Origin of the sequence: Streptomyces sp. R-07 (genome assembly GCF_049913175.1) — a bacterium.
GTDB lineage: Bacteria > Actinomycetota > Actinomycetes > Streptomycetales > Streptomycetaceae > Streptomyces.
This window is the reverse complement of record NZ_CP183978.1, coordinates 6,553,524-6,608,688: the sequence shown is the minus strand read 5'-3', so window position 1 is coordinate 6,608,688 and position 55,165 is coordinate 6,553,524. Positions and strand designations below refer to the sequence as shown.

53 protein-coding genes (2 of these 53 only partly in view) are annotated in these 55,165 nt (G+C 73.4%); 27 read left to right on the top strand and 26 right to left on the bottom strand.

Annotated elements, in window-relative coordinates; all coding sequences use genetic code 11:
- Together ACN9M0_RS30285 and ACN9M0_RS30280 are read right to left on the bottom strand one after the other, a co-directional pair.
- A protein-coding gene (locus ACN9M0_RS30285; RefSeq protein ID WP_426404528.1) for a class I SAM-dependent methyltransferase crosses the window boundary here: on the bottom strand, positions 1–818 show its 5' portion. It extends 109 nt beyond the left edge of the window; only the first 818 of its 927 coding nucleotides appear in the window; its start codon is at positions 816–818; the stop codon falls past the left edge of the window.
- 111 nt (positions 819–929) lie between these two features.
- A complete protein-coding gene (locus ACN9M0_RS30280) occupies positions 930–1,862 on the bottom strand; it encodes a cupin domain-containing protein (RefSeq protein WP_426404527.1) in 933 nt (310 codons plus the stop codon).
- Positions 1,863–1,982: 120 nt separating this feature from the next.
- Between ACN9M0_RS30280 and ACN9M0_RS30275 the strand changes: the two genes are divergently transcribed.
- A complete protein-coding gene (locus ACN9M0_RS30275) occupies positions 1,983–2,837 on the top strand; it encodes an NmrA family transcriptional regulator (protein ID WP_399696689.1) in 855 nt (284 codons plus the stop codon).
- A 130-nt stretch (positions 2,838–2,967) separates the two neighbouring features.
- On the opposite strand, the gene ACN9M0_RS30270 is transcribed toward ACN9M0_RS30275, so the two are convergent.
- Positions 2,968–3,918 (bottom strand): helix-turn-helix transcriptional regulator, encoded by a 951-nt coding sequence (locus ACN9M0_RS30270; protein WP_426404526.1) that lies wholly within the window; start codon positions 3,916–3,918, stop codon positions 2,968–2,970.
- Positions 3,919–3,957: 39 nt separating this feature from the next.
- Between ACN9M0_RS30270 and ACN9M0_RS30265 the strand changes: the two genes are divergently transcribed.
- Complete coding sequence (locus ACN9M0_RS30265; protein WP_366040793.1) at positions 3,958–4,437, top strand: hypothetical protein; 480 nt, start codon at positions 3,958–3,960, stop codon at positions 4,435–4,437.
- Positions 4,434–4,904, top strand: a complete 471-nt coding sequence (locus ACN9M0_RS30260; protein WP_426404525.1) for a hypothetical protein — start codon at positions 4,434–4,436, stop codon at positions 4,902–4,904. Before ACN9M0_RS30265 ends, ACN9M0_RS30260 begins: the two co-directional genes overlap by 4 nt.
- Here the strand turns inward: ACN9M0_RS30260 and ACN9M0_RS30255 are convergent.
- Together ACN9M0_RS30255 and ACN9M0_RS30250 are read right to left on the bottom strand one after the other, a co-directional pair.
- Positions 4,879–5,637 carry a class I SAM-dependent methyltransferase gene (locus ACN9M0_RS30255; RefSeq protein ID WP_399696684.1) on the bottom strand — a complete coding sequence of 253 codons (759 nt, stop codon included), beginning with the start codon at positions 5,635–5,637 and terminating at the stop codon, positions 4,879–4,881. The genes ACN9M0_RS30260 and ACN9M0_RS30255 overlap by 26 nt on opposite strands.
- A 20-nt stretch (positions 5,638–5,657) precedes the next feature.
- Entirely contained in the window at positions 5,658–5,963 is a 306-nt protein-coding gene (locus ACN9M0_RS30250; protein ID WP_366040108.1) for a 4a-hydroxytetrahydrobiopterin dehydratase, read from the bottom strand.
- Positions 5,964–6,062: 99 nt separating this feature from the next.
- On the opposite strand from ACN9M0_RS30250, the gene ACN9M0_RS30245 reads away from it, so the two are divergent.
- Positions 6,063–6,869, top strand: a complete 807-nt coding sequence (locus ACN9M0_RS30245; RefSeq protein ID WP_426404524.1) for a helix-turn-helix domain-containing protein — start codon at positions 6,063–6,065, stop codon at positions 6,867–6,869.
- Between the two features lie 29 nt (positions 6,870–6,898).
- Here the strand turns inward: ACN9M0_RS30245 and ACN9M0_RS30240 are convergent, their stop codons facing one another.
- On the bottom strand, positions 6,899–7,330 hold the full coding sequence (locus ACN9M0_RS30240; protein WP_399696682.1) for a hypothetical protein: 432 nt from the start codon (positions 7,328–7,330) through the stop codon (positions 6,899–6,901).
- 251 nt (positions 7,331–7,581) lie between these two features.
- Between ACN9M0_RS30240 and ACN9M0_RS30235 the strand changes: the two genes are divergently transcribed.
- The gene (locus ACN9M0_RS30235) at positions 7,582–8,790 is read left to right on the top strand and encodes a low temperature requirement protein A (RefSeq protein ID WP_366040105.1); all 1,209 of its coding nucleotides are present in this window, start codon (positions 7,582–7,584) and stop codon (positions 8,788–8,790) included.
- A 396-nt stretch (positions 8,791–9,186) separates the two neighbouring features.
- On the top strand, positions 9,187–9,414 hold the full coding sequence (locus ACN9M0_RS30230) for a hypothetical protein (protein WP_426404523.1): 228 nt from the start codon (positions 9,187–9,189) through the stop codon (positions 9,412–9,414).
- Between the two features lie 76 nt (positions 9,415–9,490).
- Here the strand turns inward: ACN9M0_RS30230 and ACN9M0_RS30225 are convergent, their stop codons facing one another.
- From ACN9M0_RS30225 to ACN9M0_RS30210, 4 genes are all read right to left on the bottom strand, one after another.
- Positions 9,491–9,673 carry a hypothetical protein gene (locus ACN9M0_RS30225; protein ID WP_366040103.1) on the bottom strand — a complete coding sequence of 61 codons (183 nt, stop codon included), beginning with the start codon at positions 9,671–9,673 and terminating at the stop codon, positions 9,491–9,493.
- 60 nt (positions 9,674–9,733) lie between these two features.
- Positions 9,734–10,111 (bottom strand): hypothetical protein, encoded by a 378-nt coding sequence (locus ACN9M0_RS30220; RefSeq protein WP_366040102.1) that lies wholly within the window; start codon positions 10,109–10,111, stop codon positions 9,734–9,736.
- 246 nt (positions 10,112–10,357) lie between these two features.
- Entirely contained in the window at positions 10,358–12,508 is a 2,151-nt protein-coding gene (locus tag ACN9M0_RS30215) for a phage holin family protein (protein WP_426404522.1), read from the bottom strand.
- Positions 12,509–12,602: 94 nt separating this feature from the next.
- The gene (locus ACN9M0_RS30210; RefSeq protein WP_366040100.1) at positions 12,603–13,007 is read right to left on the bottom strand and encodes a hypothetical protein; all 405 of its coding nucleotides are present in this window, start codon (positions 13,005–13,007) and stop codon (positions 12,603–12,605) included.
- A gap of 150 nt (positions 13,008–13,157) precedes the next feature.
- On the opposite strand from ACN9M0_RS30210, the gene ACN9M0_RS30205 reads away from it, so the two are divergent.
- The gene (locus tag ACN9M0_RS30205; protein ID WP_366040099.1) at positions 13,158–13,937 is read left to right on the top strand and encodes an MBL fold metallo-hydrolase; all 780 of its coding nucleotides are present in this window, start codon (positions 13,158–13,160) and stop codon (positions 13,935–13,937) included.
- Between the two features lie 17 nt (positions 13,938–13,954).
- On the top strand, positions 13,955–14,590 hold the full coding sequence (locus tag ACN9M0_RS30200; protein ID WP_426405346.1) for a DedA family protein: 636 nt from the start codon (positions 13,955–13,957) through the stop codon (positions 14,588–14,590).
- Here ACN9M0_RS30200 and ACN9M0_RS30195 read toward each other — a convergent pair.
- Both ACN9M0_RS30195 and ACN9M0_RS30190 read right to left on the bottom strand, forming a co-directional pair.
- Positions 14,570–15,616 (bottom strand): MBL fold metallo-hydrolase, encoded by a 1,047-nt coding sequence (locus ACN9M0_RS30195; protein WP_366040098.1) that lies wholly within the window; start codon positions 15,614–15,616, stop codon positions 14,570–14,572. The two genes, ACN9M0_RS30200 and ACN9M0_RS30195, sit on opposite strands and share 21 nt — an antisense overlap.
- Before the next feature lie 70 nt (positions 15,617–15,686).
- The gene (locus ACN9M0_RS30190) at positions 15,687–16,919 is read right to left on the bottom strand and encodes an aminotransferase class I/II-fold pyridoxal phosphate-dependent enzyme (RefSeq protein ID WP_426404521.1); all 1,233 of its coding nucleotides are present in this window, start codon (positions 16,917–16,919) and stop codon (positions 15,687–15,689) included.
- 634 nt (positions 16,920–17,553) lie between these two features.
- Between ACN9M0_RS30190 and ACN9M0_RS30185 the strand changes: the two genes are divergently transcribed.
- Both ACN9M0_RS30185 and ACN9M0_RS30180 read left to right on the top strand, forming a co-directional pair.
- A complete protein-coding gene (locus ACN9M0_RS30185; RefSeq protein ID WP_399696669.1) occupies positions 17,554–18,072 on the top strand; it encodes a GNAT family N-acetyltransferase in 519 nt (172 codons plus the stop codon).
- A gap of 89 nt (positions 18,073–18,161) precedes the next feature.
- A complete protein-coding gene (locus ACN9M0_RS30180) occupies positions 18,162–18,998 on the top strand; it encodes a methyltransferase domain-containing protein (protein ID WP_366040095.1) in 837 nt (278 codons plus the stop codon).
- 257 nt (positions 18,999–19,255) lie between these two features.
- Here ACN9M0_RS30180 and ACN9M0_RS30175 read toward each other — a convergent pair whose 3' ends face one another.
- Entirely contained in the window at positions 19,256–21,208 is a 1,953-nt protein-coding gene (locus tag ACN9M0_RS30175; protein WP_426404520.1) for a DUF5107 domain-containing protein, read from the bottom strand.
- 179 nt (positions 21,209–21,387) lie between these two features.
- Here ACN9M0_RS30175 and ACN9M0_RS30170 point away from each other — a divergent pair, with 179 nt between their 5' ends.
- Complete coding sequence (locus ACN9M0_RS30170; RefSeq protein ID WP_426404519.1) at positions 21,388–21,720, top strand: DUF6204 family protein; 333 nt, start codon at positions 21,388–21,390, stop codon at positions 21,718–21,720.
- Here the strand turns inward: ACN9M0_RS30170 and ACN9M0_RS30165 are convergent.
- The 3 genes from ACN9M0_RS30165 to ACN9M0_RS30155 form a co-directional block, all read right to left on the bottom strand.
- Positions 21,717–22,265 (bottom strand): GNAT family N-acetyltransferase, encoded by a 549-nt coding sequence (locus tag ACN9M0_RS30165; protein WP_366040092.1) that lies wholly within the window; start codon positions 22,263–22,265, stop codon positions 21,717–21,719. The genes ACN9M0_RS30170 and ACN9M0_RS30165 overlap by 4 nt on opposite strands.
- A gap of 231 nt (positions 22,266–22,496) precedes the next feature.
- Positions 22,497–22,844: a hypothetical protein gene (locus ACN9M0_RS30160; RefSeq protein ID WP_426404518.1), complete on the bottom strand. Its 348-nt coding sequence runs from the start codon at positions 22,842–22,844 to the stop codon at positions 22,497–22,499.
- Positions 22,841–23,092 (bottom strand): DUF1049 domain-containing protein, encoded by a 252-nt coding sequence (locus ACN9M0_RS30155; RefSeq protein WP_366040090.1) that lies wholly within the window; start codon positions 23,090–23,092, stop codon positions 22,841–22,843. The genes ACN9M0_RS30160 and ACN9M0_RS30155 overlap by 4 nt, the downstream gene beginning before the upstream one ends.
- A 189-nt stretch (positions 23,093–23,281) precedes the next feature.
- Here ACN9M0_RS30155 and ACN9M0_RS30150 point away from each other — a divergent pair, with 189 nt between their 5' ends.
- Together ACN9M0_RS30150 and ACN9M0_RS30145 are read left to right on the top strand one after the other, a co-directional pair.
- The gene (locus ACN9M0_RS30150) at positions 23,282–24,043 is read left to right on the top strand and encodes a GntR family transcriptional regulator (protein ID WP_366040089.1); all 762 of its coding nucleotides are present in this window, start codon (positions 23,282–23,284) and stop codon (positions 24,041–24,043) included.
- Positions 24,044–24,133: 90 nt separating this feature from the next.
- Positions 24,134–25,222 carry an adenosine deaminase gene (locus ACN9M0_RS30145; protein WP_399696661.1) on the top strand — a complete coding sequence of 363 codons (1,089 nt, stop codon included), beginning with the start codon at positions 24,134–24,136 and terminating at the stop codon, positions 25,220–25,222.
- A gap of 1 nt (position 25,223) precedes the next feature.
- Here ACN9M0_RS30145 and ACN9M0_RS30140 read toward each other — a convergent pair whose 3' ends face one another.
- Complete coding sequence (locus ACN9M0_RS30140; protein WP_426404517.1) at positions 25,224–27,080, bottom strand: CocE/NonD family hydrolase; 1,857 nt, start codon at positions 27,078–27,080, stop codon at positions 25,224–25,226.
- 197 nt (positions 27,081–27,277) lie between these two features.
- Between ACN9M0_RS30140 and ACN9M0_RS30135 the strand changes: the two genes are divergently transcribed.
- Complete coding sequence (locus tag ACN9M0_RS30135) at positions 27,278–27,931, top strand: GntR family transcriptional regulator (RefSeq protein ID WP_366040086.1); 654 nt, start codon at positions 27,278–27,280, stop codon at positions 27,929–27,931.
- A 200-nt stretch (positions 27,932–28,131) separates the two neighbouring features.
- Here the strand turns inward: ACN9M0_RS30135 and ACN9M0_RS30130 are convergent, their stop codons facing one another.
- The 5 genes from ACN9M0_RS30130 to ACN9M0_RS30110 form a co-directional block, all read right to left on the bottom strand.
- Complete coding sequence (locus tag ACN9M0_RS30130) at positions 28,132–29,079, bottom strand: S66 peptidase family protein (protein WP_366040085.1); 948 nt, start codon at positions 29,077–29,079, stop codon at positions 28,132–28,134.
- The gene (locus ACN9M0_RS30125) at positions 29,076–31,073 is read right to left on the bottom strand and encodes a prolyl oligopeptidase family serine peptidase (RefSeq protein ID WP_426405345.1); all 1,998 of its coding nucleotides are present in this window, start codon (positions 31,071–31,073) and stop codon (positions 29,076–29,078) included. The genes ACN9M0_RS30130 and ACN9M0_RS30125 overlap by 4 nt, the downstream gene beginning before the upstream one ends.
- Before the next feature lie 28 nt (positions 31,074–31,101).
- Positions 31,102–32,436, bottom strand: coding sequence for a M20/M25/M40 family metallo-hydrolase (locus ACN9M0_RS30120; RefSeq protein ID WP_426404516.1), 1,335 nt, complete (start codon positions 32,434–32,436; stop codon positions 31,102–31,104).
- A complete protein-coding gene (locus ACN9M0_RS30115; RefSeq protein ID WP_399696654.1) occupies positions 32,429–33,262 on the bottom strand; it encodes a M55 family metallopeptidase in 834 nt (277 codons plus the stop codon). Before ACN9M0_RS30115 ends, ACN9M0_RS30120 begins: the two co-directional genes overlap by 8 nt.
- A gap of 97 nt (positions 33,263–33,359) precedes the next feature.
- Positions 33,360–35,135 carry a hypothetical protein gene (locus ACN9M0_RS30110; protein WP_366040081.1) on the bottom strand — a complete coding sequence of 592 codons (1,776 nt, stop codon included), beginning with the start codon at positions 35,133–35,135 and terminating at the stop codon, positions 33,360–33,362.
- A 165-nt stretch (positions 35,136–35,300) separates the two neighbouring features.
- Between ACN9M0_RS30110 and ACN9M0_RS30105 the strand changes: the two genes are divergently transcribed.
- On the top strand, positions 35,301–36,455 hold the full coding sequence (locus tag ACN9M0_RS30105) for a hypothetical protein (protein WP_366040080.1): 1,155 nt from the start codon (positions 35,301–35,303) through the stop codon (positions 36,453–36,455).
- Between the two features lie 10 nt (positions 36,456–36,465).
- Here ACN9M0_RS30105 and ACN9M0_RS30100 read toward each other — a convergent pair whose 3' ends face one another.
- Both ACN9M0_RS30100 and ACN9M0_RS30095 read right to left on the bottom strand, forming a co-directional pair.
- A complete protein-coding gene (locus tag ACN9M0_RS30100; protein WP_426404515.1) occupies positions 36,466–38,916 on the bottom strand; it encodes an MFS transporter in 2,451 nt (816 codons plus the stop codon).
- A gap of 253 nt (positions 38,917–39,169) precedes the next feature.
- Entirely contained in the window at positions 39,170–39,613 is a 444-nt protein-coding gene (locus ACN9M0_RS30095) for an SRPBCC family protein (RefSeq protein ID WP_041132028.1), read from the bottom strand.
- Between the two features lie 147 nt (positions 39,614–39,760).
- Here ACN9M0_RS30095 and ACN9M0_RS30090 point away from each other — a divergent pair, with 147 nt between their 5' ends.
- From ACN9M0_RS30090 to ACN9M0_RS30080, 3 genes are all read left to right on the top strand, one after another.
- Positions 39,761–40,792: an Rv2578c family radical SAM protein gene (locus ACN9M0_RS30090; protein WP_366040078.1), complete on the top strand. Its 1,032-nt coding sequence runs from the start codon at positions 39,761–39,763 to the stop codon at positions 40,790–40,792.
- 150 nt (positions 40,793–40,942) lie between these two features.
- Positions 40,943–42,568 carry an alpha/beta hydrolase gene (locus ACN9M0_RS30085; RefSeq protein ID WP_426404514.1) on the top strand — a complete coding sequence of 542 codons (1,626 nt, stop codon included), beginning with the start codon at positions 40,943–40,945 and terminating at the stop codon, positions 42,566–42,568.
- 79 nt (positions 42,569–42,647) lie between these two features.
- Positions 42,648–43,100, top strand: a complete 453-nt coding sequence (locus ACN9M0_RS30080; protein ID WP_399696645.1) for a RidA family protein — start codon at positions 42,648–42,650, stop codon at positions 43,098–43,100.
- A gap of 4 nt (positions 43,101–43,104) precedes the next feature.
- Here ACN9M0_RS30080 and ACN9M0_RS30075 read toward each other — a convergent pair whose 3' ends face one another.
- Positions 43,105–43,716 carry a HEAT repeat domain-containing protein gene (locus tag ACN9M0_RS30075; RefSeq protein ID WP_366040075.1) on the bottom strand — a complete coding sequence of 204 codons (612 nt, stop codon included), beginning with the start codon at positions 43,714–43,716 and terminating at the stop codon, positions 43,105–43,107.
- Positions 43,717–44,013: 297 nt separating this feature from the next.
- On the opposite strand from ACN9M0_RS30075, the gene ACN9M0_RS30070 reads away from it, so the two are divergent.
- From ACN9M0_RS30070 to pssA, 9 genes are all read left to right on the top strand, one after another.
- Entirely contained in the window at positions 44,014–45,795 is a 1,782-nt protein-coding gene (locus ACN9M0_RS30070; protein WP_366040074.1) for a 3-hydroxyacyl-CoA dehydrogenase family protein, read from the top strand.
- Between the two features lie 115 nt (positions 45,796–45,910).
- Positions 45,911–46,738: a TetR family transcriptional regulator gene (locus ACN9M0_RS30065; RefSeq protein ID WP_366040073.1), complete on the top strand. Its 828-nt coding sequence runs from the start codon at positions 45,911–45,913 to the stop codon at positions 46,736–46,738.
- 424 nt (positions 46,739–47,162) lie between these two features.
- Positions 47,163–48,500, top strand: a complete 1,338-nt coding sequence (gene ccrA, locus ACN9M0_RS30060; protein WP_366040072.1) for a crotonyl-CoA carboxylase/reductase — start codon at positions 47,163–47,165, stop codon at positions 48,498–48,500.
- Between the two features lie 10 nt (positions 48,501–48,510).
- A complete protein-coding gene (locus ACN9M0_RS30055; RefSeq protein WP_426404513.1) occupies positions 48,511–50,547 on the top strand; it encodes a protein meaA in 2,037 nt (678 codons plus the stop codon).
- Positions 50,544–51,509, top strand: a complete 966-nt coding sequence (locus ACN9M0_RS30050) for an HpcH/HpaI aldolase/citrate lyase family protein (protein ID WP_055640579.1) — start codon at positions 50,544–50,546, stop codon at positions 51,507–51,509. Before ACN9M0_RS30055 ends, ACN9M0_RS30050 begins: the two co-directional genes overlap by 4 nt.
- A gap of 5 nt (positions 51,510–51,514) precedes the next feature.
- Positions 51,515–52,027, top strand: a complete 513-nt coding sequence (locus tag ACN9M0_RS30045) for a MaoC family dehydratase (protein WP_015656728.1) — start codon at positions 51,515–51,517, stop codon at positions 52,025–52,027.
- 2 nt (positions 52,028–52,029) lie between these two features.
- Positions 52,030–53,235, top strand: a complete 1,206-nt coding sequence (locus ACN9M0_RS30040; protein ID WP_366040070.1) for an acyl-CoA dehydrogenase family protein — start codon at positions 52,030–52,032, stop codon at positions 53,233–53,235.
- Between the two features lie 169 nt (positions 53,236–53,404).
- On the top strand, positions 53,405–54,061 hold the full coding sequence (locus ACN9M0_RS30035; RefSeq protein ID WP_073812552.1) for a phosphatidylserine decarboxylase: 657 nt from the start codon (positions 53,405–53,407) through the stop codon (positions 54,059–54,061).
- A complete protein-coding gene (gene pssA, locus ACN9M0_RS30030; RefSeq protein ID WP_366040111.1) occupies positions 54,054–54,914 on the top strand; it encodes a CDP-diacylglycerol--serine O-phosphatidyltransferase in 861 nt (286 codons plus the stop codon). Before ACN9M0_RS30035 ends, pssA begins: the two co-directional genes overlap by 8 nt.
- A 67-nt stretch (positions 54,915–54,981) precedes the next feature.
- Here the strand turns inward: pssA and ACN9M0_RS30025 are convergent, their stop codons facing one another.
- Positions 54,982–55,165 carry the 3' portion of a GNAT family N-acetyltransferase gene (locus ACN9M0_RS30025; RefSeq protein WP_366040069.1) on the bottom strand. Its footprint extends 815 nt past the window's final position, so the window shows 184 of its 999 coding nt (coding positions 816–999); the start codon falls outside the window, past its right edge — the gene reads right to left on this strand; the stop codon is at positions 54,982–54,984.

The following is a 55,165-nucleotide window of genomic DNA, read 5'->3' as shown; positions in this document are numbered from 1 at the left end:
TTGTCGTCCGCGTCCAGGCGGGCGCCCAAGCCGTCCCGGAGGCGCTCGTAGTGGGCCAGGGCCAGTTCCCGGACCGCCGGGGACACGGGTGCGGGGACGTCGGTGAGGAAGGTGCGGGTGCCGGCGGGGGTGAGTCCGGCGCCGGCGAGCAGCGCCCGCCAGTCGTCCCGCTCCTCCTTGGCTCCCGGGAGGTCGGCGCGCATCTCGCCGAACCAGTCGGCGTTGGCGGCGTCGAGCCGGGCCTCCAGGCCGGGGCGGCCCATCCCGATGTGCCAGGGCAGGTGACGGGTGGGCAGACCGCCCTCGACGAGGACCATCAGCCCGCCGGGGTTCAGGATGCCGGCGAACTCCGCGAGCGCGGCGCTCTGGTCGCCCATGTGGTGCAGGGAGTTGCCGGCCCAGACGAGGTCGGCCCGCCCCAGGGTGCCGATCCCTTCGGGGAGTTCGGCGTGGAGGGTGGAGACCCGGGCGCCGAGGCCGCGGGCCTCCGCGCGGGCCTGGGCCCGGGCGAGGAGTTCGGGGGTGCCGTCGACGGCGACCGTCTCGGCGGCCGGGAACGCCTCGGCGAGCAGGCTGGTCACGACCCCGGGACCGCTGCCGACGTCGAGGATCCGGCGGACGCCCTGCACCGGCGCGAGGGTGCCCAGCCAGGCGGCGGCCTCCGCGTAGGCGGGGCTCGCGATCTCGGCCTGCCGCTCCAGGAGCGGCGCCATCTCGCTCCAGTCGAGATGGGTGTGGTCGTGGTGACCGTGGCCGTGCTGCCGGCCGTGGCCCTCGCCGTGCGAGGGGCCGGGGTGGGACGCGCGATGCTGGCTCATGGCTCCAGGGTGCGACGGTACGGCCCGGGGCGCGAGAAATATTGCCGGTCCGGCAACAGTCGCCTGCTCCGCGGCGCCGACCCCCGGTCCCCGGGTCCTGCGCCCGGCGGGTCAGCCGCGGCCCCGGTGTTCCTGCGGGCTGACGCCTCGTACCCGCTTGAAGGCGGCGCTCAGGGCGAACGCGCCGCTGTAGCCGACCTGCCGGGCTACGGCCTCGACGGTGGCGTCCGTCTCGCGGAGCAGGTCGGCGGCGAGCGCGAGCCGCCAGCCGGTGAGGTACGCCATCGGGGGCTCCCCGACGAGCTCGGTGAACCGACGGGCGAGCGCGGCCCGGGACACGCCCGACTTCGTGGCGAGCGAGGCGACGGTCCAGGGGTGGGCGGGGTCGTTCTGGAGCAGCCGGAGCGCCCGGCCGACCACCGGGTCGCCCATCGCGCGGTACCAGGCGGGGGCCTCGGCTCCGGGCCGGGAGAACCAGGCGCGGACGGCGGCGATGAGGAGCAGGTCGAGGACCCGGTCGAGGACGACGCTCTGGCCGGGTTCGTCGCGGGAGATCTCCTCGTCGAGGAAGGGCATGAGGGGGCAGTTCCACACGTCGGCGGGCAGGTGCGCGAGCCCCGGCAGGGCGTCGAGGAGCCTGCGGCCGACCTCGCCGTCCATCAGGTAGGTGCCGACGAGGACGGTGGTGCCGCCGTCCGGGGCGTTGCCCCAGGTGCGGACGCCGAGCCGCATGGACTGGGCGAGCGGCTCCCCGGAGAGGGTGGTGCAGCAGCCGTCGACGCCGATCCTGGCGGTGGGCGCGGCGTCGGGCGTGTGGGCGACGGTGTACGGCTCGGGGCCGCGGGCGACTGCGATGTCCCCGGGGCGCATCAGGACGGGTTCGCCGCTGTCGGGGACGATCCAGGCCTCGCCCTCGGTGACGCACATGAGGCAGATCGGGGCTTCGTCCTCGATGCGCACGGACCACGGCGGCTCCATGATCATGCGGAGCAGGAAGGCGCCCTTGGCGCGTGGCCCGTCGAGGAGTCCGGCGAGTGCGTCCATGGTGCGCAAGGGTAGGCCGTCCGGGGGACGTCGCGGGGGTCGGAGTGCCTGAGACGGAGGCGTAGGCGGGTGAGACTGCGGAGCATGGGCGGGCGGCGCTCGGGGCGGGAGTCTTGAGCCATGACGACGAACACGAACGACACGCAGAGCACGCGGAGCACGACGATCCTGGTGACGAGCGCCACCGGCAAGACCGGGCGGCGCGTGGCCGAGCGGCTGACCGCGCGCGGCGCGACGGTCCGTGCCGGCTCCCGGGCCGGGGCGACGCCCTTCGACTGGGAGGCCCCGGAGACCTGGGCGCCGGCGCTGCGGGGCGCGGACGCCGCGTACGTGGCCTACTACCCGGACCTGGCCGCCCCCGGCGCGGTCGAGGCGATGGAGAGCTTCGGCCGGCTGGCCGTGGGGAACGGCGTCCGGCGGCTCACCCTCCTCTCCGGGCGCGGGGAGCCGGCGGCGGTCCTGGCCGAGGAGGCCCTGCGGGCGGCGGCGTCCGGGGCCGAACTGACCGTCGTACGGGCCTCGTTCTTCGCGCAGAACTTCTCCGAGGGGCTGCTCGCGGAGGGCGTCGCCGAGGGCGCGGTCGTCTTCCCCGCCGGCGACACGGCCGAGCCGTTCATCGACGCAGACGACCTGGCGGACGTCGTCGTCGAGACGCTGACGGCGGACGGGCACGCCGGGCGGGTGCACGAGGTGACGGGCCCCCGGCCGGTGGACTTCGCGGAGGTCGCGGCGGAGATCTCCCGCGCCTCGGGCCGCCCGGTGGTCTATCAGCCGGTGTCCGAGGCGGACTACGCCGGGCTGCTCGCCGGTTTCGGGCTGCCGGCCCCCGAGGCGGAGTGGCTCGCGGCGCTGTTCGCGACGCTCCTCGACGGTCACAACGCCTCGGCGACGGACGGGGTGAAGCGGATCCTGGGCCGCGAGCCGCGCTCCTTCGCCGAGTTCGCGGCGGGGGTGTGGGGCGGCGCGGCGTCCTGAACGGCCCGGTCTCCGGTCGGACGCCCCGTCTCTGGCCGGACGCCCGGTCTCCGGTCGGACGCCCCGTCTCTGGCCGGACGCCCGGTCTCCGGTCGGACGCCCCGTCTCTGGCCGGACGCCCGGTCTCCGGTCAGGTGTACAGCGCGGCCAGGGCCCGTACGGTCGCGGCGATGTGGTCGCGGAGGTCCTCGGGGGCGAGGACCTCCACCTCGGCGCCGAGCCCGAGGAAGGTGTCGTGCGCGTGCTGCGCCGATTCCACGGGGAGGGTGGCGCGGGTCCAGCCGTCCGGTTCGGGGGTGCCGGTGGCGGCGAGTGCCCGGGCGGCGGCCCCGGTGAGCCGGGCGGCGCCGCGCGCGGAGATCCGTACGAGCGCCTCGCCCTGGTGGAGCCGGGCGTGGAAGTCCTCCTGGCCGGCCCGCCAGTGGGCGGCGAGGTCGAAGCCGGCCGGGATCTCGGCCTCCTCGTCGGTGACGGTGAGCGCGAGGATCTGGTCGACGCGGTAGGTGCGCGGGCCGGGCCCGGCGACCAGGTACCAGCGGCCGGCCTTGAGGACGAGTCCGTACGGCTCCAGCCGCCGGTCGACGTCGGTGGGCTCCTTCCAGCGCCGGTAGCGGACCTCCAGGACGCGGCCCGCGCGGACGGCGTCGGCGACCTCGGGCAGGAACGGGGCCTCGGTGGACTCCGCGTACCAGCCGGGGGCGTCGATGTGGAACCGGGCCCGCAGCCGGTCGACGTGTTCGCGGAGCGGCGCGGGCAGTGTGGCCCTCAGCTTCAGCTGGGCGTCCGCGAAGTGCGGTCCGAGCCCGAGTTCGTCGGCGGCGACGGGCAGCCCGGCGAGGACGAGCGCCTCGGCCTCGCGGGCGTAGAGCTCGGCGAGGCGGTGCCGGTATCCGGCGAGCAGCCGGTAGCCGCCGCGGTGCCCGGCGTCCCCGTACAGCGGCACTCCGGCGGCCTGCAGTGCCTCCACGTCGCGGTAGACGGTGCGGACGGAGACTTCCAGTTCCCCGGCGAGGCGGTCGGCCGTCATCGGACCGCGGGTCTGGAGCAGCAGGAGGATCGAGACGAGGCGGCTGGACTTCACTGACACAGGGTGTCAGTGAAGTCTCCTTACGGTCCAGTCATGGCATTCGCAGAGAAGAGACTCCTGGTCCTGCCGCCGGTCGAGATCGCCGGGCGGCACCTCAAGCGCTATCACGTCGCCTCCGGTCCCGGGGGCATCGAACCGGAGGTGGAGAAGGCGGCGTACGCCCTGCTGCCGGAGCTGCTTCCGGAGCCGGACGGCACCCCGGCGGCGGGCTTCGTGGTGCTGCACCGCGGCGGTGACAGCGGCGCGTACCTCAACGCGTACAGCTGGGTGTGGGACAACGTGCTCCACTTCGGCGGCGCGGCCGCCGGCCAGCCCGCCCTGGACTGCCCGGACACCGATCCGGCGCACTTCGTCCGGGTCGACCGCTCGTGGATCGGCTGCGTGTGGGAGCTGCCGCCGCTCGGGCACGAACGGGAGGCCTGGGTGCGGCACATGCTGGAGCCCCGGACGCCGGACCTGGCGGGATACCTCGGGGACGCGCTGCCCTCCGGTACGACGGGAGGCCGGGCGTGACGGCCGACGGCTTCGCCTTCCTCGACGGACGGTGGCGGGTCCGCAACCGCCGCCTCGCGGACTTCCTCGATCCGGAGAGCGGGTGGAAGGAGTTCGAGGGGCACACCACGGGCCGGCTGTTCTGGGACGGCCGGGCGCACGTGGACGAGATCGTCTTCCCGTCCGAGGGCTTCAGTGGACTGACGCTGCGGCTGTACGAGCCGGAGTACGGCGAGTGGACGCTGAACTGGTCCAACAGCCGTACGGGAAAGCTGGACCCGCCGGTGAGGGGCAGGTTCGCCGACGACGGGACGGGCACCTTCCACGGGACGGACAGCTACGCCGGCCGCCCGGTGCGCGTGCGGTTCCGCTGGTCGGGGATCGGGCCGGACACGGCCCGCTGGGAGCAGGCCTTCGCCGCCGAGGACACCGACGCGTGGGTGACGAACTGGGTGATGGAGTTCAGCCGCGAGTCCCGCCGCGCCTGACGAAGCTCGCGAGCCGGTAGCGGGGGTCGGCTCGGGGCCGGTCCTGGTCCGGGAGGGCGGTCAGGGCGGCGGCGAGCGTCTCGGTGGTCGCCGGGTCGCCGTCGAACCAGGAGGCGAAGTAGCCGGCGCGCAGCTTCCGGACGGTGTCGCGCGGGGTGGAGCCCTGTCCGTGCCCGGTGAAGCGGGTGCCGGGGGCGGGGTCGAGGCCGTGGGCGGCGGCCTGCCGGGTGATCAGGTCGCCGCGGTCGGAGGCCGCCGCGGCCGAGCGGTACGGGCGGAGGATCGCGTCGATGTCGCTGCCGACGTCGTGGGCGGCGTCCTTGTCGACGGTGGCGATCAGGACGCCGCCGGGCCGCAGCACCCGGGCCGCCTCCGCGACGATCTCCGGCGCGAAGGGCACGAGGTGCAGCAGCCAGACGGCGCTGACCGCGTCGACGGCGGCGTCGGGCAGCGGCAGCCGACGGGCGTCGGCGCGCACGGCGCGGCCGGGCGCCCGGCCGGCGGCGACCCGCACCATGGCGTGGGCGGCGTCGGCCCCGTACACGCGCAGGCCGGGCCGGGCGAGCCGTTCGGTGACGAGGCCGGTGCCGCAGGCGAGGTCGAGCAGGGTGCGGGCGCCGGGCGGCACGAGCCGCAGGACGGCCCCGGCGGCCGCCTCGGCCCTGGGCACCCCGCCACGGGTCCGGTCGTAGTGCGCTGCCTCTGCCTCGTAGTCGAGCACGGTCTCCGCCATGCCCGCGATCCTAATGAGGGTCAGGTCGCGCCGTGGCCGGGGGCGATCCGTTCGACGCGGTCGGCGAGTTCGAAGTCCTTCTCGGTGACGGCGCCGCCGGCGGAGTGGGTGTTCACGGCGAGGGCGACCGTGTTGTAGCCGAGGGTGAGGTCGGAGTGGTGGTCCAGCTCCTGCTGGATCTGGGCCACGTGGACGACGAGGGCGGTCGCCGCGAAGTGGTCGCCGAGCCGGTAGGTCCGGGTGAGCCGGTCCGTGTCGACGGACCAGCCGGGAAGCTCCCGCAAGCGGTCCTCGATCTCCTTCTGCGACAGCGGCTGTGTGGGCACGGCGGTGCTCCCTCCGGTCGGGTGGTGCGGGTGACGGGGTGACGGACAGGGGCCCCGGGGAAAGCTACCCGTGGTCCCCCTCTGGGATACCGTCTGGCCATGACAACTGTCGTGAGCGACACGGGGGTGGGGCCCCTGCTGCGCGGATGGCGTGAGCAGCGGCGGCTGAGCCAGCTGGAGCTGGCGCTGCGCGCGGACTCCTCGGCGCGGCACATCTCGTTCGTGGAGACGGGCCGTTCCCGGCCGAGCGAGGACATGGTCCTGAAGCTCGCCGAGCACCTGGACGTGCCGGTGCGCGACCGGAACGCGCTGCTGCTCGCGGCGGGTTACGCGCCCCGGTACGCGGAGTCGCCGCTCGACGCGCCGCGCCTGGAGACGCTGCGCTGGGGCATCCAGCAGTTGCTCGACGGGTACGAGCCGTATCCGGCCCTGGTGGTCGACGGCACGTACACGGTGGTGGCGGCCAACCGGGGGGTCGAGCTGCTGGTCGGCGGGCTTCCGGAGCACCTCCTGACCCCGCCGATGAACGCGATGCGCCTCACCCTGCACCCGGAGGGCCTGGCGCCCCGGATCCGGAACCTGCGGGAGTGGCGGGGCCACCTCCTGGCCCAGATGGACCGTCAGATCGCGCTGGCCCGTTCGGAGCCGCTGCGGGAGCTGTACGAGGAGGTGGCGGGCTATCCGCTGCCGGAGCGGATCGATCCTGAGGACCGGCCGGACGCGGAGCCGTACCCGTACTTCGCGCTGCCGCTGCGGATCGAGCACGACGGGCGGGTGCTGTCCTTCGTGTCGTCGATCTCGACGTTCAACACGCCGATGGACGTGACCGTCGCCGAGCTGGCCATCGAGACGCTCCTCCCGGCCGACCCGGAGACGGTCGCGTACCTCCAGTCGCTGAACCGCTGATCCTCTCGGCTGATCCTCGCGGCTGGTCCTCAGCGGGCGACGGACGCGACGGCCCGCAGCGCCGCCCACTGGAGCCCGGCGAAGCCGGCGACGGTGGCCGCCTGCATCGGGGTCCACACCAGGCCGGCGGTGGTCGGCTCCAGCCAGGCGACGAGGGCGACGACGCTGAGGACGGCCCAGATCACGTTGGCGTCGACGACGAGCTTCACGGCGAGTGCGGGGGGCTGCGGGCGGCTCGCGAGCCAGGCGACGCCCGCGGCGAACGCGGTGAGGAAGACGCCGAGTTCGAGGAGCAGTCCCGCGTCGACGCCGAGGAGTTCGCCGAGGGGGCCGGAGGCGGCGAGGTAGGCGATCCCGTTGGCCCCGGTGACGACGGCGTCGAGGGCGAGGAAGCGGCGCAGCGCGGACTCGGGGCGGGTGGTGCGAGCGATCCTTGAAGATCGGGGCAGGGCCTGGGACATGGCGGATCACCCTCCATAGGGGGACGTTCGTGCTGGTGGTGGGTCCGGAGCCCGAGCGGAGTGCGCCGCCCGGGTTCCGGTGTTCCTGAGCATGCCGGGCGGCGCGGAGGGGGTCGATTACGCCGGAAGTAATGGCGGCCTTCGTGCAGGGGGCGGGACGGACTCCGGACGGCCGTGTCACCGCTCCCCCGGGGTGAGTAGTCTTCGCGCCGGGGTGGCCGGAACAGGTGCCCCGGAGGGGGAGAACACAGATGGCGTGGAACAAGGAACGGGCCCACATGGTGGCCACCGGGGACGATCACAAGGTGACGCCCGCGGAGCTCTTCTTCGACCTGGTGTTCGTGTACGCGATCACGCAGGTCACCGCCCTGATGGCGGCCGCGCCCTCGCCGGTGCGGATGGTCGGCGCGATGGTCGTGCTCGCGCTGCTCTGGTGGTGCTGGTGCGCCTTCGCCTGGCTGGGCAATGTCGTAAGGGCCGATTCCGGCGCGGTGTTCGGCGTCCTCGTCACCGTCATGGCCGTCGTCCTGATCGTGTCGCTGGACGTGCCCGAGGTCTTCGCGGACGCGCCGGGCGGGCTCTCGGCACCGCTGGTCTTCGTGCTCTGTTACGGCGCGGTGCGCGTCCTGCACCTGACCTCGTACTGGCTCTCCAGCCCGGGGGACACCGCGCTGCGGGTCACCCTCCGGCGTACGGCCATGGCGTCCGTACTGCCGCCGCTGGTCCTGCTCCTCATCGGCTGCGCGTACGACGGCCGGGTCCAACTCCTGCTGTGGCTGGGGGCGGTGGCCGTCGACTACGGCGGCATCTACGTCACCGGTTCCTCCGGCTGGCGGGTCAACTCCCCCGGGCACTTCGCCGAGCGGCACGGCCTGATCGTCATCATCGCCCTGGGCGAGTCCATCGTGGCGATGGGCGTGGGCGTCTCCGGTTTCCCCCTCTCGTACGCCGTGCTGGGCGCCTCGGCCGCCGGGCTGCTGCTCTCGGCGGGGCTGTGGCGGCTGTACTTCCGGCAGCTCGGCGAGGCCGCCGAGCACCGTCTCTCCGGGCTCGACGGCGACGAGCGCACCCGCTTCGCGCGGGACGTCTACACCTTCCTGCACCTGCCGCTGGTCGCGGGTGTCGTGCTCCTCGCGCTCGGCATGAAGAAGGTCCTCCAGCAGGTCGCCGACACCGGTCACTACGGTCTCGCCGAGCCTCTGCACGGCGTCGTGGCCTGGTCGCTGACCGGGGGCGTCGGCGTCTACCTGCTCGGCGCCGCCGCGATCGTGCTGCGCACCTCGGGCCGCCGGCCGACCGCCCTGGCCGTGGGCGGGGTGTGCTGCCTGGCGGCGGGCCCCCTGGTCGGCCTCGTCCCGGCCCTGGTGGCCCTCGCGGTCCTCGCGGGAGCGGCGGCGGTCCTCGTGGAACTGCACACCCGGCGCGGCGTGGGGACGTTCGAGGCGGTGGAGGCGGCGTGAGCCGCGGGGCGGGACGTCTTGAGGCGGGGGTCCCAGCGGCGGCTTGAGGCCGGGTCGCGGCGGCGGGAGCGCGGGTCCCAGCCGCGGCTTGAGGACCGGGTCACGGCGGCGGGAGCGCGGGGCACGGCCGCGGCTTGAGGCCCGGGTCACGGCGGCGGGAGCGCGGGGCACGGCGGCGGCTTGAGGCCCGGGTCGCGGCGGCGGGAGCGCGGGTCCCAGCGGCGGCTTGAGGCGCGGGTCCCTGCGGCGGGAGCGCGGGTCACGGCCGGGCACGGTCGGGCTGGTGACTTGGAGGATCGTGGCGTTGCGGCGCGGTGGGGCGGGCCGATCGGACAAGACTTCGCGGCGGCCGGTGAGCCGGCTGACGCCGCGGACGGTCCCGGACGAGGAGCGCTCATGCGCAGGCTGGCCGGGATCCGCCGGGGCGCGCCGGTGGTCGAGCGGGAGGAGTACGTGCTCGGCACGGTGTGCGGGGCCGTGCCGATCACGGTCGGCGGGGTCCACTCGGCGGTGGGGTTCTCGCTGCCGGTCGACCAGGAGGACCGGCTCGAGGAGACGGCTCTGCGACTGCGGAACCGACTCGAAGGGGCGTTGACGGCCCATGCCTTCACCGTGCTGACCTGACGCGGGGCCGCGCGGTCGGTACGCGGCGGGCCGGTGGCCTCCCGGAGGTGTGCTCCGGGAGGCCGTTTCCCGGGGTTCAGCGAAGGGGGCCTTCGCGGTTCTCCCGGTGGGCGGACGGCTCGGGCGTGCGGACCGTCGCCTCGGCGGACCGGGCAGCGGCCGGGGCACCGGGCTCGGTCACGGTGCGCTCGGTGCGGCGGGCGCGGGAGGCCTCGGCGCGCAGCAGGGCCTGGAGGACGGCGTACGGGTCGACGGGCATGGCGGAACTCCTCGTGGTGCGGGGGGTGATGTCGTACGGACTGCGGGGAGGCGTGGCCTCTCAGCAGCGCATCACCACGCACCGGAGCGCGTCGCCGCGCGGGGCGGGTACGGGGGCGGGGGCCGGGGTCCGGCGGTGACCCCGGGTGCCGTGGGCCCGGGGTCCGGGCCGGGCGGGGCGGAGGCCCATGGTGTGCCGTCGGGCCCGGCCGGGGAGTCCGGCATCGACGGCGGCCGTGTCGTGGGTCTCGCCGCCCGGGTCGGAGGCCGGGGCCGCGGCGCGCGTCTCGGCGACGGGGAGCGCGGCGGCGGCCCCGGTGCCGAACAGCGCGGCGAGGACGAGCAGGAGCGCGATCCACCGGTGCCGGCCCCGGTCCGGGCGCGCCGGGCGCCCCGCCGGGGTGGCGGGCGCGGCGGGCGTCTGGTGCGCGGGGCTCACGGAGATCCGTACTGCCCCGCCGTGCGTCTGGCGCGGCGCCCGAGGCCCGAACTCCGCCCGGGCGGCCTACGTCAGGGCACCGGATTCACCGCCCCGGCGGTCATCCTCGGCTCGCCCGGGGGGGGCATCCCCGGTCGACGGCGCGGCTCGCCCGGCGGTCATCTCCGGTCGACGGCTCGGCTCGCCCGGGGGGCATCTCCCGGTCGACGGCGCGGCCCCTCCGGTGGCGGCGGGCAGGCGTCCACCTCAGTGGTTCTTGTCCGGTGCGACCGGGTCATCGACCGGGAGAAGCGATTCCGACGCGTCTGCGGACGGCGCGATCTCCACCGGCCCCAGCGGCACCTGCGGACCCGAGGACTCGCGCAGCCAGCGCCGCAGGACCCGGTGCACCTGCTCCGCCCCGACCAGCTCCTCCCCCGCGCCGACCGGCGGTGAGAGGTCCGGCGGTGAGAGGAGGAAGGCGTGCGACTGCTCGCCGCCCAGGCCGCCGTGCGAGCCGATCTGCTCCTCGAAGGCGTGCACGGTTCCCGTCGCCGGGTCGTACATGGAGTTGACCATGATGTCCGCGACGTGCGGGAAGCCGTCCGTGCGCCGCACGGCGCGCGCCGCTCCCCGCCCGAAGACCGCGAGGGGTCCGCCGTCCGCGAGCTCGGTGACCGGCACCTCCGCCCCGTCGCGGGCGAGCACCACCGAGCCGTGCTCGGCACTGGCGACGAGCACGAAGCCGACGCCGGGATGGTGCGCGAGGGTCCGCAGCAGCGCCGGATGGCGGCGGTCGATCTCCTCCCGGGTCATCCGGTGCGGCACGTCGGGGAAGGAGACCAGGCCCAGGTTGCCCGAGGCGAGGACCACCGGCTCGGAGGGCCGGGCGGGCAGCTCCCGCGCTGTCTCGCCGCTCTCGTCCACCGGCCGGTGCAGCGCGCTGCGCAGCGCGTCCCTGGCCGCGTCCCGCGCCTCCGAACCGCTTCGAGTGCGCCGCACGCGGCGCGGCACGGGGAGCCCGCACCCGGCCCGTACAAGATCCTTGAGGGTCAGCCCGTACGCCGACTCGAAGGTCTCGCCGGGGCTCTGCCCGTGGTCGGAGAGGAGCACGATCCGGTACGGCCGTGGGGCGTGCTCGGCGACGGTCGCGATGAGCCCGATCGCGCGGTCGAGGCGCGCCAGGACCTGGTCCGTGTCGCGGCCGTGCGGGCCCGAGTGGTGCGCCACCTCGTCGTACGCGACGAGGTCGGCGTAGACCGCGGTCCGCCCGGCCAGCATGTCCCCCATCACCGCGGAGACCACGACGTCCCGCTCGACGACCGTCGCGAAGGCGCGGACGAAGGGGTACGTGCCGCCGCGCGAGACCCTCGGGGTCTCCCGGCGCAGCAGCGCCCGCGTCGACTGGTACATCTCGCGGAAGCACTCGGTGACGAGCGATCCGGCGGTGCGGACGGCGTTGGCCGGGTCGGAGAAGTACGCGAAGTAGCCCGCCCTGGAGCGGTTGCGGCGGCCGCGCCGGGCGGCCATCGACAGGACGAGGGCGAGCTGGTCGGCGCCGCCGCTGAAGAGGTTGCCCCGGGAGGCCCCGTCGACGGTCAGGAGACCGCCGTCCCCGGTGCGGCGCACGGCCCGGCGCTGGAGCTCGACGGCGCTCGCCGGGCGGTTCGACACCATGAGCCGGCCGGTGTCCTTCTCGTACCAGCGGAAGGCGGGCACGTCCTCGTTGGAGCCGTGCAGGATGCCGAGCTGGCTGGCGCCGGTCTGGCTGGACCAGTCGGTGCGCCAGGGGGTGAGCCGGTGGCCGGTGTCCAGCCAGCCCGCGACGGTCGGCATGAGGCCGTCGGCGACGGCTCCGCGCAGCACGTGGTGGCCGACGCCGTCGAGCTGGAGGAAGACCGTGCCGGGCACGGACCCCGCCGTGTCGCCGGGGTCGCGGGGGCGGGTGCGGCCGGTGAGCCGGTAGAGCCGGCGCCGGTAGGCGTCGTCGTCGCGGACGGCGAGGGCCGTGGAGGTGGCGGAGGCGACGGCGGACATGACGGCGGCGACCACGACGGCGGTCTCGGGGTCGGCGGCCCCACGCCCGTCGGGGATGAGCCACAGCGCGACGAGCAGCAGGGAGCCGTTGAGGAAGAAGACGAGCAGGCCGAGGACGAGCGCGGGGACGAGCAGCAGCGCCCGTACGATCAGCGGCCACACGAGCGCGCCGAGCAGACCGAACGCGCCCGCGGCGGTGGCGGCGGTGAGGGCGGTCCGCGTGAAGCTGTCGCCGTCGGCGGACTGGAGCTGGAAGTCGGGGAGGAGTCCGGCGAGCAGGAGCATGGTGAGCGTGGACACCCCCCAGACCACGAGCACCCGCGCCACTGTCCTGCCCGCGGACCGCCAGCGGTCGGCGCCACCCCATCGCCCGTCACCCACGCCCGCTTCACCTTTCGCCCGTTTCCTGCCTCAAGCGTGGCACAACGGCCGCGATCGGGCGGGAGAGGCGGAGGGTCTCGCCGGCGACGCGACCTCAGGAGCCGTCGTACCCCGCGGTGGGCATCGAGAGCCGCCGGTGCACCCCGGCCTTGGCCGCGGTGTCGTACGGAGGTTCGTCAAGTCCCACGGTCTCCACGCGCACACCGCGTCGCTCGCACTCGGCGCGGAAGCCCGGCACCGAGGTCAACGCGCGTGCGAGGACGCGTTCGTTGGGGGCCACGAAGAGGTCCACCGTCCCGGCCTCCACATCGGCCCAGAGCGCCGCGTGGTCCGGGCTGATTCCGTAGCAGAACAGCTGACGGGCCAGCACGTATCCCTTGTCGTCGGCCCAGCGCGCGCACACCGCGTGCTGGCGGCGCGTGTCGACAAGGAAGGGGTCGCTGTCCAGCTCTTCGAGCGGGGTGAGACTGGCGATCGCCGCCACCCGAACGTCGTCCATGGGCCGACCCTACTGCCGGAAGGTGACGCCCGAACATCCTCCGGAGCACGCTCCGGACATTTACTCTCGTTACGGAACGACGTCATGCAGCGGCCACGGACAGCGGACGACGGACGACAGACAGCGGACGACAGACAGCGGAAGGGCGGCATGCCGGTGGAGGTCACCTGGTGGGGGCACGCGACCTGCACGGTCGAGGACTCCGGGGTCCGCTTCCTCACCGATCCGCTGTTCGCGCGGCGGCTCGCGCACCTGCGCCGGCGGCGCGGCGCCCTGCCGCCGCCCGAGGCCGCCCGCGCCGAGGCCGTCCTCGTCTCGCACCTGCACGCCGACCACCTCCACCTCCCCTCGCTCGCGCTGCTCCCGCCGGGGACGCGGATCCTCGTGCCGCGGGGCGCGCCCGCCGCCGTACCGGGGCTTCGCCGGCTCGACCGGGCGGGGCTGCGGCTGACCGAGGTGGCGCCGGGCGACGCGGTGACGGTGGAGGGCGTGACGGTACGGGCCGTGCCGGCGCTCCACGACGGGCGGCGGCTGCCGGTCGGACCGCACCGCGTCCCCGCGCTCGGGTACGTCGTCGAGGGCGAGGCCCGTACGTATTTCGCCGGGGACACCGGCCTGTTCGACGGCATGGCGGACGCGGTGGGCCCGGTGGACGTGGCCCTGCTGCCGGTCGGCGGCTGGGGGCCCTACCTCGGGCACGGCCACCTCGACGCGGGGCGGGCCGCCGAGGCGCTCGCCGCGCTCTCGCCGGCCGCGGCGGTGCCGGTGCACTACGGCACGTACTGGCCGATCGGGCTCGACGGGGTCCGGCCGCACGAGTTCCACGCACCGGGCGACGAGTTCGTCCGGCACGCGGCCCGGCTCGCGCCGAAGGTGGCGGTCCACCTCCTCGGCCACGGCGACCGGGTGCGGCCGGAGGTCGCACGGTGATCCTCGGTGTCACCGGGATGGTCACGGCGGTGCGCGAGCTGCCTCCGGAGTCGACGCAGCAGGCGGTCGGCTATCCCTCGCTGTTCCTGCTCGTGGCGCTCGGCGCGCTGGTGCCGATCGTGCCGACGGGCGCGATCGTCAGTTCGGCGGCGGTGGTCGCCTTCCACCAGTCCTCGCCGTTCTCGCTGATCTTCGTCTTCCTGGTGGCGGCGTCCGCCGCGTGCCTCGGCGACACGGCGCTCTACTGGCTCGGGCAGCGCGGGGTCCGTTCCCGCAACGGCTCGCGGTGGCTCGCCGCGCTGCGGTCCCGGGTGACGCCGGACCGGCTCGCGCACGCGCAGGAGCGGCTCGACACGCATCAGGTGTCGGTGCTCGTGCTGTCCCGGCTCGTTCCGGCCGGCCGGATCCCGGTGATGCTGGCGTGTCTGCTCTCCGAGATGCCGCTGCGCCGCTTCGTCCGGGCGGACGTGGCGGCGTGCCTGGCGTGGGCGGCGACGTACCAGCTGATCGGGATCCTGGGCGGTTCGCTCTTCCCGGAGCCCTGGCAGGGAGTCGTCGCGGCGGTCGGCCTGACGGTGCTGATCAGCGCGGTCCCGGCAGTGTGGCGGCGGGTCAGGGGGTCCGGGGCCCCGTCAGGGCACGAGCACCCGTGAGCCGCCGATCGGCAGGTCCCACAGGTCCTCGCGGCTCAGACCGGCCTTCTCCCACGCGTCCCTCACCCGGGTGAGGGGTTCGAGGACCGGCTCGGAGGAGAGCACGAACGTGGCCCAGTGCATGGGCGCCATCCGCCGCGCGCCGAGGTCCTGGTGCGCGCGGACCGCCTCCTCGGGATCGGTGTGGACGTCGCTGAGCCACCAGCGCGGGTCGTAGGCGCCGATCGGGAGCAGCGCCAGGTCGATGCCGGGGTAGCGGCGGCCGATCTCGGCGAACCAGTGGCCGTAACCGGTGTCCCCGGCGAAGTGGATCCGGCGCCCGGCCCGGTCGGTGAGCACCCAGCCGCCCCACAGGGAGCGGCAGGTGTCCAGGAGGGTGCGCTTGGACCAGTGGTGCGCGGGGACGAAGTCGAAGCGGACGCCGTCGAGTTCGGCGGCCTCCCACCAGTCGAGCTCGGTCACGCGGCTGAACCGGCGGCGGGCGAACCAGCGGCCGAGTCCGGCCGGGACGAAGACCGGGGTGTGCCGGGGCAGCCGCTTGAGGGTGGGGCCGTCGAGGTGGTCGAAGTGGTTGTGGCTGATGACGACGGCGTCGACGGGTGGCAGGTCCTCCCAGCGGACCCCGACCGGGGTGAGCCGGGCCGGAGTGCCGAAGATGCGGCGGGACCAGACCGGGTCGGTGAGGACGGTGAGCCCGCCGACGCGCAGGACCCAACTGGCGTGCCCGGCCCAGGTGACGGCGAGGGTGTCGGGTCCGGCGGGCGGCAGCGGGCCGGGCTCGAAGGGCAGCAGGGGGATGTCGCGGAGGCCCTCGGGACGGGGGCGTACGGCTCCTTCGCGGGCGAGCCGCGCCAGGGCCCGGACGCCGGGCAGGGGTGCGGTGAGCCGGTCGGCGAAGGTGCGGGGCCAGTCGTGGCGCAGCCGGCCGACGGGCTGGAGGACGGGGGCGGGCGCGGGGGGCGCGACCCGGTCGGGGGCGTACCGGGTCTGCGCGGCGCGAGCGGGGGGTGCCGTCCGTTCGGTCATCTGCGGGCTCCGTTCCGCTCGTGCTCGGCGCTTCGTGGAGTGGACGTGGGACGTCGACGTACGGCCGTGCTCACCGGAGTTCCTCCAGGGCTCCTCCGAAGTCCTCCAACGCGCTTGCCACATGCGGCAGTTCCACGGGCTCGGCCGCCCCGAGGGCCTCGGCGCGCTCCTCCTCGGTACTGCCGAGGAACATGTCGGTGCCGAACCTGACGCGCAGCGCGCCGAGTTCGTCGCCGAAGCGGTGACCACCAGTCGCCGGGGCGCCGAGCCGCGTGGTGAAGTGGCTCTCCAGTTCCAGGGAGTCCGTGACGCCCCGGGCGGCGAGCCCGGCGCGCAGCGGTCCGAGGTCGGCGTAGAGGTGGCGGCCGGCCTGCGGGGGCCGGGCGAGGGCTCCGGCGGCGAGGACGGTGCGGTGCGCGGCCGCGGCGAGACGTCCGTGGACGGTGGCGGCGCGCCGGGCCCGTGCGGTGACGTCCTCGGGCTCGTCGAGGGCGTGGGCCATGGCGGGGGCCACGGGCCCGGGGACGAGGGCCCCGAGGGCGGTGAGCACGTCGAGGACGCGGGCCCTGCGGTCGGTCCAGCGGTCGGCGCGGGACGGGTCGGTGGGCGGGAAGCGGGCGATGGCGCAGGGCCAGGCGGCGGGGGTGAGGGCGCCGCCGAGGTCGACGAGGACGGTGACGTCGTCGGGGCACATCTCGGCGGGGCTGAGCAGCACGATGTCGTGCGGGTGGTGGAGGGTGTCGCGCCAGGTCTCGTCGCTGATGACGTGCAGGCCCTCGGCGACGGCGGCCTCGCAGGCCTCACGGACGAGCTCGGGCGCGGCGACGGTGGCGGTGGGGTCGTCGGCGACGGAGAGCAGCAGGACGCGGGGGTCGCCGCCCTCGGCGCGGATCCGCCGGACGGTCTCCAGGAGGGCGAACGGGTCGGGGACGCCGCCCGCCTCCGCCGGCGTGGGCACGTGGTAGGCGGGGCGGCCGAGGAGCCGGGCCTGCGGGGTCCACCAGGCGGGGCAGGGGCGGGGCAGCAGGAGGTCGCCGCCGTGGGCGGCGATCAGGGCCAGGAGCAGGACGGGGGCGCCGGGGGCGGCGACCACGTCCTCGGGGTGGGTGCGCAGGCCACGGCGCCACCAGTAGCCGGCGGCGGCCTCGCGCAGGACGGGCCCGCCGCCGGGCGGCTCGGGGGTGGTCCGCCCGGCGGCGGCGGCGAGGAGCCCGGCGAGTCCGGGCAGGACGGGGAGGCCGGTGTCCGGTGCGGGAGGTCCGTAGCGCACCGGTCCACGGCCTTCCGGAGCCGTCTGCCGCATGTCCCGTACCTCCTGAGCACACGGGGGCGCCGGGAAGGCACCCCCGTGCCCTTTATACGAAGATTCAGACGTTTCCGCCCGCCCAGACGCGACGCCCCCACTGCGGCCGCCTCGGGCGCGGGGCCGGCACGCCCCCGCCCCCCGTTGTGGGCATACGTTCCGCAGGGGCGGAACGGGTGGGCACAACGGACGGCGCCCTTGCCGGCGCCAGAGGCTCCCGCGCCCGAACCCGCACCCCTTTGCGCGCCGCACACGTGGTGCGGGCAGGTACAGGGGGCGGAGGCGCCCGCAAAGGCGCCGTCCCGTGTGCCCACCCGTCCCGCCCCAGCGGGACGATTGCCCACACGGGCGATGGCGGGGGCGCGGGCGCGTGCCCGCACGGGCGGGGGGTGCGGGTTCTGGCGGTCCGCGCGGCGGCGCCCGGGGTCCAGGGGGTGTCGGGGGCCGGCTCGGCTTGGTGGGTTGTGGAGACCGCGGTCGTTTCCGGCCCGATCGGTCAGGGCCGTCCGGGTGACGGAGGGCAGGCACGGAGCCGGGCCGCGGGAAGGCCCCGTGGGGCGGACCGGTCCATGGAGGCGTACGGCCCCGCCGGAATGCGGGGGCGGTCCGGGTGGCCCCCGGGCCAGAATGCGCCATGTCGATTCGTGAAGCGCTTCCCCAAGACGCGGCGGAACTCGCCGCCGTGCACGTCCTCTCCTGGCGGGCCGCCTACCGCGACCTGCTCCCCGGCCCGTATCTCGACGCCCTCGACCCGGAGGAGCGCGCCGCCGTGTGGCGCGCCCGCCTCACGGCCCCGGACCGGCCCACCGCGCTCGTGGCGACGGGGGACGACGGGCGGCTGGTCGCGTTCTCCTGCTTCCGGCCCTGGCCCGGCGAGGAGTTCGCGCCCGGAAGCACCGCCGAGCTGGCGGCGCTGTACGCCCTGCCGCAGGTCTGGGGCACGGGCGTCGGGCGGGCGCTCATGTCGGCTTCCACCGAGGCGCTCGTCGCGCGCGGGTTCCGGGCGGCGGCGCTGTGGGTCTTCGCGGGCAACGCGCGGGGGCGGAGGTTCTACGAGGCCGCGGGCTGGCGGCCGGACGGGACGACGGTCCGGGAGGAGACGGGCGGTCGGCTCCTGGAGGAACTCCGGTACCGTCGGGACCTGTTGAGCTGAACCTTGTCCACATCTCAAGACGCAGGTCTCATCATTCGGCCGACGCGCATACGGTGGAGGCACGCACCCACACCGAGGGAGTCGGTTCGATGACGCACGCCTCCGCGCAGCCCGCGGCCCATGAGACCGCCGTCTACACCCATGGCCACCACGAGTCGGTCCTGCGCTCGCACACCTGGCGGACCGCCGCCAACTCCGCCGCCTACCTGCTGCCCGAACTGCGCCCGGGCCTGGACGTCCTGGACGTGGGCTGCGGGCCCGGCACCATCACCGCCGATCTGGCCGCGCTGGTCGCTCCGGGCCGGGTGACCGCGGTCGACGCCGCCGAGGACGTCCTGACGAAGGCCCGCGCGGTGGCCGCCGAACGCGGCCTGGACAACGTCGAGTTCGCGGTCGCCGACGTCCACGCCCTGGACTTCCCCGACGACTCCTTCGACGTCGTCCACGCCCATCAGGTGCTGCAGCACGTCGGCGATCCGGTCCAGGCCCTGCGCGAGATGCGCCGGGTGTGCCGCCCCGGCGGGGTCGTCGCGGCCCGGGACAGCGATTACGGGGCCTTCGCCTGGTACCCCGAGCCGCCCGCACTGGACGGATGGCGGGACCTGTACCACCGGGTCGCGCGCGCCAACGGCGGCGAACCGGACGCGGGACGGCGGCTGTTCTCCTGGGCCCGGCAGGCGGGCTTCACCGACATCACGACGACGGCCGGCACCTGGTGTTACGCCACCCCCGAGGAGCGGGAGTGGTGGAGCGGCCTGTGGGCCGACCGTACGACCGCTTCCGCCTACGCCGATCTGGCCGTCACCGGCGGGCACGCGACCAGGGCCGAACTGGCGTCGATCGCGGACGCCTGGCGGGAGTGGGGCCAGCAGGAGGACGCCTGGTTCATGGTCCCGCACGGCGAGATCCTGTGCCGGGCGTCCTGACCCGCACGGCAAGACCCTGCGCCGGGTGCCCTGACCCGCACGGCAAGACCCTGCGCCGGGTGCCCTGACCCGCACGGCAAGACCCTGCGCCGGGCGTCCCGACCCGCACGGCAAGACCCTGCGCCGGGCCTCCCGACCCGCACGGCAAGACCCTGCGCCGGGCCTCCCGACCCGCACGGCAAGACCCTGCGCCGGGTGCCCTGACCCGCACCTCAGCGGGCCCGCCGTCTCCCCGGCGGGCCCGCATCCCGCGCGCCTCAGCTCGGGCGCATCCTGAACTCGTAGGCGTCCGGCAGGGGTTCGTCGGTGAGTTCCGCCCACGCCTCGCCGAGGATCTCCGCGCCTTCCCTCAGGTCCGCGACCTCGAAGCCCTCGTCGAAGACGGCGCGTGCCTCGGCCGTCCGGCCCTCGGCGAGCAGGATCCGGATCTCCAGGAAGCGGAAGGCCCCTCGCTCCCGGACCTCGTCCGGCAGCCGCGTCCACAGCTCCCGGGGCCGGCCGGCCCGGCCGGTGGCGAGCAGCGCCGCCGTGGCCTCGCGCCCGAGGGCGGCGGCCACGAGCTCGCCGGCGTCGTGGTCCTCGTGGTCGGCGAAGGCCTCCGCGAACCGCTCGGCGGCCCGCTCCGGGTGCCCGTCCTCCCGGTCGGCGACGGCCAGGCAGTACAGCAGCGGCCAGCGCACCTCGGCCCGGTGGAGTCCGCGCTCCCAGCTCCGTACCGCCTGGGCGCGGTCTCCGGCGTGCCACTGGGCGATGCCGAGGTGGTACTCGGTGGACGGGTCGGCCGGGGCGGTCTCCAGCATGTCCCGCCAGGGGGCGGCGACGAGCGGCGCGCCGGGGCCCGCACCCTTCGGCGGGGGCGGCAGGACGCCGGTGCGCAGGAGCTCCCGCCAGGGCTCCTGGTCCGGACCGAGTGTCGACTCGGGGAACGGCGTCCCCGGCAACTCGTGCCCTCCGCGCAGGACTTCGAGGGCTCCCCAGCCGGAACCCGCCGCGAGGACCGTCTCGGGCTCGGCGTCCGCCGCGCCCTCCCGCCAGGCGTCGTACGCCGCGTCGACGGCTTCGCGGGGCAGCGCCGCCGCGAGGTTCGACTCGACGTCCGCGCGGGCGGCGGACCAGTCCTCGCCGAGCGCCGCGGCGGGGTCGGCGGCGAGCGGTCCGTACGCCTCCAGCCAGCTGAACTCCTCGCCGCCCGCGAGTTCCAGGTGCTCCAGCTGGGTGCGGGCGAGGCCGGCCTGTATCTCGGCGTAGCCGGGGGTGCCGGGCTCGGTCAGCCACTCCTGCCAGCGCCGGCCGCCGCGTTCGGCGCCCCACAGGAAGAGCTTGCGGCCGCGCAGCAGGTCGGTGGAGGTCTGGACGAGCCCGGCGCCGTCCGTGTCGAGGGCGGCGATCCAGCGGCGCTGCTCCTCGGGCAGGTCGTAGAAGAAGTCGGCGGCGTGGGCGCCGTTCAGCGGGTACGAGCGGTCGACGCCGTCCTCGGTGACGGGCACGGGGAGGCGGTTCAGGCCGCGTTCGTAGCCGTGGTGCCAGGCCGCGTCGGCGGGCGCGAGGACCCTGCGGTCCTCGGGGACGGCGGTGTTGGACCACCAGTAGACGGGGACGGTCCGCTCGTGGGGGTTGCGGACGCGGACGCCGGCGTACAGGAAGTCGGAGCCCTCCGGGAGCCACAGGTCGACCTGGAAGGGCAGGTCGCGCAGCCGCTCCCACTCCCACAGGCGGAGCATCGGGCCGCCGTCGGGGGCGCGGACGACGGCCGCGTGGAGGGGCGAGCAGGAGAGGGTGGTGTGGCCGGTGGCTCCGATGTTCCACTCGATGCCGCCGGAGAACCAGGCGCCGTTGAGGGCGAAGGCGGCGGGCTGGAGGACGGGGTTGCGGTAGAGGAGTTCGCGTCCGGTGGGCTTGTGGTGCAGGGAGTGGACGCGGCCGCCGAGGCCGGGGAGCACGGTCACCCGGAGCCGGTCGTTCTCGATCACGATCGTGTCGAGGTCCGCGGGGGTGCGCTCGCGGCCGTAGCCGTCGCGCACGGGGGCGGGGAGCAGGCTGCGCAGGGTCGCCCGTCCGATGCCCCGGGCCATGTCGCGCGGAAGCTCCGCGAGGGTCCGCGCGTCGACCGCGTGGGCCCCGGCGCCGGGGGCCCGTAGTGCGGGGAGAGGGTTGTCCGGGCCCAACGGGGCCGCGGGCAGCGTCAGTACGGCACGTCGTACGGTCGTCATTGATCCATGGAACACGCCGGAGCCGGTCCTGACCAGGGGTTCTCCACGTCAGGCTTCGGCAAAGGACACGGGGGTGGGGCGCCGGATATTCCCGGCGGCGCGGGTGCCCGCCGCCGTAGTGTGGAGGGTCGGCTCGCCGTGGTGGCGGCCGGGGGCCAGTGACACAGGGAGTACGAGGAATGGGCACGCAGCACACCTACCGGGTCATCGTGCGCGGCACGTTCGACGGTCTGTCGGAGGAGAGCCGGTCCCGGCTGCTCGCCGAGGTGGACGCGCACGGGCTGACGGCGATGCAGTTCACGGAGGAGGGCTCGCTGGCCTACGACCGGACGCTGAAGCACTTCTCGTACCGCCTGGTCGTCGTCTCGGACGCCGAGGACGGCGACGAGATGGCGGGCGCGATCGCGGAGGACCGGGTGGAGACGGCGCTCGGGAAGCTGGGCCACGGCCACAAGGCGCTGCGGTCGACCGTGACGGACCTCGACACGATGAAGATCAACTACAAGCGTTAGGGCTCGTCGGGTGCGGTGATCGCCCAGCGTTCGTGGTCCTTCCAGCCCCCGTCGATGTGCAGCATGGCCGGCGAGAAGCCCTCCAGACGGAAGCCGGCGCGGCGCACGAGGGCGCGGGAGGCGGTGTTGCCCGGCTGGATGTTCGCCTCCAGGCGGTGCAGCCCGAGGGGCCCGAAGGCGTACCCGAGGACCAGCCCGAGGGCCTCGGTGAGCAGCCCGCGCCCGGCGGCGTGCGCGAAGGCGCCGTAGCCGAGGGCGCCGCTGCGGAAGGCGCCGCGGACGATGTTGTTGATGTTGACGAAGCCGGCGATCGCGCCGTCGTCGGCGCGCTCGCACACCAGGAAGCCCGCCCGCGCCGGGTCCGCGATCAGACCGCCCGCGTAGGTGGCGTAGTCCTCGGCCGTGCACGGCGGGAAGAGCCAGGGGCGGTGGAGTTCCCGGCTCTCGCGGGCGCGGGCGGTGAACTCCTCGGCGTCGGCCGGGGAGAAGGCGCGCAGGCCCACGCGGGGGCCGGTGGTGAGGTAGGTGCCGGGTTCGTCGGACATGCGGCCAGGCTATGTCGTTTGTGTGGTGGCGGTCGGGGCCTTTCGCGGCACCGTCGCGTGACGGTGCGGGACCGCCGCGTGCGAGAGCGGCACGGCACCGCCGGGTACGGGCAGGGCGGCGCCGAGCATTCCGGTACGGGCACGGGGCCCCCTCACGTACGGGCACGGGCACGCCGCTCACCGGCACGCCACGGCACCGCCGCGTAGGGCCAGGGCAGGGCAGGGCAGCGTTCAGCGGCGGGCGTCGCGGACGCGGGGTGGGCAGGTCTCGCCCTTCCGTACGACTCCGATCATGACGGTGGTGCGCCGGTCGAGGGCCGTGCCCGCCGCCGGGTACTGGGTGCAGACCTGCCAGCGCGGCGGCCAGAGCACCCGCCGGTCGCGGCCGCTCACGTCGTGGACGTCGAGCCGGGTCCGGCGGTCCAGACGGGTGAAGACCCGCCACAGGCCCCGGCCGAGGAAGTCCGGCACCGGCCGTGTCCCGGCGTCGTCGCCGGGTGCGGCGGTCTCCTCCGCCGAGGAGGCGGCGACGGCAGCGAGCGCCAGGACCGCGCCGACGACGACGACGGCCCGCCTCACTTCCGCCTCCGGGCGGCGAAGTAGTAGCCGCAGGCGGCGCCGAGGAGGGCGGTCGCGAGCAGCGCCACGTACAGCGCCATGGTGACTTCGGGGATCAGCAGCCGGATCTTGACCTCGCGGGTGTTCTCGAAGATGAAGACCAGGGTGAGGACCGCGACGGCCAGCATCGCGATCCGGCCCGGGGTGAAGGCTCCGGCGAACCGGGACGTGCCCCCGCCCGATCTCCGTGGCGTCTCCTTGGGACTCATGCCCGGCCCCTCTCCTCCGTCGTGCCGTCGGTCGTACCCGGCCACAGCCGTGGGACCAGAATGGGACGGACGGAGCCTCCCCGTGACGGCGAGGAGGGCCGTACGGGTGACTTGTCAGACAACGTGGGCCGACTACCGTGGTGCGGAGACCCGGAGGAGTCCAGGCCGGGGACGAGACGAGGAGGGGCCGTGGCGGTCAGCGGACAGCGGCGGCGACCGGTCGTGGCGCTCTACGAGCGGATCGCGGACGCCGTCCACGACGGCACCTACCCGCCGGGCTCCACGCTCCCCTCCGAGCCGAAGCTCGCCGCCGAGCTGGGCGTCAGCCGGCCGGCCCTGCGCGAGGCGCTGCTGCTGCTCCAGGAGGACGGGGTCCTCACGGTACGGCGCGGGGTGGGCCGTACGGTCAACGACCGTCCGCCCCGGCGCGGGTTCGAGCACATCCAGCCGCTGGAGGGCCTGATCGGCGCGGGCGCCCCGCTGCGGGTGCGGGCGCTGCTCAGGACCGTCGAGGAGCCGACCGACTTCACCACCCAGCACCTGCTGGCGCCCGCCCGCGCCGAGCTGCGGTTCTGGGAGTCCGTACTGTCCGGGGAGGGTGCGTCGGCGGCGCTGAGCCACGAGTGGGCGGCACCCGACGAGCTGCTCGAACGGGTGCACCCGGAGTTCGCGCGGGCCCTGCGGGAGGCGGAGGCGGAGGCGGCCGCCGGTGGCGCGGCCTCGATGCTCGCGGTCCTGGTCACGGCCTCGCGGGAGACGGCTCTGAGCGCGCACAGCGGCATCACGGCGACGCTCCTCGGACGGCGGCGCGGGGAGCAGCTGGGCCGCCCGGCGGACACCCCCGCGGTCCTGGTCACGCAGGTCGTACGGGTCGGCGAGACCCCGGTCCTGGCCGCGAAGCACATGCTGCCGACGGGAACGCCCGCGCTGCCGGTACTGCAGTCGCACTGAGCGCCGGGCCCCGTACCGCCGAGGGCCCGCCCAGCCCCCTGTCAGAGCCGTCACAGCGGCCGGCGAGGCCGTGGCGTACACTTCCCCGCCATGCACTTGTCTGACAACCCTGCCACGCCTGCCGCCGCCACCGTCTCCGAGTGGATCCGCCGGGCCCCCAAGGCCGTCCTCCACGACCACCTCGACGGCGGGCTGCGCCCCGCGACCATCGTCGAGCTGGCTCGGGAGTGCGGCTACACCGCGCTGCCGACCGAGGACCCGGCCGAGCTCGCGGTCTGGTTCCGGGACGCCGCCGACTCCGGTTCGCTGGAGCGCTACCTGGAGACCTTCGCCCACACCTGCGCGGTCATGCAGACCCGCGAGGCACTCACGCGCATCGCGGCCGAGTGCGCCGAGGACCTGGCGGCGGACGGCGTCGTCTACGCCGAGATCCGCTACGCCCCCGAGCAGCACCTGGAGGGCGGTCTGACCCTCGACGAGGTCGTCGAGGCGGTCAACGACGGCTTCCGCGAGGGCGAGCGCCGCACCGGCGGCCGGATCACCGTCCGCACCCTGCTGACCGGGATGCGCCACACGGACCGCTCGCTGGAGATCGCGCAGCTCACGGTCGCGCACCGGGACAAGGGCGTGGCCGGCTTCGACATCGCCGGCGGCGAGATAGGCAACCCGCCGGCCCGCCACCTCCCCGCCTTCCAGCACCTGAAGCGGGAGAACTGCCACTTCACGATCCACGCCGGCGAGGCCGTCGGCGCGGAGTCGATCCACGAGGCCGTGCAGGTCTGCGGCACCGAGCGGATCGGCCACGGCGTGCGGATCACGGACGACATCGCCGAGGACGGCACGCTGGGCCGGCTCGCCTCGTACGTCCGGGACAACCGCATCGCCCTGGAGGTCTGCCCGACGTCCAACCTGCAGACGGGCGCCGCGAAGGACTACGCCTCGCACCCGATCGACGAGCTGCGCCGGCTCGGCTTCCGGATCACGCTCAACACCGACAACCGGCTGGTCTCCGGCACCACCATGAGCGAGGAGTTCCAGCACATGGTGGACGCCTTCGGGTACGGCCCGGAGGTCTTCGAGGAGTTCACGGTCGCCGCGCTGGAGGCCGCCTTCCTGCCGCTGCCGGAGCGGCAGCGGCTCGTCGACGAGGTCGTCCGCCCGGGATACGCGGCTCTGTGAGCTAGCCGACCCTCCCCTCCACCAGGGGGAGGGAGAGCGTCCCCGTGGACTCCGGGGCGCTGACGACGGTCACCGGCTTGATGCCCCGGTTGCCGGAGTACGCCGTGTCGCTCGCCGCGACGACGAACTCCAGCCGGTGGCCCGTCTCGTACCGGTGGACGATGCCCGGCAGCTCGACGGTGAAGGGGCGGGTGACGTCCGGTACGCGTACCGGCGCGACCAGCCGGTTGACCAGGGTCTTCGTGCCGTCGGGCGCGACGTCGTAGAGCTTCGCGAAGAGGACGAGCTTGTCGGCGGCGTCGCCGGAGTCCTGGACGCGTTCGGTCGCCGGGGACACGACCTGGAGGGTCGCCTTCGGCGCGCCGACGAGGTCGACGGGCGCGGTGAGCGGGGCGCTGGTCCAGCCGAGGTAGGTACCGGGGATGTCGTACGGCCGGGGGTCGGGGAGCCCGATCATCCCGGCGAGCGAGGACTCCGAGTGGCTCGTCGGGACGAGCCAGTTGCTGTACTGGCGGGAGCCCCGGGCCACCTTCGTACGGTTGTCGACGAGCTTGCCGTCGCCGGAGAGGTACAGCCGCTGGCTGAGCGCCGGGACCCGGTCCGCGGTGCCGTAGCCGCTCTGCCCCGCGCGGTACCAGGCGAAGGCGGGGCCGGCGTCCGCGGCCGTGTTCTTGTGGAGGTACCGGTCGAACCAGGCGAGGACGCGCTGTCCGACGTAGCTTCCCTCGGGATTCCCGAGGTCGAGCTCGCCCGGCCGCTGTCCTCCGCTGTGGCCCCAGGACTGCCAGATCATCCGGGTGTCGACGCCGCGCTCGCGCAGCCGGTCGTAGGTGGCGCGCGCCTCGTTGAGGTTGAACAGGCTGTCGCTCTGGCCCTGGATGACCAGGGTGGGGGCGGTGACGCGGTCCAGGTAGGAGACCGGGGAGACGCTGCGGGCGTAGGTGAGCATCTTCTCGGTCGCGTCGGCCGGGTAGCGGCCGGAGTTGAGGAGCTTCACGGTGTCGCAGGCGTCGGTGACGAAGTGCAGGCAGCCGAGGGAGTTGATCCGGCTGGGGTCGAGGGACGGGGAGAGCAGGGGCTGGCCCTCGCCGATGAGGTAGAAGCCGTTGGCCCACTGCCATTTGAAGACGCCGGGGGTGGCCCGGTCGGCGGCGTTGGGCGCGAGCGCGTACGCGAGGTCGTTCCAGGTGATGAGGGGGACGAGGGCATCGATACGGGGATCGACGGAGGCGGCCGCGAGCTGGACGGCGCCTCCGTAGGAGCCGCCGATCATGCCCACGCGCGGGTCTCCCGCGCCGTCCTGGGTGACGAAGTCGGCGCGGGTGCCGTCGTCGGCGGCGCGGGTGCCGGCGAGGAAGTCGACGAGGCGGGCGGCGGCCCGGCCGTCGGCCTCCGGGGCGTCGAGGGAGATCAGGCAGCCGGACTTCCCGAAGCCGAGGCCCGAGTAGACCAGGCTGACGTAGCCGCGCTCGGCGAAGGCCTTTCCGCTCGCGGCGGTGGAACCCTCGCTCTTGCTGCCGCCGAAGCCGTTGGTGGTGAGGACGGCGGGCGCTGGGTGTGCGGCGTCCGCACCGGCCGGCCGGTAGAGGTCGGCGTCGACCACGCAACTCCGGCCGCCCGCCTCGACGGTGAACCGGAGCGGGGTGACGGTGTACGGGGCGGCCGCGGGCCCCTCCGTACCGGCACCGGTCGCCTCCGTACCGGCACCGGTCGCCTCCGTACCGGCGCCGGCCGCCTCCGTGCCGACGGCTTCCGCGGGTGCGGCGAGGGCGAGCGGCGCGGCGAGCGCGGCCGCACCGGCCACGAGCGCGAGGACCTTGCGGGATCGGGGCACGGCACGGGACACAGAGACCTCCACTGAGGACGACACCGAGAGGCCCGCCGCACCTACCGACTGGTAGGTACCCGGGCAGCGCCCATGCTGTGACACGTGTCATAACCCCGTCAACGCGCCGGACGAAGGTTGTTGACGGAGATTCAGTGAAGGCGGCCCACCCCGCCCGGACGGCCGGGTCCTGCGGATCGCCGCCCGCCCCTCGATGGGAGAATGGCGACATGACAGGCGCTGAGGAATTCAAACCCGAATCGGAGCGGGTCACGCGCGCCCTGCGCGATCAGATCATCGACGGGACCCGGGCACCCGGCAGCAGGCTCGTGGAGCGCGAGATCGCGGCCGAGCTGGACGTGAGCCGGCTGCCGGTGCGCGACGCGCTGAGGGACCTGGTCGCGGAGGGCCTCGTGACGCCGCGCCCGCGCACCTGGGCGGTGGTCCGCGAGTTCACCGCGTCCGACATCTCTGACCTCGGCGAGGTCAGGTCCGCCCTGGAGGTCCTCGGCTTCCGGCTCGCCGCGCAGCGCCGCACCCGGGCGGGGCTCGCGCAGCTCCGCGCCGATCTCGACGCCGAGCTGGCGGCCGCGGCCAAGGGCGACGGCCAGGCCGCCCGGCGGGCGGCCGCCGACTTCCACGAGACCGTCACGGAACTTGCCGACAACGCCCTGCTCAGCGAGCTCAACGCGACGCTGCGCAGCCGGATGCGCTGGATGCTCGGGCAGCACGACGACTTCACCGTCGTCGCCGAGGAGCACGCGGAGCTGTACCGGGGGATCGAGGCGCGGGACGTGGAGCGCGTCGAGAAGCTGGCCCTGCGCCATCTGGAGACGAGCCGGGACGAGGCCGCCGCGCACCAGCGCAGGACGGCGCCGGAGTAGAACCCCCGGCGGCGGGTCGCACTCGGGACGACCAGACGGTATGCCGAACGTGCGCCGCCGACCGCCACCTCGGCAGGGCCCACCACCTACGGCCGAGGCCGCGGGCTGGGCGGCCCGGCCCCGCGTCGGGTCATGCCGACGCGCCCCCGTCCCGTCCTGCGGGGCGAGGGGTGTCGGCGTCGCGCGCGCACAACTGCCGCTCAGCGCAGTGCCGGTACGTCCAGGGTGAGCGTGCCCGTGTCCGCGTCGAGTGCGGCGGGCACGCCAAGCGGCAGGGTCAGCGCGGTCGTGCTGTGCCCGAAGCCCATCTCCTCCACGACCGGCACCCCGAGCCCGCCGAGCCGGTCGGCGAGCAGCGCCCGCACCTCCTCGTACGGCCCGCATTCCGCCCAGGAGCCGAGGCCGATGCCCGCGACCCCGTCGAGCCATCCGGAGCGCAGCAGTTGGGTGAGGATGCGGTCGAGGCGGTACGGCTCCTCCCCCACGTCCTCCAGGAGCAGCAGCCCGCCGCGCGCCGAGGGCCGCCCGTGCGGGGTGCCGAGGTCGGCGGCGAGGAGGCTGACGCAGCCGCCGAGCGTCACGCCCCGGGCGCGGCCCGGCACCAAGGTCCGTGCCGTCTCCAGGCCGAGCGTGAGGACGGTCTTCGGTTCGAAGAGGGTGGCCCGCAGCGACTCCTGGGTGCGCGGGTCCGACAGGAACGTGCCGGCGGCGACCATCGGTCCGTGCAGGGTGGCGAAGCCGGCGCGGACGGCGAATGCCTCGTGCAGGGCGGTGACGTCGCTGTAGCCGACGAACGCCTTGGGCCCGGCCGCCCGGATCGCCGCCCAGTCCACCAGGTCCACCATGCGCTGGGCCCCGAACCCGCCGCGCGCGCAGAGCACGGCGGAGACCGAGGGGTCGCACCAGGCCTCGGTCAGATCGCGGGCCCGCGCCCGGTCCGCGCCCGCGAGGTACCCGAGCGTGGGGTGCGCGTCCAGGACGTGCGGGGCGACCACCGGTTCCAGGCCCCAGCCGCGCAGGACGTCGAGCCCGGCGGCGAGCCGCTCCTCGGGGACGGGCCCGCTGGGGGCGACGACGGCGACCCGCGCCCCTGGCCCGAGCCGCTCGGCCCGGGTCAGGGGTTCCACGGCAGCGGACGGGGCGGTCATGTGCGGTACTCCAGGGTCGGCACGTCCGTGCGGTCGATGCCGAAGGTCCGTACGTACAGGGCGAGTTCGGCCTCAAGCGCCTGGGTCATCGTGTCGGCCCTGCGGAAGCCGTGCCCCTCCCCCTCGAAGGCGAGGTAGGCGTGCGGGACGCCCCGGCCCGCCATGCGGGCGAGGAAGCGCTCGGCCTGCGCGGGCGGGCAGATGACGTCGTCGAGGCCCTGGAGCAGCAGGAACGGGACCGTGACGCGCTCGACGTGCTCGATCGGCGAGCGCTCCTTGTACCGCGCGGGCACCTCGTCGAGCGGTCCGATCAGTCCGTGGAGGTACTCGGACTCGAAGTCGTGGGTCTCGTCTGTGGCCCAGCCCCGCAGGTCCAGGATGGGGTAGATGATCGTGCCGCACGCGTACACCTCGGTGGAGACGAGGGACGCGGCGGACGTCCATCCGCCCGCGCTGCCGCCGCGCACGGCGAGCCGCGCCGGGTCGGCGGTGCCCTCGGCGGCGAGCGCCGCCGCGACGGCCGCGCAGTCCTCGACGTCGACGACGCCCCACTGCTCGCGCAGCCGCTCCCGGTACTCCCGGCCGTAGCCGGTGGAGCCGCCGTAGTTGACCTCCGCGACGCCGATGCCCCGCGAGGTGAAGTAGGTGATCTCCAGGTCGAGGACGAGCGGGGCGCGCCCGGTGGGTCCGCCGTGGGCCCAGATCACGTAGGGCGGCAGCTCGCCCTCGGGCCCGGTGAACTCGGGGTGGTGGGGCGGATGGATCTGGGCGTGGATCTCCCGCCCGCCGGGTCCGGTGAAGGTGCGGACGCGGGGCTCGGGGTAGTGGGCGGGGTCGACGGCGTCGGTGTGCGCGGCGCCGACCACGCGGGTGCGGCCGGTGCGGGTGTCGAGTTCGACGAGCTCGGGCGAGCTGCGTGGTCCTGCGGCGACGCCGGTCACCCGGGTGCCGTGCGCGGCGAGCGTCGGGGCCCACTCGGTCCAGGGTCGGGCGGTGTCGACGAGGTCGCCGCGCTCGGGGTCGAGAATGCCGAGGGTGGTGGTGCCCTTCCCGTGGACGACGGCGATGAGCCCGTTCTCCAGGGCAGTGAACCAGTTCTGTCCGATCTTCCACAGGGGGCCGCCGAACTCCTCGGCGCGGGGACAGAGCGCGACCGGTTCGGCCAGGCCGCCGTCGGCTTCGACCTCCGCGCGGTAGAGGTTCCACCAGCCGGTGCGGTCACTGGCGAGGAGCAGGCGTCCTGCCGCGTCCCAGTCGACCTGAGGGATCGACTCGGCGGTCCCTCCGGCGACGGTCCGGGCCTCTCCCAGGGTGCCGTCGGGGGTGACCTCGGCGAGCTGGACCTCGGTGCCGTCCCAGGGCATCCGGGGATGGTCCCAGGCGATCCACGCCGCCCGGCGGCCGTCCGGGGAGAGCCGGGGCCCGGTCACGAACCGGTGGCGTCCGTCGGAGAGTTCGCGCACGGCGGCGCGGTCCTCGGCTGCCGAGCCGTCGAGGGGCACGGCGGCGAGGACGCGGCGCACGTCGGTCGGCGCGGGACCGGTGAACTCCTCCAGGACGCACCACACCTCGCCCCGGTCGGGGTGGATCACCGGATCCACCCAGCGCAGTCCGCCGCCGACGGCGGAGACGGGGGTGAGGGGCCGGGGCTCCGACCCGGGGCCGGCGTCGGGTTCGTACCGGTAGAGCCGCTGGTCGGGGAAGTGGCAGAACACGGCGAGCGGTCCGTCCGCCGGCCGCGCGACCGCCGCCCAGGGCTGCCCGCCGTACTCGATGACCCGGCTGCGGACGTTCCACGGGTCGGGCAGCAGGCTCTCCTCGGTGCCGTCGGCGCGCCGCCGGACCAGGGCGCGCCGGCCGCCCTCGGCCGGGCGGGGCGCGGTCCACCACAGCTCGTCGCCGACGGCGCCGAGGTACTCGGGCCGCCCGTCGTGCGCGGCGGCGAGCGCCGCGCCGACGGGTGAGGGCCAGCTGCCGTATCCGGCCGTGGTCATGGCCATTCCGTCTCCCCCTGTCACGGGCCTACGCGGTCTTCAGATAGTGGTCGAGCACCCGGACGCCGAAGTGCAGGGCGTCCACCGGGACGCGCTCGTCGACGCCGTGGAAGAGCGCCCCGTAGTCGAGGTCCGGCGGCAGCCGGAGCGGCGAGAAGCCGTAGCCGGTGATGCCGAGCCGGGAGAACTGCTTGGCGTCGGTGCCGCCGGACATGGTGAACGGCACGACGTGCCCGGCCGGGTCGAAGCGCTCGACGGCGGCCCGGAGCTTGGCGAAGGTCGGCGAGTCGACCGGGGCCTCCAGGGGCACCTCGCGGTGGTGGAACTCCCACTCCACGTCGGGCCCGGTGAGCTGGTCCATGGTCGCCGCGAACTCCTCCTCGGCGCCCGGGAGCATCCGCCCGTCGACGTAGGCGACGGCCTGGCCGGGGATGACGTTGACCTTGTAACCGGCGTCGAGGATCGTCGGGTTGGCGCTGTTGCGGACGGTCGGCTCGACGAGCGCGGCGGCGGGCCCCAGCTTGTCGAGGAGGAGGTCGACGTCGAGGTCCGGGGCGCTGGTGTCGACCTCGATGCCGTACAGCGCGGCCAGTTCCGTGAGGGCGGCGCGGACGGTCGTGGTGAGGCGGACCGGCCAGCTGTGGGTGCCGATCCGGGCGACGGCCGTGGCGAGGCGGGTGACGGCGTTGGCCGTGTTCACCTTGGAGCCGTGGCCCGCCCGGCCGTGGGCGGTGAGTTTGAGCCAGGCGGTGCCCCGCTCTCCCGCCGCGATCGGGTAGAGGGTGGTGCCGGGCTGCGGATGGAAGCTGAACGCCCCGGACTCGCTGATGCCCTCCGTGCAGCCGTCGAAGAGTGCCGCGTGCCGGTCGGCGAGGAAGCCGGAGCCGTCCTCGGCGCTGGCCTCCTCGTCGGCGGTGTACGCGAGGACGATGTCCCGGCGGGGCCGGGTGCCGTGGCGGGCCCAGGAGCGGACGACGGCCAGGACCATCGCGTCCATGTTCTTCATGTCGACGGCGCCGCGACCCCACACGACCCCGTCGCGGACCTCGCCGGAGAAGGGGTGCACGGACCATTCGGCGGGGTCGGCGGGCACCACGTCCAGATGGCCGTGGACGAGGAGCGCCTCGGCCGAGGGGTCGGTGCCGGGGATCCGGGCCACCACGTTGGTGCGGCTGGGGGTCCGCTCCAGGAGGGTGGGTTCGATCCCGGCGTCCGCCAGCCGCTCGGCGACGTACTCGGCGGCCGGGCGCTCGCGGCAGTCGCCGCCGCCCCGGTTGGTCGTGTCGATGCGGATGAGCTCGGAGGTGAAGGTGACCACCTCGTCGAGCGCCGTCGTGTCCGGGCCCCGGACCTCCTCAGCCATACTGCTCCTCCACCGCGGCCGAGACGATGGTCGTGACCGCCTTGAACGTGCGAATTGCCTCGTACATCGTCTCGCTGGTGTACGCGACGCGCCGCTCGCCGCTCCGCGCCACGCCGGGAACCACCGTGGCGGCGGCGCCCAGGTGCTCGGCGTCGAACTCCAGCTCCACGGTGAACGGGCCGCCCCGGACCGGCTCGTGCCGGACGGCGAGCGCGGCGGCGGTCTTCGCCGCGGCGCGGATGTCGGCGGCGGTTCTGGCCGGGGTGCGGCACACCGCCGCGTACCGCGAGACGTGGTCCTTGACGGCGACCTTCGGCGCCTCCGGCGCGTAGCCGAGGGCGTCCTCGCAGGTCAGGTCGTCGCCGGTGACGAGCACCACGGGCACGCCGAACTCCGCGACCACATGGGCGTTGAGGAGGCCCTCGCTCGCCCGCTCGCCGTTGAGCCAGACCCCGGTGATGGAGTTGGCGAGGTAGGTGTGGGCGAGGACGCCCTCGGCCCCGGCGCCGGTGTGGTAGCCGACGAAGGCGATGCCGTCGACGTCCCCGTGCTGCACGCCCTCGACCATCGAGAGGGACTTGTGCCGCCCGGTGAGCATCTCGGCCCGCTCGTCGAGCCGCTCCAGGAGCAGGTTCCGCATGGACCAGTGCGCCTCGTTGATGAGGACCTCGTCCGCGCCGCCGTCGAAGAAGCCGAGCACGGCGGCGTTCACGTCGGACGTGAACATCGCTCGGCACCGCTCCCACTGGGGCGTGCCGGGCAGCACGTCGGCGGGCCAGGTCACACCGGTCGCGCCCTCCATGTCGGCGCTGATGAGGATCTTCATGCCTGGCACCGTACGCGCCGCCCGGCCGCCCTACCACCCCTGTGGATAACCGCCGTTGGAGTGGACCAATGGCGGTCACCGGGTCGGCGGTACGGGGTCACCCGGCCAGTTCCGGATACGTCCGGGGGTCCTCCTCCGCCAGCCGGCGGAGGGCGGCCGCCGCCTGCTCCTCGGGCGGTCTTCCGTCGTCCGGGAGGTGCCAGAGGAACTGGCGGGGCTCGCCCTTCGCCGCGTTCCGGCCCGGGGCCCCGAGCGGCGGCCCGGTGAAGGTGACCACGGTGGTGTCCCGTTCGCGGAAGTCCGTGCTGATCCAGCCCTGCCGGAGGCCCCAGCGGGTGAGGAGGTCCGGTCGGTCGCGGAGCCCGGCGGTGATCAGCCGGGAGGTGCGCCGGGCCGGCCAGGTCCAGCCGTGGTCGTGCTCGGCGCGCGCGACCTCGGCGTCGTACGCGGCGGCGTCGAAGCGGTACGCGGGAAGGTCCGGCCGCCCGGCCGGTCCGCCCGGCCGCCGCCAGTCGCTCCACACGACGTGCTCACCCTCCCGGCGCACGGTCACGTACAGCGCGCCGCAACAGCCCTCGGTGCAGTACGCCTCGGCGAGCCGGACCTCCCGGGGTTCGGGAGCGGCCCGCAGCGCGCCGCTGTCGAGGAGCCGCTCGGGGGACTCCCCCGGCCCAGGGCCGAAGGCCTCCGGCACGAGGGGGCGCCCGTCGATCAGGAAGCGGGTCTCGACGACGTCCGGGTCGCCGGGGTCGGCGACGGCCACCTCGATCCGGAACCGGAGCGGGTCCTGCGGAGCTGCGCGCAGCTGACGTGCCGTACGGCGGATCCAGTCGGCGCGCTGCCGTCCGTCCCGGTCGGCCGGGGCCTCCCCCGGCCACGCCGCCGTGTCCAGGAGGGTGCGGTGGAGCGCCTCGCGCCGGCCGGGCGGCCAGGGAAGGAGGTGGGAGGCGCCGCTGTGCAGATCGAGTGCGAGGGTGAGCAGCCGGGCCCGGTGGTCCACGTCGCGGGGCAGCCGGTGGGCCTGGGCGGTCACCGTCTCGTACAGGTCGACGGCTTCTCCGTACAGCAGGATCTCGGCGTGGTAGTCCCGGCTGCTGGTCATCCGGCCGAGGAGCCACACGGCCCGCGCGAGGAGCCCGGGGTGGTCCGCTTCCGCCCGGAGAAGCCCTGCGAGGCCGACGGCCTCGGCGACCCGTCGGGCGACCTCGGGCCCCACTCCCCGTACCTCGGTGGGAAGCCTCAGAAGCCGGTCGGGCACGGCCGCCCGGTCCCCGGCGGCCAGGGTGTCGACGAGAGCGCGCAGTTCCTCGCCGTGGGTCCGGTGGATCAGCCACACCAGGGCGGCGGCTTCACGGTCCAGGGGGGCGAGGGCCGCGTCGACGGGGTGGACGAGACCGTCGAGCAGGCCGAGGACACGCAGGTACGGCACGTCCTCGGGTTCCGCGAGTCGGCTCAGGAGCCCCAGCCCGGCGGCAACGCCGGAAACGGTCGTTCCGGTCCGGACGAGGTGCCGGGCGAACGATCGGGCCCGGGCGCGGGCGGCGGGTTCGTCGGGCGGTTCGATCGCCGCCGCGGCGGTGTAGACGGTCCGCTCGCGGACGACGCCCGTCACGGCGAGCGCGGATTCCGCCTCGGCGGCCGCCTGTGCGGGGTCGAGTCCTTCGAGGGCTTCGAGGAACGGGAGCAGGGTGTCGGTGACGGCGGCGCAGGCCTCGCGGTGGTGGAGGCCGGGAGTCCGGCGGCGGGGCCGTGCGCTGTCGGGGAGGGGGTGGCCGCCCTGGGGCGGCGGTCCGTCGGGGTCGCTGTCGCGCAGGGCCTTGGCGTACGCGTACAGGGGGGGTGCGAGCGTCGGGCGCTCGTACGGGGCGCTCATCGCGCGGGGTGGGACTCGATTCCATGGGTCATGGCGGCATCCTGCCCGCCCGTCGCCGGCCCCGCCATCGATATACCGGGGCTTCGAATCGGACGAAACATCGTCAACGGGTGCGTATAGGCTGTCGGCCGCAGTTGTCGTTGTCGACCTTCCGGAGAGCTCTCGGTGACCATCGCCATCACCCCGTCCGCACCGTCCCCCGCCGAGCCCGAGACCGTCACGGCGATCTCCGAGCCTGAGTTCTGGGAGCCCTCGGCTCCCGAGCCCCAGGAGGCGCGGAGCGCACAGGAAGCGGACGACCACGAACCGGACACGGACGACCAGGACCACGACCCCGTCGTCGTCCGTGACGCCCAGGACTTCGGGGTGTACGCGCGGACCGGCGGCTGGACCTTCGCGCTGAAGGTGGCCCGGAGCGTCCGGCCCGGCGGGCAGCCGGCCGAGGGGACGGCCCGGACGAAGGTCTCCGCGAAGGCCTTCGCCGCGCTCGCGGGGTGCTCGCCGGAGCGGGTCATGCGCTACTACAAGGCCTGGGACATGGCGGCCGACGACGGTCTGGTCCCGCAGTTCGAGGTCCTGGTCCCGGGTGAGGACATCGAGCTGCCGGACGCGGACGTCTGGCTCTCGTACTACACCTCCCGCAACAGCGCGTCCTCCGTGCGCGGCCAGGCGATCAGCGCGGCGGCCGAGGCGGAGGGCATCCGGCCGACGAAGGCCCTGGAGGTCGCGGAGAACCCGACGGCGCTGCGGGCGGCGATCCTGGCCGACCCCGGGACGGCGGAGGCCGCGCGCGGGGCGCTGCTCGACCGGATGAAGGAGGACCCGGCCCTCCAGACCGAGATGGCCCGGGCCTTCGCCAGGACCGACGACCTGAAGAAGGCGGTGGCGAGCGAGGCGAAGGCGGCCGACCGCATCGGGTACGTGCGGCAGATCGTCGAGAACGGCCAGATCAAGACCCCCGCCGGGCAGACCGTGGAGGCGCCGGCCGAGCTGCGGGCCGAGGCCGAGCGGCACCTGTCGCTCCTCGACGAGCTGGACGACTCGGAGGAGGCGGGCGAGTGGGCCGGCGAGGCCTACGACACGGTGAAGGGCCTGGTCGCCAAGGCGGTCGAGGAGGACCCGGCGCTGCGCGTCCAGGAGCGGCGGACGAAGTTCTACAACAGCCTGCAGAAGGCGACGAAGGTCTTCGAGGAGCTCACGCTCGACGAGGTGATGGAGGAGGACATCTACGAGGCGGACATGCTCCAGCGCCTCGAAGCCCTCCAGGAGGCGATCGGCACCTGCATCAGCGCGCTGCGCAAGGCGACGACCACCTCCTGAGGGCGGCCGGTCAGTCCTCGTGGCCGAGCTGGAGGTCGCGCTCGGTGCGGCCGCCGCCGGCCACCTGGAGGACGGTGGCGACGGGCGGGTACCCGGCGGCGATGACCGTGTACTCGCCGGAGGACAGGTCGATGAAGCGGAAGGTGCCGTCGGCGCCGGTGGTGAGGGTGTCGACGACGTTGCCCGCCGCGTCGAGGAGGGTGACCCGGGCGTCCTCGACCGGGCGCCCTCCCCCGGCCCGTACGGTGCCGCGCAGCACCGCTCCGCCGGCCAGTTCGATGTCCTGGCGGGTCTCGCGGGAGGACTGGACGCTCACGGGGAGCGCGGCGGGCCGGAAGGCGGGGGCGCTGGCGGCGAGCGTGTACTCGCCCGCGACCAGTTCGCCGATGACGTACCCGCCCTCGCGTCCGCTGCGGGTGGAGGCGACGACCTCGCCGCGCACGTCGGTGAGGGTGACGGCGGCGTCCCGTACGGGCGTGCCGTCGGCGGTGACGACGCTGCCCGCGAGCCGCCCGGCGCCGCCGAGGACGACGTCGAGCTCCACCGGCCGGTCCCCGACGGTGACGGAGACGGCCTGCGGCTGGTGTCCGCCGGCCGCCGCGATCAGGACGTACGCGCCGCCGCCGGGGACGCTCAGGGCGTACCGGCCGTCCTCGCCGCTCGCGCCGCGGCCGATCTGCCGGCCCTGGACGTCGATGAGGGTGAGCGCGGCCCGGGGGACGCGGCTGCCGTCGTGGTGCTGGACGGTGCCGCAGACGGGCACGCCGGAGTGCGGCGGCGCCGCGACGGGGGCGGGGGCGGCGGCCGCGTGGCGGGCGTGCGGGACCGCCTGGACGCCACCGGACTCGTCGGTGTGCGTGGCCTCGGTGAGGGGGCTGTGGTGGGACACCAGCGGTTTCTCCTTGAGGAAGAAGGCGAGGACGAGGCCGAGCACGAGGACCGGCACCAGGTAGAGGAAGATCCGCGGCATCGCGTCCGCGTACGCCTGGATGTACGCGTCGCGCAGCGCGGGCGGCAGGGTGTGGACGGTCTGCGGGGTGATCGACTCGGCCGGCGGGAGCTTCACGGGGCCGCCCTGCGCGAGGACGCCGGCGAGGCGGTCGCCGAGGGCGTCGTCGAGCCGGGAGGCGAAGAGGGTGCCGAAGACGGCGGCGCCGACGCTGCCGCCGATCTGCCGGAAGTAGTTGTGGGCGCTGGTGGCGGTGCCGAGGTCGGCGGGGCGCACGGAGTTCTGCACGGCGAGCACGAGCACCGGCATGACCAGGCCGATGCCGGTGCCGAGGACGGCCTGCCAGAGGCTGTACTGGAGGCGGGGGGTGTCGGTGTCCATGTGGGAGAGCAGCCACATGCCGAGGGCGGAGACGGCCCCGCCGATCACCGGGTAGATCTTGTAGTGGCCGGTGCGGCTGATGAGCTGGCCGGAGACGACGGAGGCGATGACGATGCCGCCCATGAGGGGCAGCATCATGAGGCCGGACTCGGTGGCGCTGGCGCCCTCGACCATCTGCAGGAAGCTGGGGAGGTAGCTGGCGGCGCCGAAGAGCGCGATGCCGACGACGGCGCCGACGAGGGCGGTGACGCTGAAGACGGAGTCCCGGAACAGCCGGAGCGGGATGAGCGGTTCGGGCGCGAAGCGCTCGACGACCAGGAAGAGCACGGCCGTTCCGGCGGCTCCGCAGGCCAGGGCGATGATGACCCGGGAGTCCCAGGCGTACTTCGTGCCGCCCCAGCTGGTCAGCAGGACCAGGCAGGTGGAGGCGGCGGCGAGGAGCAGCGCGCCGAGGACGTCGAAGCGCGCGCGTGCCGTGGGTTTCGGGAGCTTGAGGACGGCGGCGACGACGGCGAGGGTGACGAGCCCGAAGGGCACGTTGAAGTAGAAGCACCAGCGCCAGGAGACGTGGTCGGTGAAGAAGCCGCCGAGCAGCGGTCCGGCGACGGAGGCGAGGCCGAAGGCGGCGCCGATCAGTCCCATGTACCGGCCGCGTTCCCGGGCCGGGACGATGTCGGCGATGATCGCCTGGACGCCGATCATGAGGCCGCCGGCGCCGATGCCCTGGATCGCGCGGAAGGCGATGAGCTGGTCCATGGTGCGGGACCAGCCGGCGAGGCCGGAGCCGATGACGAAGACGACGATCGCGAAGAGGAAGACGCCCTTGCGGCCGAGGAGGTCGCCGAGCTTTCCGTAGACCGGGAGGCCGATGGTGGCGGTCAGCAGGTAGGCGGTGATCGCCCAGGACATCCGGTCCAGGCCCTGGAGTTCGCCGACGATCTTCGGCAGGGCGGTGGCGACGATCATCTGCTCGAGCGCGGCGAGGAGCAGCGCGAGCATGAGGCCGCAGAAGACGAGCCGGACGCGGCGGGGGTCGAGGCCGGCGGGTCCCGGCCCGGGCGGTGGCGCGAGGTCGGTGGGCGGTCCGTCCGAGGCGAGTGGTTCCGCGCCCTCCTCGAGCTCTTTCACCATCGTGATCGCACCCACGTACCTGCTCCCCTCGTCGCGGCGTCTGCGCCGCGCCATTCTTCGCATTGCGCGCGAAGGGGGAGCAAATCGTCCGGTACGGGGGGCCGGTGGCGGCCCGGGGGGTGAACGTCCCTGCACCACGGCGCACTTGGGTCGCTCATCAGCGCGTTTACGAGGAGGCCCGCGCCCCCGGTGCGCGGGGGCGCCGGTACGGGGGGCGCGGGCGATCCACTCGAATCGGTGAACGCTCCGGGCGTTACTTCTCGACCTCGTCCGCCAGCTTGGCGAGGACGGCGTCGTAGATGCGGCCGAGGCCCTTGGGCGCGAAGGTCCGCTCGAAGAAGCCGCCGATGCCTCCGGCGCCGTTCCAGACGGTGCTGACGACGGCGCGGGACTTGCCCTCGCCGGCGGGGGTCACGGTCCAGGTGGTGACCATGGAGGAGTTGCGGTCCTTCTCGACGAGCTGTCCGTCGGTGGGCTCGGTGACCTCCAGGAGGCAGTCACGGACGCGCTTGCTGGTGGCCTGGAGCTTCCAGTGGACGAGGGTGCCCTCGCCGTCGCCGCCCTCGCGCACCTCGTACTCGCTGAAGTGCTCGGGGAGCAGCTTCGCGCGGGTGCCGCTGTAGTCGGCCAGCGCGTCGAACACCGTCTCCGCGTCCGCGGCGATGATCCGTTCCGTGGTGGCCTCGACCTGCGCCATTGACTTCCTCCAGCTTGTGGGTCCTCGGGGGTGTGGGCCAAGCGAACCACGTGGGCTCCGGGGGGCGAAATCCGGGTTGCGGCGATCAAGGGAACAGATGTTCTATTCTGAGCCAACGGTCGAGGCAGAGCCACCGAGGAGGCGTCCATGCGCTGGGACAATCTGGGCGACACCCCCGCCGCCCCCGCCGACATCGCCCTGTTCGGCACGGACGCGGTCACCACCCGCACCTTCGACACCCCCGAGTTCCGGGGCATCACCTTCCACGAGGTCCGGGCCCGCTCGATCCTGAACCGGGTGCCCGGCGCCTCCCGGATGCCGTTCGAGTGGACGGTCAACCCGTACCGGGGCTGCACGCACGCGTGTGTCTACTGTTTCGCGAGGAAGACCCACAGCTATCTCGACCTGGACACCGGTCTCGGCTTCGACTCCCAGATCGTCGTCAAGATCAACGCCCCGGAGCTGCTCGCCCGGCAGCTCGCCTCCGCACGCTGGCAGGGCGCGCACATCGCCATGGGCACCAACGTCGACTGCTACCAGCGCGCCGAGGGCCGCTACCGGCTGATGCCGGGCATCCTCACGGCCCTGCGGGACCGGGCCAACCCGTTCTCGATCCTCACCAAGGGCACCCTGATCCTGCGCGACCTGGAGCTCCTCACCCAGGCCGCCCGGGTCACCGAGGTCGGCATCTCCGTCTCCGTCGGCTTCACCGACCAGGAGCTCTGGCGCACGATCGAGCCCGGCACCCCGTCCCCGCAGCGCCGCCTCGACGTCGTCCGCGTCCTCGGCGAGCACGGCATCGACTGCGGGGTCCTGATGGCCCCCGTGGTGCCCTTCCTCGGCGACCGGCCCGAGCAGCTGCGCGCGACGGTCCGGGCGATCGCCGAGGCCGGCGCGAGCTCGGTCACCCCGCTCGTCCTGCACCTGCGGCCGGGCGCCCGCGAGTGGTTCATGGCCTGGCTGCGCGAGCACCACCCGGGACTGGTGCGGCGGTACGAGCGGATGTACGCGGACGGGGCCTACGCGCCGACCTGGTACCAGCGCCGGATCACCCGTCAGGTGCACGAGCTGGCCGCCGAGTTCGGCATCGGACCCGCGGACCGGGGCACGCCGCGCCGGATCCCCGTTCCGGAGGAACCCGCCCTGGCGGCCGCCCCCGAGCAGCTCACCCTCCTCTGAGCGCTCCCCCGCCGGCCCCTGCGAACGGCGGGCCGAACTCCGGACGGATCATCGGACCGGTCACCTGACACGCCGTCGGATCCGCATCCGTTCGGGTCAACTCTCGGCTGAACCGGTCCCTTCGGAGCCGGTTCGGGACACAAACGCCCTATGACCCCACGCGCAGGAATGCTGATCGCCGCTGGAGCGCTGGTCGCCGGGACGGTCACCGTCCTGCCCGCCACACCCGCGGGCGCCGGTGAACCGACCCCCCGGCCGCTCCCCCCGCTCGCCTGGACCGACTGCGCCACGAAGGCGTACCCCAGGCTCCAGTGCGCCACCCTCAAGGTGCCGCTCAACCACGACGACCCGGCGGGGCGGAAGATCACCCTCGCCCTCACCCGGGTCCCGCACACCGCGAAGACCTCGCAGGGCCCGCTCCTGGTGAACCCCGGCGGGCCGGGCGGCAGCGGGCGCGGCATGGCCGGGTACGTGGCGGCCTCGCTGCCCCCGAAGGTGGCCGCCGAGTACGACGTGATCGGCTTCGACCCCCGCGGGGTCGGCAAGAGCGAGCCGGCGCTCGACTGCAAGCCCGGCCACTTCGCGCCCGTGCGGGCGGACTCGGTGCCGAGCGGGGCCGCGGCCGAGCGGGCGGCCGTCGAGCGGGCGCAGTCCTTCGCCCAGGCCTGCGGCAAGAAGTACGCGGACGTGCTGCCGTACATCGACACCGTGAGCACCGCGCGGGACCTGGACGAGATCCGCCACGCGCTCGGCGCACCGAAGATCAACTATCTCGGCTACTCGTACGGCACCTATCTGGGTGCCGTGTACGCGCGCCTGTACCCGGACCGGGTGCGGCGGATGGCGCTCGACTCCGTCGTGAACCCGCACGGCGTCTGGTACGAGGACAACATCGCGCAGGACTACGCCTTCGACACCCGCCACAAGGACTTCATGGCCTGGGTGGCCCGGCAGAACGCCGTGTACAAGCTGGGCTCCGACCCGGCGGCGGTCGAGGCCGCCTGGTACCGGATGCGCGACGAGCTGCGCGCGACGCCGGCCGGCGGCAAGGTCGGGCCCGGCGAGCTGGAGGACACCTTCCTGCCGGGCGGGTACTACAACGGCTACTGGCCCCGCCTCGCGAGCGCCTTCGCCGCGTACGTCAACGACGCGGACCCGAAGCCGCTGACGGAGGCGTACGAGCGGTACGGGGAGGCCGACGCGGCCGCCGACAACGGCTACTCGGTGTACACCAGCGTGCAGTGCCGGGACGCGGGCTGGCCCCGGGACTGGAACGTGTGGCGCAAGGACACCTGGGACGTGCACGCGAAGGCGCCCTTCTCGACCTGGAACAACGCCTGGTACAACGCGCCCTGCGCGTTCTGGCCGGTGGACTCCCTGACCCCGCCGGACGTCACCAACGACCAGGTGCCGCCGGTCCTCATCCTCCAGGCCACGGACGACGCGGCGACGCCGTACGAGGGCGGGGTCGCCCTGCACCGTCTGATGCGCGGCTCCAGCCTCGTCGTCGAGGAGGGCGGCGGGAACCACGGGGTGACCCTCGGCGGGAACGACTGCCTCGACGAGCACCTGGCCGCCTACCTCGCCACCGGCAAGGTCCCGCGCGCGCAGGGCGACGCCGAGGTGGACGCGGTCTGCGCCGCGCTCCCCGAGCCCGAGCCGGAGCCCGTGACCCCGGCCGCGGCGCCCCAGGAGAAGAGCGGCAAGCGGGCCGGAGCCCTGCGCGCGGAGCCGGTCGCCGTCGCCCTCCACGGCCTCCTGGGCCACGTGCGCTGATCACCTGGAAGGTCCCACAGTGCCCGCGCCCCGCAAGGGGTGGCGGGCACTGTCAGTGCCGTGCGCGAGGATGTGGGGCATGACGAGCCACCTGACCCACGTGCCCGCCCCCGACGGCCTCGCGCCCAGCCCGCAGTACAGCCACGTCGTGTGGGGCACGGGCCGGTTCGTCGCGATATCCGGGCAGTGCGCCCTCGACGCCTCCGGCGCGGTGGTCGGGGAGGGCGACGCGGCGGCCCAGGCCCGCCAGGTCTTCGCGAACCTGGAGCGCTGTCTCGCGGCGGCCGGCGCGGGCTTCACGGACGTGGTGAAGCTGACGTACTTCGTCACGGACGTGGCACACCTCCCGGCGGTACGGGACGCGCGGGACGCCCGTTTCGCGGGCGCGCCGCTGCCGGCGAGCTCGGCGGTGCAGGTATCGGCGTTGGTCCGCCCGGAACTGCTGGTGGAGATCGAGGCGTTCGCACTGGTGCCGGAGCAGGCCGCGGCGGCACCCGGCGGGACCGGGGCGGAGCTCCGTCTGCTGCGCTGACGCGTCAGCGGGCAGCGCCCAGTCTCGCCAGTGACCGACTCGCCGCTTCGCCCAGCCGCGGGTGCGGGAGTGCCGCCTCCAGGGTGGGGCGGGCTCGGGGGTCGGCGAGGGTGCCGAGGCCTTCGACGCAGGCCAGGCCGACCCGCCAGTGGGGGTCGTCGGCCCGGAGTCGCCGTTCCAGGACGGTGATCAGGGCCGGCACGGACTCGGGGGCGTCGAGTTCGGCGAGCAGCCGGACCGGCAGCAGCGCGTAGGCGGCCCTGAGTTCGTTGGTGGCGAGGGCGGCGGCCGCGCGCGCGGTGCGCGGGTCGCCGAGCCGGGCCAGGGCGTGGGCGGCGGTGACGCAGCGCTCCGGGTCGCGGTGGTTGAGGAGGAGGACGAGGGCCTCGAAGGCGCGGGGGTCGCCGGTGACACCGAGCGCGTAGGCGGCGATCTCGCGGGCCCAGAGCGGCTGTCCGGGGGCGGTGAGGACGCGGTTCAGTTCCTCGGTGTCCGCGGTTCCGGCGAGTTCCGTGAGTTCCGTGAATGCCGCCGGGACTTCTCCGGAGTCATTCTCGATCTCGTCCCGCAATCGATCGATCATCGAGCAGAATTCCGGATCCTCGGAGATTTCCATGAATCCGACCCTATCCGCGATCCAGATCACACTTTCCCAACTTCCCGGGACTGGCGCGCTCGTTACCGGCCGGTTAGTCTCAGGTGAGCGGGCACCACCCGCACTTCTCACAACGGCCTGGTGACGCAGCCGTTGTGTCGTTCGTCGGTTCGGCAGTTTCGACGTGGCTCCGGGACAGAGTCCGTCGCCCCTTTTTCCCAGGGCATCGCCCTTTCTCCGGGCATCGCCCTCGCTCTTTCCCGCGCCCTTTCGCGCGCGCACTGCCCTCAGTCGTCACTCTTCCTCTGGAGTCCCCTGATGGACACCCCTCTCTCCACCATCGCCGTCGTCGGTCTCGGCACCATGGGCGCGGGTATCGCCGATGTCCTCGCCCGGGCCGGCCGCGAGGTCATCGGCATCGACATCAGCGACACCGCCGCCGCCCAGGCCGTCGCCGCCCTGGAGGCCTCCACCGCCCGTGCGGTGGCCCGCGAGCGGATCACCGAGGAGGAGCGGCAGGACGTCCTGGCCCGTTTCCGTACCTTCTCCGACCTCCAGGCCGCCGCCGAGGCCGACCTCGTGATCGAGGTCGTGCCCGAGTCGTACGAGGCGAAGCAGGAGGTCTTCCGGGCCCTCGACGGGATCGTCCGCCCCGACGCGATCCTGGCCACCGGCACCAACGCCCTCTCCGTGACCCGGCTCGCCGCCGACTCGGCGCACCCCGAGCGGGTCCTCGGTCTGCACTTCTTCGCCCCGGTCCAGGCCATGAAGCTGGTCGAGGTGGTCTCCTCCGTGCTGACCGACCCGCGGGCCGTGGAGGCCGTCACGCGGCTCGCCCAGGACCTCGGCAAGGAGCCGGTGGCGGTCGGCGACCGGGCCGGCTTCATCGCGGACGGGCTGCTCTTCGGCTACCTGAACCAGGCCGCCGCCATGTACGAGGCCAAGTACGCCTCCCGCGAGGACATCGACGCGGCGATGAAGCTGGGCTGCGGCCTGCCGATGGGCCCGCTGGCGCTGCTCGACCTGATCGGCGTCGACACGGCCCGTACGGTCCTGGAGGCCATGTACGCGGCCTCGCACGACCGGCTGCACGCCCCCGCCCCGATCCTCAAGCAGCTCAGCGAGGCCGGTCTGACCGGGCGCAAGGCGGGCCGCGGCTTCTACACGTACGAGGCGCCGGGCTCCGCCGAGGTCGTGCGCGACGCGCTGACCCCGCTGACCTCCGCCGAGGCCGGCACGGGCCGCGAGATCCGTTCGGTCGGCGTCGCCGGCTCGGGCACCATGGCCTCCGGCATCGCCGAGGTCTTCGCCAAGGCCGGGTACGCGGTCGTGCTCGCCGCCCGCTCGCAGGAGAAGGCGGACACCGCCAAGGCCCGGATCGCGAAGTCCCTGGCCCGCTCGGTCGACAAGGGCCGGATGACGGGCGAGGCCCGCGACACGACGCTCGCCCTGATCACCCCGGCGGGTTCGCTCGACGCCTTCGCCGAGGTCGACCTGGCCGTCGAGGCGGTCGCCGAGGACCTGGAGATCAAGCAGGAGCTGTTCACGCGGCTCGACAAGATCTGCAAGCCGGGCGCGGTGCTGGCCACCACGACCTCCTCGCTGCCGGTCATCGCCTGTGCCCGCGCCACCACGCGCCCGCAGGACGTCATCGGGATGCACTTCTTCAACCCGGCGCCGGCGATGAAGCTGGTCGAGATCGTCCGTACGGTCCTGACCGGTGACGACGTCCACGCCACCGTCCGCGAGGTCACCACGAAGATCCGCAAGCACCCGGTGGACTGCGGCGACCGCGCCGGCTTCATCGTGAACGCGCTGCTCTTCCCGTACCTGAACAACGCGATCAAGATGGTCCAGGAGCACTACGCGACCCTGGACGACATCGACGCGGCCATGAAGCTGGGCGGCGGCTACCCGATGGGTCCGTTCGAACTGCTCGACGTGGTCGGCCTGGACGTCTCGCTCGCGATCGAGCAGGTGCTGCACCGCGAGTTCCGCGACCCGGGCCTCGCCCCGGCCCCGCTCCTGGAGCACCTGGTGGCGGCCGGCTGCCTGGGCCGCAAGACGGGTCGCGGCTTCCGCGAATATGCCCGACGCTGAGCGCCGCCGCGCCGTCTGGGGCGGTCTGCTGAGTCCCCCGGGCACCGTCGGTGTCCCGGGGGCCTCCCCGCCCCCACCTGGGCACACTCCCACTCCGATGCAGTACGTTCGGACCATGCCCAAGGCCGCGAAGACACCCCGTGCCACGTCCCCGTCCGACGCTCCGGAGAGCGCGGCGGGCACTCGCGCCGCCGCGCAGCGGCTCAAGATGCGCCGGGAGCTCGCCACCGCCGCGATGGAGCTCTTCGCGACCAAGGGGTACGAGGCGACGACCGTCGACGAGATCGCGGCCACGGCCGGGGTCGCGCGGCGGACGTTCTTCCGGCACTTCCGGTCCAAGGAAGAGGCGATCTTCCCCGACCACGACGACACGCTGGTGCGGGCGGAGGCGGTGCTGAACGCCGCTCCGCCGCACGAGCACCCGCTCGACACGGTGTGCCGGGGCATCAAGGAAGTCATGAAGATGTACGCGGGGTCCCCCGCGGTCTCCGTGGAGCGCTACCGGCTCACCCGTGAGGTGCCGACCCTGCGGGAGCGGGAGATCGCCTCGGTGGCCCGCTACGAGCGTCTCTTCACCCGCTATCTCCTCGGACACTTCGACGAGCGGGACCACCACGACGGCAACGACGACCCGCTGCTCGCCGAGGTGGCCGCGTCGGCGGTCGTCACCGCGCACAACCACGTGCTGCGGCGCTGGCTGCGGGCGGGCGGCGAGGGCGACGTGGAGGCCCAGCTCGACCACGCCTTCGCGATCGTCCGGGAGACCTTCGGCACGGGCATAGGCGCGGGCCGGCCGGCCCCGTCCCCGCAGCAGCAGTCCGAGGCCGCGTCCGCTGCGGTCCAGGCCTCCACCACGGGGGACGTGGTGGTCGCCGTGGCCCGCACGGACGCTCCGCTCGACGAGGTCATGCGCACGATCCAGCAAGCCCTGAAGAAGCACTGAGAGCATTGAAGAGGCACTGAGAACCGCTTCGCCGCGAGGGCCGCACCCGGATTCCGGGTGCGGCCCTCGTCGTATTTGCCCAGCTCAGGGGGATTCTCGATCGATCATCGCTCATCCGTGACGGGCAGATTGCATCTGAGTGAAATTGTTGGCACGCAGTGCCTTGTCAGGTGACACGGCGTGCCATACGTTGATGTTGTCCGGGCGGCCGGCGCGCAGAGACCACACCTCGTGCGCCGGCTGTCCCCACCAGCCGACGGCCGGTGCGCCCGGACGCCTGCGTCACAGGCAACCCCGCGCTCCACCACACAGCGCCGCCACTGCACCACCGAGCCGAACCGACGGCACACCTCCACAGCAGCAGCACTTCCCGCCGTAACCCTCAGGCGTCCCCCCTCAGGACGCTCACCGCCGGAGGCAACCCGTGAAGGAAATCCTCGACGCGATCCAGTCGCCGGACTCCACGTCCGCCGACTTCGCGAACATCAAGCTCCCCGAGTCGTACCGGGCCGTCACCGTCCACAAGGACGAGGCGGAGATGTTCGCCGGGGTCGCCAGCCGCGACAAGGACCCGCGCACGTCGCTCCACCTCGACGAGGTCGCGCTCCCCGAGCTCGGCCCGGGCGAGGCCCTCGTGGCCGTCATGGCGAGCTCCGTCAACTACAACTCGGTCTGGACCTCGATCTTCGAGCCGGTCTCGACCTTCGGCTTCCTGGAGCGGTACGGCCGGCTCTCCGAGCTCACCAAGCGCCACGACCTGCCGTACCACGTCATCGGCTCCGACCTCGCGGGCGTCGTCCTGCGCACCGGCCCGGGCGTCAACGCCTGGCGGCCCGGCGACGAGGTCGTCGCGCACTGCCTCTCGGTCGAGCTGGAGTCCTCGGACGGCCACAACGACACGATGCTCGACCCCGAGCAGCGGATCTGGGGCTTCGAGACCAACTTCGGCGGTCTCGCCGAGGTCGCCCTCGTCAAGTCCAACCAGCTGATGCCGAAGCCCGGCCACCTCAGCTGGGAGGAGGCGGCGGCCCCCGGCCTCGTCAACTCCACCGCCTACCGCCAGCTGGTCTCCCGCAACGGCGCCGGCATGAAGCAGGGCGACAACGTCCTGATCTGGGGCGCGAGCGGCGGACTCGGCTCGTACGCCACCCAGTTCGCCCTGGCCGGTGGCGCCAACCCGATCTGTGTCGTCTCCTCCCCCGAGAAGGCCGACATCTGCCGGGCCATGGGCGCCGAGGCGGTCATCGACCGCAACGCCGAGGGCTACAAGTTCTGGAAGGACGAGCACAACCAGGACCCGCGCGAGTGGAAGCGGTTCGGCTCGAAGATCCGCGAGCTCACCGGCGGCGAGGACGTGGACATCGTCTTCGAGCACCCCGGCCGCGAGACCTTCGGCGCCTCCGTGTACGTCACCCGCAAGGGCGGCACGATCGTGACCTGCGCCTCCACCTCGGGCTACAACCACGAGTACGACAACCGCTACCTGTGGATGTCGCTGAAGCGGATCATCGGCTCGCACTTCGCCAACTACCGCGAGGCGTGGGAGGCCAACCGCCTCATCGCCAAGGGCAAGATCCACCCCACCCTGTCGAAGGTCTACTCCCTGGAGGAGACCGGCCAGGCCGCCTACGACGTCCACCGCAACCTCCACCAGGGCAAGGTCGGCGTCCTCGCGCTCGCCCCGCAGGAGGGCCTGGGCGTCAGCAACCCGGAGCTCCGGGCCCAGCACATCGACGCCATCAACCGCTTCCGGAACATCTGAGGTCCCGAAGATGACTGAGCGCCAGAAGGACCGGCCGTGGCTCATGCGGACGTACGCCGGTCACTCGACCGCCGAGGCGTCCAACGAGCTGTACCGGCGCAACCTCGCCAAGGGTCAGACCGGCCTCTCGGTCGCGTTCGACCTGCCGACGCAGACCGGGTACGACCCCGACCACGTCCTCGCCCGCGGCGAGGTCGGCCGGGTCGGCGTCCCCGTCTCGCACCTCGGTGACATGCGCCGGCTGTTCCAGGACATCCCCCTGGAGCAGATGAACACCTCGATGACCATCAACGCCACCGCCATGTGGCTGCTGGCGCTCTATCAGGTGGCCGCCGAAGAGCAGGGTGCGGACATCACCCAGCTCCAGGGCACCACCCAGAACGACATCGTGAAGGAGTACCTGTCGCGCGGGACGCACGTCTTCCCGCCCGGCCCCTCGCTCCGCCTCACGACGGACATGATCGCGTACACGGTCAACCACATCCCGAAGTGGAACCCGATCAACATCTGCAGCTACCACCTGCAGGAGGCCGGGGCCACGCCGGTCCAGGAGATCTCGTACGCGATGGCCACCGCGATCGCGGTCCTCGACTCGGTCCGCGACTCCGGTCAGGTCCCCGAGGAGCGCTTCGGCGAGGTCGTCGCCCGCATCTCCTTCTTCGTGAACGCGGGCGTCCGCTTCATCGAGGAGATGTGCAAGATGCGCGCCTTCGGCCGCATCTGGGACAAGATCACGCTCGAGCGGTACGGCATCGAGAACGCCAAGCAGCGCCGGTTCCGCTACGGCGTCCAGGTCAACTCGCTCGGCCTGACCGAGGCGCAGCCGGAGAACAACGTCCAGCGGATCGTCCTCGAGATGCTGGCCGTCACCCTCTCCAAGGACGCCCGCGCGCGTGCCGTGCAGCTCCCGGCGTGGAACGAGGCCCTCGGCCTCCCCCGGCCCTGGGACCAGCAGTGGTCCCTCCGCATCCAGCAGGTGCTCGCCCACGAGTCCGACCTGCTGGAGTACGAGGACATCTTCGCCGGCTCGCACGTGATCGAGGCCAAGGTGGAGACCCTCGTCGAGGAGTGCCTGGCCGAGATCGACCGGATCCAGGAGATGGGCGGCGCGATGGCCGCCGTCGAGTCCGGCTACCTCAAGTCGCAGCTGGTGTCCTCGCACGCCGAGCGGCGCGCGCGGATCGAGGCCGGCGAGGACAAGATCGTCGGCGTCAACATCTTCCAGTCGACCGAGGAGAACCCCCTCACCGCCGACCTGGACACCGCGATCATGACGGTCGACCCGGCGGTCGAGGCCCGGGTCGTCGGCTCGATGAAGACCTGGCGCGACAACCGCTACCAGCCGCCGTTCAACCACCCGCGCCCCTGCAAGGCCCTGGAGCGCCTCAAGGAGGCCGCGAAGGGCACGGCCAACCTCATGGAGGCCACCCTGGAGTGCGCGCGCGCCGGGGTCACCACCGGCGAGTGGGCCGGGGCCCTGCGCGAGGTGTTCGGCGAGTTCCGCGCCCCGACGGGCGTCTCCTCCGCCCCGGTCGCCGTGACGGCCGAGGCGGGCACGCCGCTCGCGCTGGTCCGCGAGAAGGTGGCCCGCACCGCCGAGGAGCTGAACTGCGGGCGGCTGCGGCTGCTCGTCGGCAAGCCGGGCCTGGACGGACACTCCAACGGGGCCGAGCAGATCGCCGTACGCGCGCGTGACGCCGGTTTCGAGGTGGTCTACCAGGGCATCCGGCTGACCCCCGAGCAGATCGTCGACGCCGCCCTGGCGGAGGACGTTCACTGCGTGGGTCTGTCGATCCTCTCCGGCTCGCACTCCGCGCTGGTCCCGGACGTCCTCGACCGCCTCCGTGAGGCCGGCGCCCTGGACATCCCGGTCATCGTCGGCGGAATCATCCCGAACGCCGACGCCGAAGAACTGAAGCGTGCGGGTGTCGCCGCCGTCTTCACACCGAAGGACTTCGGTATCACGGAGATCATCGGCCGTATCGTCGACGAGATCCGGCAAGCGAACAAGCTCAGCCCCCTTGAAAGTACGGAGGTCCTCGCATGACCAGCCCTGTGAACCGGCTCCGCCCCCGCCGCTCCTGCCTCGCGGTCCCCGGCTCCAACCCGCGCTTCCTGGAGAAGGCCCAGGGCCTCGCAGCCGACCAGGTCTTCCTGGACCTGGAGGACGCGTGCGCCCCGCTGGCCAAGCCCGAGGCCCGGCACACCATCGTGAAGTTCCTGAACGAGGGCGACTGGACCGGCAAGACCCGCGTGGTCCGCGTCAACGACTGGACGACCCACTGGACCTACCGGGACGTCGTCACGGTCGTCGAGGGCGCCGGCCAGAACCTCGACTGCATCATGCTGCCGAAGGTCCAGGACGCCCAGCAGATCGTCGCCCTCGACCTGCTGCTCACGCAGATCGAGAAGACCATGGGCTTCGAGGTCGGCAAGATCGGCATCGAGGCGCAGATCGAGAACGCCCAGGGGCTGACCAACGTCAACGCGATCGCGCAGGCCTCCCAGCGCGTCGAGACGATCATCTTCGGCCCGGCCGACTTCATGGCCTCCATCAACATGAAGTCCCTGGTCGTCGGCGAGCAGCCGCCCGGCTACCCGGCGGACGCGTACCACCACATCCTGATGAGCATCCTGATGGCGGCCCGCGCCAACAACCTCCAGGCGATCGACGGCCCCTACCTGCAGATCCGCAACCCCGAGGGTTACAAGGCGGTCGCGCAGCGCGCCGCGGCCCTGGGCTTCGACGGCAAGTGGGTGCTGCACCCGGACCAGGTCGCCGCCGCGAACGAGATCTTCTCGCCCTCGCAGGAGGACTTCGACCACGCCGAGCTGATCCTCGACGCGTACGACTACTACACGTCCGAGGCCGGCGGGAAGAAGGGCTCCGCGATGCTCGGCGACGAGATGATCGACGAGGCCTCCCGCAAGATGGCCCTGGTCATCTCCGGCAAGGGCCGCGCCGCCGGCATGCAGCGCACCAGCAAGTTCGAGATCCCGGAGGCCTGATTCCGATGCAGTTCGGCCGTACCTACGAAGAGTTCGAAGTCGGTGCCGTCTACAAGCACTGGCCCGGAAAGACGGTCACCGAGTACGACGACCACCTCTTCTGTCTGCTGACGATGAACCACCATCCGCTCCACATGGATGTGAATTACGCCGAGAACACGACGGACTTCGGCAAGAACGTCGTCGTCGGCAACTACATCTACTCGCTGCTGCTCGGCATGTCCGTGCCGGACGTCTCCGGCAAGGCGATCGCCAACCTGGAGATCGAGTCGCTGCGCCACGTGGCGCCGACCTTCCACGGCGACACCATCTACGGCGAGACCACGGTCCTCGACAAGACCCCGTCGAAGTCGAAGAACGACCGCGGCATCGTCTACGTCGAGACCAAGGGCTACAAGCAGGACGGCACCCTCGTGTGCGTCTTCCGCCGCAAGGTGATGGTCCCCACCGAGACGTACATCAAGGAGCGCGGCGGCGAGCAGCCCGGCCGCCCCGAGCTCAAGGAACAGGGGAAGTAGTCATGGCGCGACTCGCCCAGACCCACGGTCTGACCGATGTCCAGCAGGAGATCCTCGCCACGGTCCGGGACTTCGTCGACAAGGAGATCATCCCGGTCGCGACGGAGCTGGAGCACCGCGACGAGTACCCGCAGCAGATCGTCGACGGGCTCAAGGAGCTCGGCGTCTTCGGCCTGATGATCCCCGAGGAGTACGGGGGCCTGGGCGAGTCGCTGCTCACCTACGCGCTGTGCGTGGAGGAGATCGCGCGTGGCTGGATGTCGGTCTCCGGCATCATCAACACCCACTTCATCGTGGCGTACATGCTCAAGCAGCACGGCACCCAGGAGCAGAAGGAGTACTTCCTTCCGCGGATGGCGGCCGGCGAGACGCGCGGCGCCTTCTCGATGTCGGAGCCGGGCCTCGGCTCGGACGTGTCGGCGATCACGTCGAAGGCGGTGCAGGACGGCGACGAGTACGTCCTCAACGGCCAGAAGATGTGGCTGACGAACGGCGGCACGTCGAACCTGGTGGCCGTTCTCGTCCGAAGTGACGAAGGACACCCGGAGGGCACGGCGCCCCACAAGTCGATGACGACCTTCCTCGTCGAGAAGGAGCCCGGCTTCGGAGAGGTCCGCCCCGGCCTCACGATCCCCGGGAAGATCGACAAGATGGGTTACAAGGGCGTCGACACGACCGAACTCATCATGGACGGACTGCGCATTCCGGCCAATCGCGTGCTCGGCGGGGTCACCGGCCGAGGGTTTTACCAAATGATGGACGGCGTCGAGGTCGGCCGCGTGAACGTGGCGGCCCGTGGTTGCGGTGTCGCGCAGCGTGCTTTCGAACTGGGTGTCTCTTATGCCCAGCAACGTCACACTTTCGGCAAGGCGATCGCCCAGCACCAGGCGATTCAGTTCAAGCTGGCCGAGATGGCTACCAAGGTCGAGGCCGCTCATGCCATGATGGTGAATGCAGCACGCAAAAAGGACTCCGGGGAACGAAACGACCTCGAAGCAGGGATGGCGAAGTACCTCGCCTCCGAGTACTGCAAGGAGGTCGTCGAGGATGCATTCCGCATTCACGGTGGATACGGCTTCTCGAAGGAGTACGAGATCGAGCGTCTCTACCGTGAGGCGCCCATGCTGCTCATCGGTGAAGGTACCGCCGAGATCCAGAAAATGATCATTGGTCGTCGGCTGCTCGAGGAGTACCGATTCCAGGGTTGATTGTCGCTTTTGAGTCGGTTCGGCCGCGAAGAAGATCACACCCTGTGTTCGTCTTCCGGCCGTCGACTCGGTTCCTGGCTTGCCCAGTTGCGCCCCGCAACCGATAGCATCGCCGGAAAGCCGCCGTCCCCCGTTGCCAGTGCGGCATCATCCGCTACGAAGGTCATCCATGCCCCACAGCCAAACCTCTGCACACCGCGACAGCCTCTCCGGCGTACGCCTCGCGCGCGGAGCATCGCCGTGGCTCCTCCCGACCGTCGCCACCGCGGCGCTCAGCCTCGTGCGCGCGCGCAAGTCGAGGCGTGCCGCGGCCATCGCCGTGCCGACCACCGCCCTCGCGGCCGGCATGCTGTGGTTCTTCCGCGACCCCGAGCGTGAGATCGCTCAGGGCCGGGTCATCTCCCCCGCCGACGGAGTGGTGCAGAGCATCATGCCGTGGAAGGACGGACGCACCCGGGTCGCCATCTTCATGAGCCCGCTGAACGTCCACGTCAACCGCGCGCCGCTGGCCGGCACGGTGACGTCCGTGGAGCACATCCCCGGCGGGTTCGTCCCGGCGTTCAACAAGGAGAGCGAGAACAACGAGCGCGTTGTCTGGCACTTCGACACCGAGCTCGGCGACATCGAGATGGTGCAGATCGCGGGCGCCGTCGCCCGTCGCATCGTGCCGTACATCCCGCAGGGAACGAAGGTCGAGCAGGGTGACCGTATCGGTCTGATCCGCTTCGGCTCGCGCGTCGACATCTACCTCCCCGAGGGTGTCGAGGTCGCCGTCGAGGTCGGCCAGGCCACCACAGCGGGGGTGACTCGCATTGACCGTGATTGATCCCGACACACGGGCTGCCGAATGGGTCGCCGAGGCGGAGGACACCGAGGACGCCGAGGAGATGCCGCTGTCGCTGAGGCTGTCCATAGCGGACGCCCTCACGCTCGGTAACGCCACGTGCGGCTTCATGGCGGTGTACTTCACCACCACCGGCATCCTCATCCCGCACCTCACGGGCAGCAGCGAGTCCGGCATGGCGCGCAACAGCGCCGCCACCGCCGTGATCCTCATGCTGGCCGCGGCGATCTTCGACCTCTTCGACGGCATCGTGGCGCGCAAGCTCCGCAGCTCGCCGATGGGCGCCGAGCTCGACAACCTGTCGGACCTGATCAGCTTCGGTCTGGCCCCGGCCTACTTCGTGCTCGTGTACGGCATGGTCGCGGACGACGCGCAGCAGAAGGTCTCGGCCGTGGCCGCGATCGTGGTGCTGCTCGCCGTGGTGCTCAGGCTCGCGAGATTCTCGTGCGTGACCATGAAGGACGGCATGTTCCAGGGCATGCCGAGCCCCTTCGGCGCGCTGACGGTCGTCTCGATCGTGCTCCTGGAGCTGCCGTTCATCCCGACGCTGCTCGCGATCATCGGAGTGGCGTGGCTGATGGTGAGCCGCGTCGAGTACCCGAAGCCGCGGGGTGTCCTCGCGGTGGCGATGCTCAGCTGGATCGTCGGTGCGATGGCCATGCTGGCGGCCTGGGCGTTCGACGCCCCGGGCGGGGCGTTCCTGCTCCAGACCGGCTGCGCGCTCCAGGTCGTGCTGGGCGCCGTGATCCCCCTCTTCGCGACGGCCCGCCGGGTGAACACCTTCCGCGGCAACCGGCGTGAGAGCCGGGAAGCACGGGCGGCACAGCTGCCGTAGCGGACAGCGGAACAGCGTACGAAAGGGCCCCGGGAGGCGATTCGCCTCCCGGGGCCCTTTCGCATGCCTAGAGCCGTTTGTAGTAGAGCGTGGTGGCGCGGAGGGTGCCGGCCGGGTCTGCGGCGAAGTCCGGGATCGTCCCGGCGGCGGTCCAGCCCGCTCCCCGGTAGAGGCGCTCGGCCGGGCTGTCGGTCTGGGTGTCCAGGACCAGCAGGGTGAGCCCCGTGGCGGCGGCGTGCGCCTCGGCCGTG

Excerpts from the sequence above, each read along its gene's own strand:
- ACN9M0_RS30280 (WP_426404527.1), bottom strand. The coding sequence starts at position 1,862 with ATGGACGCACTCGCCGGACTCCTCGACGGGCCACGCGCCAAGGGCGCC.
- ACN9M0_RS30275 (WP_399696689.1), top strand. The coding sequence starts at position 1,983 with ATGACGACGAACACGAACGACACGCAGAGCACGCGGAGCACGACGATC.
- ACN9M0_RS30265 (WP_366040793.1), top strand. The coding sequence starts at position 3,958 with ATGGCATTCGCAGAGAAGAGACTCCTGGTCCTGCCGCCGGTCGAGATC.
- ACN9M0_RS30255 (WP_399696684.1), bottom strand. The coding sequence starts at position 5,637 with ATGGCGGAGACCGTGCTCGACTACGAGGCAGAGGCAGCGCACTACGAC.
- ACN9M0_RS30245 (WP_426404524.1), top strand. The coding sequence starts at position 6,063 with ATGACAACTGTCGTGAGCGACACGGGGGTGGGGCCCCTGCTGCGCGGA.
- ACN9M0_RS30240 (WP_399696682.1), bottom strand. The coding sequence starts at position 7,330 with ATGTCCCAGGCCCTGCCCCGATCTTCAAGGATCGCTCGCACCACCCGC.
- ACN9M0_RS30235 (WP_366040105.1), top strand. The coding sequence starts at position 7,582 with ATGGCGTGGAACAAGGAACGGGCCCACATGGTGGCCACCGGGGACGAT.
- ACN9M0_RS30230 (WP_426404523.1), top strand. The coding sequence starts at position 9,187 with ATGCGCAGGCTGGCCGGGATCCGCCGGGGCGCGCCGGTGGTCGAGCGG.
- ACN9M0_RS30225 (WP_366040103.1), bottom strand. The coding sequence starts at position 9,673 with ATGCCCGTCGACCCGTACGCCGTCCTCCAGGCCCTGCTGCGCGCCGAG.
- ACN9M0_RS30210 (WP_366040100.1), bottom strand. The coding sequence starts at position 13,007 with ATGGACGACGTTCGGGTGGCGGCGATCGCCAGTCTCACCCCGCTCGAA.
- ACN9M0_RS30205 (WP_366040099.1), top strand. The coding sequence starts at position 13,158 with ATGCCGGTGGAGGTCACCTGGTGGGGGCACGCGACCTGCACGGTCGAG.
- ACN9M0_RS30200 (WP_426405346.1), top strand. The coding sequence starts at position 13,955 with ATGGTCACGGCGGTGCGCGAGCTGCCTCCGGAGTCGACGCAGCAGGCG.
- ACN9M0_RS30195 (WP_366040098.1), bottom strand. The coding sequence starts at position 15,616 with ATGACCGAACGGACGGCACCCCCCGCTCGCGCCGCGCAGACCCGGTAC.
- ACN9M0_RS30190 (WP_426404521.1), bottom strand. The coding sequence starts at position 16,919 with ATGCGGCAGACGGCTCCGGAAGGCCGTGGACCGGTGCGCTACGGACCT.
- ACN9M0_RS30185 (WP_399696669.1), top strand. The coding sequence starts at position 17,554 with ATGTCGATTCGTGAAGCGCTTCCCCAAGACGCGGCGGAACTCGCCGCC.
- ACN9M0_RS30180 (WP_366040095.1), top strand. The coding sequence starts at position 18,162 with ATGACGCACGCCTCCGCGCAGCCCGCGGCCCATGAGACCGCCGTCTAC.
- ACN9M0_RS30175 (WP_426404520.1), bottom strand. The coding sequence starts at position 21,208 with ATGACGACCGTACGACGTGCCGTACTGACGCTGCCCGCGGCCCCGTTG.
- ACN9M0_RS30170 (WP_426404519.1), top strand. The coding sequence starts at position 21,388 with ATGGGCACGCAGCACACCTACCGGGTCATCGTGCGCGGCACGTTCGAC.
- ACN9M0_RS30165 (WP_366040092.1), bottom strand. The coding sequence starts at position 22,265 with ATGTCCGACGAACCCGGCACCTACCTCACCACCGGCCCCCGCGTGGGC.
- ACN9M0_RS30155 (WP_366040090.1), bottom strand. The coding sequence starts at position 23,092 with ATGAGTCCCAAGGAGACGCCACGGAGATCGGGCGGGGGCACGTCCCGG.
- ACN9M0_RS30145 (WP_399696661.1), top strand. The coding sequence starts at position 24,134 with ATGCACTTGTCTGACAACCCTGCCACGCCTGCCGCCGCCACCGTCTCC.
- ACN9M0_RS30135 (WP_366040086.1), top strand. The coding sequence starts at position 27,278 with ATGACAGGCGCTGAGGAATTCAAACCCGAATCGGAGCGGGTCACGCGC.
- ACN9M0_RS30130 (WP_366040085.1), bottom strand. The coding sequence starts at position 29,079 with ATGACCGCCCCGTCCGCTGCCGTGGAACCCCTGACCCGGGCCGAGCGG.
- ACN9M0_RS30125 (WP_426405345.1), bottom strand. The coding sequence starts at position 31,073 with ATGACCACGGCCGGATACGGCAGCTGGCCCTCACCCGTCGGCGCGGCG.
- ACN9M0_RS30120 (WP_426404516.1), bottom strand. The coding sequence starts at position 32,436 with ATGGCTGAGGAGGTCCGGGGCCCGGACACGACGGCGCTCGACGAGGTG.
- ACN9M0_RS30115 (WP_399696654.1), bottom strand. The coding sequence starts at position 33,262 with ATGAAGATCCTCATCAGCGCCGACATGGAGGGCGCGACCGGTGTGACC.
- ACN9M0_RS30110 (WP_366040081.1), bottom strand. The coding sequence starts at position 35,135 with ATGAGCGCCCCGTACGAGCGCCCGACGCTCGCACCCCCCCTGTACGCG.
- ACN9M0_RS30100 (WP_426404515.1), bottom strand. The coding sequence starts at position 38,916 with ATGGTGAAAGAGCTCGAGGAGGGCGCGGAACCACTCGCCTCGGACGGA.
- ACN9M0_RS30095 (WP_041132028.1), bottom strand. The coding sequence starts at position 39,613 with ATGGCGCAGGTCGAGGCCACCACGGAACGGATCATCGCCGCGGACGCG.
- ACN9M0_RS30090 (WP_366040078.1), top strand. The coding sequence starts at position 39,761 with ATGCGCTGGGACAATCTGGGCGACACCCCCGCCGCCCCCGCCGACATC.
- ACN9M0_RS30085 (WP_426404514.1), top strand. The coding sequence starts at position 40,943 with ATGACCCCACGCGCAGGAATGCTGATCGCCGCTGGAGCGCTGGTCGCC.
- ACN9M0_RS30080 (WP_399696645.1), top strand. The coding sequence starts at position 42,648 with ATGACGAGCCACCTGACCCACGTGCCCGCCCCCGACGGCCTCGCGCCC.
- ACN9M0_RS30075 (WP_366040075.1), bottom strand. The coding sequence starts at position 43,716 with ATGGAAATCTCCGAGGATCCGGAATTCTGCTCGATGATCGATCGATTG.
- ACN9M0_RS30070 (WP_366040074.1), top strand. The coding sequence starts at position 44,014 with ATGGACACCCCTCTCTCCACCATCGCCGTCGTCGGTCTCGGCACCATG.
- ACN9M0_RS30065 (WP_366040073.1), top strand. The coding sequence starts at position 45,911 with ATGCCCAAGGCCGCGAAGACACCCCGTGCCACGTCCCCGTCCGACGCT.
- ACN9M0_RS30055 (WP_426404513.1), top strand. The coding sequence starts at position 48,511 with ATGACTGAGCGCCAGAAGGACCGGCCGTGGCTCATGCGGACGTACGCC.
- ACN9M0_RS30050 (WP_055640579.1), top strand. The coding sequence starts at position 50,544 with ATGACCAGCCCTGTGAACCGGCTCCGCCCCCGCCGCTCCTGCCTCGCG.
- ACN9M0_RS30045 (WP_015656728.1), top strand. The coding sequence starts at position 51,515 with ATGCAGTTCGGCCGTACCTACGAAGAGTTCGAAGTCGGTGCCGTCTAC.
- ACN9M0_RS30040 (WP_366040070.1), top strand. The coding sequence starts at position 52,030 with ATGGCGCGACTCGCCCAGACCCACGGTCTGACCGATGTCCAGCAGGAG.
- ACN9M0_RS30035 (WP_073812552.1), top strand. The coding sequence starts at position 53,405 with ATGCCCCACAGCCAAACCTCTGCACACCGCGACAGCCTCTCCGGCGTA.